The sequence below is a fragment of the Streptomyces polygonati genome (genome assembly GCF_042650325.1).
GTDB lineage: Bacteria > Actinomycetota > Actinomycetes > Streptomycetales > Streptomycetaceae > Actinacidiphila > Actinacidiphila polygonati.
The window spans coordinates 194,551-251,473 of record NZ_JBHSBB010000009.1 but is presented as its reverse complement, the minus strand read 5'-3'; the positions used below and the strand labels follow the sequence as shown (position 1 = coordinate 251,473).

50 protein-coding genes and 1 riboswitch (2 of these 51 running past the window's edge) are annotated in these 56,923 nt (G+C 73.6%); of the genes, 38 read left to right on the top strand and 12 right to left on the bottom strand.

Features of this window, described 5'->3' with window-relative positions:
• The 6 genes from ACFO3J_RS11250 to ACFO3J_RS11225 all read left to right on the top strand — a co-directional run.
• A protein-coding gene (locus ACFO3J_RS11250; RefSeq protein ID WP_014157387.1) for an integration host factor crosses the window boundary here: on the top strand, nt 1-76 show its final stretch. Its footprint begins 248 nt before the window's first position; the window shows 76 of its 324 coding nt (coding positions 249-324); its start codon lies off the left edge, out of view; the stop codon is at nt 74-76.
• Between the two features lie 50 nt (nt 77-126).
• Nucleotides 127-750, top strand: a complete 624-nt coding sequence (gene gmk, locus ACFO3J_RS11245; RefSeq protein WP_386428700.1) for a guanylate kinase — start codon at nt 127-129, stop codon at nt 748-750.
• A 56-nt stretch (nt 751-806) separates the two neighbouring features.
• Complete coding sequence (gene rpoZ / locus ACFO3J_RS11240; RefSeq protein ID WP_093742832.1) at nt 807-1,082, top strand: DNA-directed RNA polymerase subunit omega; 276 nt, start codon at nt 807-809, stop codon at nt 1,080-1,082.
• Nucleotides 1,083-1,219: 137 nt separating this feature from the next.
• Entirely contained in the window at nt 1,220-2,431 is a 1,212-nt protein-coding gene (gene coaBC, locus ACFO3J_RS11235; protein ID WP_386428698.1) for a bifunctional phosphopantothenoylcysteine decarboxylase/phosphopantothenate--cysteine ligase CoaBC, read from the top strand.
• Between the two features lie 205 nt (nt 2,432-2,636).
• Complete coding sequence (gene metK / locus ACFO3J_RS11230) at nt 2,637-3,857, top strand: methionine adenosyltransferase (protein WP_386428695.1); 1,221 nt, start codon at nt 2,637-2,639, stop codon at nt 3,855-3,857.
• A gap of 166 nt (nt 3,858-4,023) precedes the next feature.
• Nucleotides 4,024-6,174, top strand: a complete 2,151-nt coding sequence (locus tag ACFO3J_RS11225) for a primosomal protein N' (protein WP_386428693.1) — start codon at nt 4,024-4,026, stop codon at nt 6,172-6,174.
• Between the two features lie 83 nt (nt 6,175-6,257).
• On the opposite strand, the gene ACFO3J_RS11220 is transcribed toward ACFO3J_RS11225, so the two are convergent.
• Nucleotides 6,258-6,788 carry a hypothetical protein gene (locus ACFO3J_RS11220; RefSeq protein WP_386428691.1) on the bottom strand — a complete coding sequence of 177 codons (531 nt, stop codon included), beginning with the start codon at nt 6,786-6,788 and terminating at the stop codon, nt 6,258-6,260.
• A 251-nt stretch (nt 6,789-7,039) separates the two neighbouring features.
• Between ACFO3J_RS11220 and def the strand changes: the two genes are divergently transcribed.
• The 6 genes from def to ACFO3J_RS11190 all read left to right on the top strand — a co-directional run bounded on the left by def (nt 7,040) and on the right by ACFO3J_RS11190 (nt 12,773).
• Nucleotides 7,040-7,585: a peptide deformylase gene (gene def, locus ACFO3J_RS11215; protein WP_386428689.1), complete on the top strand. Its 546-nt coding sequence runs from the start codon at nt 7,040-7,042 to the stop codon at nt 7,583-7,585.
• A gap of 67 nt (nt 7,586-7,652) precedes the next feature.
• On the top strand, nt 7,653-8,594 hold the full coding sequence (gene fmt / locus ACFO3J_RS11210; protein ID WP_386428686.1) for a methionyl-tRNA formyltransferase: 942 nt from the start codon (nt 7,653-7,655) through the stop codon (nt 8,592-8,594).
• A gap of 389 nt (nt 8,595-8,983) precedes the next feature.
• Complete coding sequence (locus tag ACFO3J_RS11205; RefSeq protein WP_386428683.1) at nt 8,984-10,429, top strand: RsmB/NOP family class I SAM-dependent RNA methyltransferase; 1,446 nt, start codon at nt 8,984-8,986, stop codon at nt 10,427-10,429.
• 67 nt (nt 10,430-10,496) lie between these two features.
• Complete coding sequence (rpe, locus tag ACFO3J_RS11200; RefSeq protein WP_386428680.1) at nt 10,497-11,162, top strand: ribulose-phosphate 3-epimerase; 666 nt, start codon at nt 10,497-10,499, stop codon at nt 11,160-11,162.
• Between the two features lie 211 nt (nt 11,163-11,373).
• Complete coding sequence (locus ACFO3J_RS11195) at nt 11,374-12,360, top strand: sugar-binding transcriptional regulator (RefSeq protein ID WP_386429192.1); 987 nt, start codon at nt 11,374-11,376, stop codon at nt 12,358-12,360.
• A gap of 74 nt (nt 12,361-12,434) precedes the next feature.
• Nucleotides 12,435-12,773, top strand: a complete 339-nt coding sequence (locus ACFO3J_RS11190; protein ID WP_386428678.1) for a barstar family protein — start codon at nt 12,435-12,437, stop codon at nt 12,771-12,773.
• 20 nt (nt 12,774-12,793) lie between these two features.
• Here the strand turns inward: ACFO3J_RS11190 and ACFO3J_RS11185 are convergent, their stop codons facing one another.
• The 3 genes from ACFO3J_RS11185 to ACFO3J_RS11175 form a co-directional block, all read right to left on the bottom strand.
• A complete protein-coding gene (locus ACFO3J_RS11185) occupies nt 12,794-13,792 on the bottom strand; it encodes a cytochrome d ubiquinol oxidase subunit II (protein WP_386428675.1) in 999 nt (332 codons plus the stop codon).
• Complete coding sequence (locus ACFO3J_RS11180; protein WP_386428672.1) at nt 13,789-15,270, bottom strand: cytochrome ubiquinol oxidase subunit I; 1,482 nt, start codon at nt 15,268-15,270, stop codon at nt 13,789-13,791. Before ACFO3J_RS11180 ends, ACFO3J_RS11185 begins: the two co-directional genes overlap by 4 nt.
• A 98-nt stretch (nt 15,271-15,368) precedes the next feature.
• On the bottom strand, nt 15,369-16,481 hold the full coding sequence (locus ACFO3J_RS11175) for a Gfo/Idh/MocA family protein (protein ID WP_386428671.1): 1,113 nt from the start codon (nt 16,479-16,481) through the stop codon (nt 15,369-15,371).
• A 250-nt stretch (nt 16,482-16,731) separates the two neighbouring features.
• On the opposite strand from ACFO3J_RS11175, the gene ACFO3J_RS11170 reads away from it, so the two are divergent.
• Nucleotides 16,732-17,685 carry an SDR family NAD(P)-dependent oxidoreductase gene (locus ACFO3J_RS11170; protein ID WP_386428668.1) on the top strand — a complete coding sequence of 318 codons (954 nt, stop codon included), beginning with the start codon at nt 16,732-16,734 and terminating at the stop codon, nt 17,683-17,685.
• Nucleotides 17,686-17,717: 32 nt separating this feature from the next.
• Here the strand turns inward: ACFO3J_RS11170 and zwf are convergent, their stop codons facing one another.
• Nucleotides 17,718-19,157, bottom strand: a complete 1,440-nt coding sequence (zwf, locus tag ACFO3J_RS11165) for a glucose-6-phosphate dehydrogenase (protein WP_386428665.1) — start codon at nt 19,155-19,157, stop codon at nt 17,718-17,720.
• A gap of 232 nt (nt 19,158-19,389) precedes the next feature.
• On the opposite strand from zwf, the gene ACFO3J_RS11160 reads away from it, so the two are divergent.
• From ACFO3J_RS11160 to ACFO3J_RS11140, 5 genes are all read left to right on the top strand, one after another.
• Complete coding sequence (locus tag ACFO3J_RS11160) at nt 19,390-20,829, top strand: GuaB1 family IMP dehydrogenase-related protein (RefSeq protein ID WP_386428663.1); 1,440 nt, start codon at nt 19,390-19,392, stop codon at nt 20,827-20,829.
• Nucleotides 20,830-20,831: 2 nt separating this feature from the next.
• The gene (locus ACFO3J_RS11155; RefSeq protein WP_386428660.1) at nt 20,832-21,287 is read left to right on the top strand and encodes an Lrp/AsnC family transcriptional regulator; all 456 of its coding nucleotides are present in this window, start codon (nt 20,832-20,834) and stop codon (nt 21,285-21,287) included.
• A gap of 130 nt (nt 21,288-21,417) precedes the next feature.
• Nucleotides 21,418-22,428 carry a PRC and DUF2382 domain-containing protein gene (locus ACFO3J_RS11150; RefSeq protein ID WP_386428657.1) on the top strand — a complete coding sequence of 337 codons (1,011 nt, stop codon included), beginning with the start codon at nt 21,418-21,420 and terminating at the stop codon, nt 22,426-22,428.
• A 252-nt stretch (nt 22,429-22,680) separates the two neighbouring features.
• Nucleotides 22,681-23,568, top strand: coding sequence for a carbon-nitrogen hydrolase family protein (locus tag ACFO3J_RS11145; RefSeq protein ID WP_386428654.1), 888 nt, complete (start codon nt 22,681-22,683; stop codon nt 23,566-23,568).
• Entirely contained in the window at nt 23,565-25,268 is a 1,704-nt protein-coding gene (locus ACFO3J_RS11140) for a flavin monoamine oxidase family protein (RefSeq protein ID WP_386428653.1), read from the top strand. The genes ACFO3J_RS11145 and ACFO3J_RS11140 overlap by 4 nt, the downstream gene beginning before the upstream one ends.
• A 16-nt stretch (nt 25,269-25,284) precedes the next feature.
• On the opposite strand, the gene ACFO3J_RS11135 is transcribed toward ACFO3J_RS11140, so the two are convergent.
• Complete coding sequence (locus ACFO3J_RS11135; RefSeq protein ID WP_386428650.1) at nt 25,285-25,974, bottom strand: DUF5995 family protein; 690 nt, start codon at nt 25,972-25,974, stop codon at nt 25,285-25,287.
• A gap of 156 nt (nt 25,975-26,130) precedes the next feature.
• Nucleotides 26,131-26,994: an NAD-dependent epimerase/dehydratase family protein gene (locus ACFO3J_RS11130; protein WP_386428647.1), complete on the bottom strand. Its 864-nt coding sequence runs from the start codon at nt 26,992-26,994 to the stop codon at nt 26,131-26,133.
• 210 nt (nt 26,995-27,204) lie between these two features.
• Between ACFO3J_RS11130 and ACFO3J_RS11125 the strand changes: the two genes are divergently transcribed.
• Nucleotides 27,205-28,047, top strand: coding sequence for a helix-turn-helix transcriptional regulator (locus tag ACFO3J_RS11125; RefSeq protein WP_386428644.1), 843 nt, complete (start codon nt 27,205-27,207; stop codon nt 28,045-28,047).
• Between the two features lie 268 nt (nt 28,048-28,315).
• Here the strand turns inward: ACFO3J_RS11125 and ACFO3J_RS11120 are convergent, their stop codons facing one another.
• Nucleotides 28,316-29,536, bottom strand: coding sequence for an MFS transporter (locus ACFO3J_RS11120; RefSeq protein ID WP_386428641.1), 1,221 nt, complete (start codon nt 29,534-29,536; stop codon nt 28,316-28,318).
• A 66-nt stretch (nt 29,537-29,602) separates the two neighbouring features.
• Between ACFO3J_RS11120 and ACFO3J_RS11115 the strand changes: the two genes are divergently transcribed.
• The 11 genes from ACFO3J_RS11115 to ACFO3J_RS11065 all read left to right on the top strand — a co-directional run bounded on the left by ACFO3J_RS11115 (nt 29,603) and on the right by ACFO3J_RS11065 (nt 40,030).
• On the top strand, nt 29,603-30,811 hold the full coding sequence (locus tag ACFO3J_RS11115) for an ROK family transcriptional regulator (RefSeq protein WP_386428640.1): 1,209 nt from the start codon (nt 29,603-29,605) through the stop codon (nt 30,809-30,811).
• A 117-nt stretch (nt 30,812-30,928) separates the two neighbouring features.
• A riboswitch (FMN riboswitch) is annotated at nt 30,929-31,059 on the top strand.
• A 143-nt stretch (nt 31,060-31,202) separates the two neighbouring features.
• On the top strand, nt 31,203-32,378 hold the full coding sequence (gene ribD / locus ACFO3J_RS11110; protein ID WP_386428638.1) for a bifunctional diaminohydroxyphosphoribosylaminopyrimidine deaminase/5-amino-6-(5-phosphoribosylamino)uracil reductase RibD: 1,176 nt from the start codon (nt 31,203-31,205) through the stop codon (nt 32,376-32,378).
• Between the two features lies 1 nt (nt 32,379).
• Nucleotides 32,380-33,006, top strand: a complete 627-nt coding sequence (locus ACFO3J_RS11105) for a riboflavin synthase (RefSeq protein WP_386428636.1) — start codon at nt 32,380-32,382, stop codon at nt 33,004-33,006.
• A complete protein-coding gene (locus tag ACFO3J_RS11100) occupies nt 33,003-33,686 on the top strand; it encodes a nicotinamide mononucleotide transporter family protein (protein WP_386428633.1) in 684 nt (227 codons plus the stop codon). Before ACFO3J_RS11105 ends, ACFO3J_RS11100 begins: the two co-directional genes overlap by 4 nt.
• Before the next feature lie 68 nt (nt 33,687-33,754).
• On the top strand, nt 33,755-35,056 hold the full coding sequence (locus tag ACFO3J_RS11095; RefSeq protein WP_386429190.1) for a bifunctional 3,4-dihydroxy-2-butanone-4-phosphate synthase/GTP cyclohydrolase II: 1,302 nt from the start codon (nt 33,755-33,757) through the stop codon (nt 35,054-35,056).
• A complete protein-coding gene (gene ribH / locus ACFO3J_RS11090; protein WP_386428632.1) occupies nt 35,053-35,538 on the top strand; it encodes a 6,7-dimethyl-8-ribityllumazine synthase in 486 nt (161 codons plus the stop codon). The genes ACFO3J_RS11095 and ribH overlap by 4 nt, the downstream gene beginning before the upstream one ends.
• Before the next feature lie 33 nt (nt 35,539-35,571).
• Nucleotides 35,572-35,844: a phosphoribosyl-ATP diphosphatase gene (locus ACFO3J_RS11085; RefSeq protein WP_386428629.1), complete on the top strand. Its 273-nt coding sequence runs from the start codon at nt 35,572-35,574 to the stop codon at nt 35,842-35,844.
• 116 nt (nt 35,845-35,960) lie between these two features.
• A complete protein-coding gene (gene hisG / locus ACFO3J_RS11080; RefSeq protein ID WP_386428627.1) occupies nt 35,961-36,812 on the top strand; it encodes an ATP phosphoribosyltransferase in 852 nt (283 codons plus the stop codon).
• Nucleotides 36,809-37,306, top strand: coding sequence for a PH domain-containing protein (locus ACFO3J_RS11075; RefSeq protein WP_386428625.1), 498 nt, complete (start codon nt 36,809-36,811; stop codon nt 37,304-37,306). The genes hisG and ACFO3J_RS11075 overlap by 4 nt, the downstream gene beginning before the upstream one ends.
• Nucleotides 37,307-37,589: 283 nt before the next feature.
• Nucleotides 37,590-38,921 (top strand): hemolysin family protein, encoded by a 1,332-nt coding sequence (locus tag ACFO3J_RS11070; RefSeq protein WP_386428622.1) that lies wholly within the window; start codon nt 37,590-37,592, stop codon nt 38,919-38,921.
• Nucleotides 38,918-40,030: a hemolysin family protein gene (locus tag ACFO3J_RS11065; protein WP_386428620.1), complete on the top strand. Its 1,113-nt coding sequence runs from the start codon at nt 38,918-38,920 to the stop codon at nt 40,028-40,030. The genes ACFO3J_RS11070 and ACFO3J_RS11065 overlap by 4 nt, the downstream gene beginning before the upstream one ends.
• Nucleotides 40,031-40,447: 417 nt before the next feature.
• On the opposite strand, the gene ACFO3J_RS11060 is transcribed toward ACFO3J_RS11065, so the two are convergent.
• Together ACFO3J_RS11060 and ACFO3J_RS11055 are read right to left on the bottom strand one after the other, a co-directional pair.
• Nucleotides 40,448-42,343 (bottom strand): AAA family ATPase, encoded by a 1,896-nt coding sequence (locus tag ACFO3J_RS11060; protein ID WP_386428618.1) that lies wholly within the window; start codon nt 42,341-42,343, stop codon nt 40,448-40,450.
• 426 nt (nt 42,344-42,769) lie between these two features.
• The gene (locus tag ACFO3J_RS11055) at nt 42,770-43,387 is read right to left on the bottom strand and encodes a uridine kinase family protein (RefSeq protein ID WP_386428615.1); all 618 of its coding nucleotides are present in this window, start codon (nt 43,385-43,387) and stop codon (nt 42,770-42,772) included.
• Nucleotides 43,388-43,547: 160 nt separating this feature from the next.
• On the opposite strand from ACFO3J_RS11055, the gene ACFO3J_RS11050 reads away from it, so the two are divergent.
• From ACFO3J_RS11050 to ACFO3J_RS11025, 6 genes are all read left to right on the top strand, one after another.
• Nucleotides 43,548-44,681: a M24 family metallopeptidase gene (locus tag ACFO3J_RS11050; protein WP_386428612.1), complete on the top strand. Its 1,134-nt coding sequence runs from the start codon at nt 43,548-43,550 to the stop codon at nt 44,679-44,681.
• Between the two features lie 160 nt (nt 44,682-44,841).
• The gene (locus tag ACFO3J_RS11045) at nt 44,842-46,239 is read left to right on the top strand and encodes a peptidase C39 family protein (protein ID WP_386428611.1); all 1,398 of its coding nucleotides are present in this window, start codon (nt 44,842-44,844) and stop codon (nt 46,237-46,239) included.
• 183 nt (nt 46,240-46,422) lie between these two features.
• Complete coding sequence (locus tag ACFO3J_RS11040; RefSeq protein WP_386428609.1) at nt 46,423-47,664, top strand: chitinase; 1,242 nt, start codon at nt 46,423-46,425, stop codon at nt 47,662-47,664.
• 305 nt (nt 47,665-47,969) lie between these two features.
• Complete coding sequence (locus ACFO3J_RS11035; RefSeq protein ID WP_386428607.1) at nt 47,970-48,785, top strand: SAM-dependent methyltransferase; 816 nt, start codon at nt 47,970-47,972, stop codon at nt 48,783-48,785.
• Entirely contained in the window at nt 48,782-50,950 is a 2,169-nt protein-coding gene (locus tag ACFO3J_RS11030; RefSeq protein ID WP_386428605.1) for a putative bifunctional diguanylate cyclase/phosphodiesterase, read from the top strand. The genes ACFO3J_RS11035 and ACFO3J_RS11030 overlap by 4 nt, the downstream gene beginning before the upstream one ends.
• 122 nt (nt 50,951-51,072) lie before the next feature.
• Complete coding sequence (locus ACFO3J_RS11025; protein ID WP_386429189.1) at nt 51,073-52,323, top strand: SLC13 family permease; 1,251 nt, start codon at nt 51,073-51,075, stop codon at nt 52,321-52,323.
• 27 nt (nt 52,324-52,350) lie between these two features.
• On the opposite strand, the gene ACFO3J_RS11020 is transcribed toward ACFO3J_RS11025, so the two are convergent.
• On the bottom strand, nt 52,351-53,988 hold the full coding sequence (locus ACFO3J_RS11020) for a serine/threonine-protein kinase (protein ID WP_386428604.1): 1,638 nt from the start codon (nt 53,986-53,988) through the stop codon (nt 52,351-52,353).
• Nucleotides 53,989-54,310: 322 nt separating this feature from the next.
• On the opposite strand from ACFO3J_RS11020, the gene ACFO3J_RS11015 reads away from it, so the two are divergent.
• Nucleotides 54,311-55,501, top strand: coding sequence for an acyl-CoA dehydrogenase family protein (locus tag ACFO3J_RS11015; protein ID WP_386428601.1), 1,191 nt, complete (start codon nt 54,311-54,313; stop codon nt 55,499-55,501).
• A gap of 180 nt (nt 55,502-55,681) precedes the next feature.
• Here the strand turns inward: ACFO3J_RS11015 and ACFO3J_RS11010 are convergent, their stop codons facing one another.
• On the bottom strand, nt 55,682-56,128 hold the full coding sequence (locus ACFO3J_RS11010) for a hypothetical protein (protein ID WP_386428599.1): 447 nt from the start codon (nt 56,126-56,128) through the stop codon (nt 55,682-55,684).
• 294 nt (nt 56,129-56,422) lie between these two features.
• On the opposite strand from ACFO3J_RS11010, the gene ACFO3J_RS11005 reads away from it, so the two are divergent.
• A protein-coding gene (locus tag ACFO3J_RS11005; protein ID WP_386428596.1) for a D-arabinono-1,4-lactone oxidase crosses the window boundary here: on the top strand, nt 56,423-56,923 show its 5' portion. It continues 741 nt past the right edge of the window; the window shows 501 of its 1,242 coding nt (coding positions 1-501); its start codon is at nt 56,423-56,425; the stop codon falls past the right edge of the window.

Sequence of the window (56,923 nt, the reverse complement as noted above, 5' to 3'; positions counted from 1 at the left end):
GAGCCGCCGGGTCCGTGGTCTCGGCTCGAACCAGATCGCCTCCCTGGAGCGGGAGTTCGGCGGCAGCGCGGCCTGACCGATCCCTCTGTGGTCCCGGTGCACCGGGGAACCAGGGATAATCGCTCCATGAGTCCTGCAGTCTCCCGGGGGGCGGCCCGCCCCCTCGCTTCGCAGGGGGCCAGTCCGGCCCCCCCGGTCAGACACCCGCGGCTGACCGTGCTCTCCGGCCCCTCCGGGGTCGGCAAGAGCACGGTCGTCGCCCACCTGCGCACCGTGCACCCCGAAGTCTGGCTCTCGGTCTCCGCCACCACGCGCAGGCCGCGGCCCGGCGAGGAACACGGTGTCCAGTACTTCTTCGTCGACGACGACGAGTTCGACAAACTCGTCGCCAACGGCGAACTGCTCGAGTGGGCCGAGTTCGCCGGCCATCGCTACGGCACTCCGCGCCGGGCCGTGCTCGACAAACTCGCGGCGGGCGAGCCGGTGCTGCTGGAGATCGATCTCCAGGGGGCCCGGCTCGTCCAGCAGTCGATGCCGGAGGCCCGGCTGGTCTTCCTCGCGCCGCCCAGCTGGGACGAACTCGTCCGCCGGCTCACCGGCCGCGGCACCGAATCGGCCGAGGTGATCGAAGAGCGGCTGACCGTCGCCCGGGTCGAACTCGCCGCCGAATCGGAGTTCGACGAGACCCTTGTCAACACCTCCGTCGAGGATGTAGCACGCGAGCTGCTATCTTTGATGGAGATTGCATGATCACCGCAATCGTCCGGTCAGTAGCAAGGCCATCAACAAGTAGGGGTAGGTAGAGCGTGTCCTCTTCCATCACCACGCCCGAGGGCATCATCAACCCGCCGATCGATGAGCTGCTCGAGGCCACCGACTCGAAGTACAGCCTGGTGATCTACGCGGCCAAGCGCGCGCGGCAGATCAACGCGTACTACTCCCAGCTCGGCGAAGGCCTGCTGGAGTATGTCGGACCGCTGGTGGACACCCACGTCCACGAGAAGCCGCTTTCCATCGCGCTGCGCGAGATCAACGCGGGCCTGCTGACCTCCGAGGCCGTCGAGGCACCGCCGATCAACTGAGGCGTTCGCCACACCCTGGGCCCGGCGGAAGCGACCGCCGGGCCCGTGGTGTGTCATGGGGTGGGCGCGGACCCTCGGCGGCCCCCGCTCCGGCCGCCCCGGGCGGCCTCCGGGCGGTACGTACGGTGGGAGAGACGATGAGCGAGCAGGGCACGCCGCGGATCGTGCTGGGCGTCAGCGGCGGCATCGCCGCCTACAAGGCGTGCGAGCTGCTGCGGCGGTTCACCGAGTCCGGGCACGACGTACGGGTGGTGCCCACCGACTCCGCGCTGCACTTCGTCGGCGAGGCCACCTGGGCGGCGCTGTCCGGCCACCCGGTCACCACCCGGGTCTGGGACGACGTCCACCAGGTGCCGCACGTCGGCATCGGGCAGCACGCCGACCTGGTGGTGGTCGCGCCCGCCACCGCCGACACGCTGGCCAGGGCCGCCCACGGCCTCGCCGACGACCTGCTGACCAACACCCTGCTCACCGCCCGCTGCCCGGTGGTCTTCGCCCCCGCCATGCACACCGAGATGTGGGAGCACCCCGCCACCCAGGAGAACGTCGCCACGCTGCGCCGCCGCGGCTGCGTCGTCATCGAGCCCGCCTCGGGCCGGCTGACCGGCGCCGACACCGGCAAGGGCCGGCTGCCCGACCCGGCCGAGATCTTCGAGGTCTGCCGCCGGGTGCTGACCCGCGGTCCGGCCGAGCCCGACCTGGCCGGCCGCCATGTGGTGATCAGCGCCGGCGGCACCCGCGAGCCGCTGGACCCGGTCCGCTTCCTCGGCAACCGCTCGTCGGGCAAGCAGGGCTACGCGCTGGCCCGTACCGCCGTCGCCCGCGGCGCCCGCGTCACCCTGGTGGCCGCCAACACCGGCCTGCCCGACCCGGCCGGCGCCCGGGTGCTGGCCGTCGGCACCGCCGAGCAGCTGCGCGAGGCCGTACTCAAGGCCGCCGCCGACGCGGACGCGGTGGTGATGGCCGCGGCGGTGGCCGACTTCCGGCCCGCCGTCTACGCCGCCGGCAAGATCAAGAAGAAGGACGGCGAGGAGCCCGCGCCGATCGCCCTGGTCCGCAATCCCGACATCCTCGCCGAGCTGTCCGCCGAACGGCCCAGGCCCGGCCAACTGGTGGTCGGCTTCGCCGCCGAGACCGACGACGTCCTCGCCAACGGCCGCGCGAAACTCGCCCGCAAGGGCTGCGACCTGCTGGTGGTCAACGAGGTCGGGAACGGCAAGGCCTTCGGCACCGACGAGAACGAGGGCGTCGTACTGGGCGCCGACGGCAGCTCGACCCCGATCCCGCACGGCCCCAAGGAAGCCCTCGCCGACCAGGTGTGGGACCTGGTCGTCGCCCGATTGGCCTGACCCGGCGCGCCGGGTCCGGCTGATGCTTTTCCCGTACTTACCGCGCGGGTCCTGGACATGGTGGCGCAGGTCATGGCATATCCAATGGGCGAGATGCCGGATGCGCCCGGCGACTCGGAGGATAAACTAACCGCGGAGGCCGGGCGCAGCCCCGCGCCCTCCACCCATATGTGAGCCAGCAGCCGCTGCAACCCCAGGGAGCGATGTGTCCCGCCGTCTGTTCACCTCGGAGTCCGTCACCGAAGGACATCCTGACAAGATCGCTGACCAGATCAGCGACACCATCCTCGACGCGCTCCTCACCGCCGACCCCACATCCCGGGTCGCCGTCGAGACGTTGATCACCACCGGCCAGGTGCACATCGCGGGCGAGGTGACGACGACCGCCTACGCGGACATCGCCAGCCTGGTGCGCAACAAGATCCTGGAGATCGGCTACGACTCGTCCAAGAAGGGCTTCGACGGCGCCTCCTGCGGCGTCTCGGTGTCCATCGGCGCCCAGTCGCCCGACATCGCCCAGGGCGTCGACACCGCCTACGAGAAGCGGGTCGGCGCCGATGACGCGGACGACGCCGACGACCTGAACAAGCAGGGCGCCGGCGACCAGGGCCTGATGTTCGGCTACGCGTGCGACGAGACGCCCGAGCTGATGCCGCTCCCGATCCACCTGGCGCACCGGCTGTCCAAGCGCCTCACCGAGGTCCGCAAGAACGGCACCATCCCGTACCTGCGTCCCGACGGCAAGACGCAGGTCACCATCGAGTACGACGGCGACAAGGCGGTCCGCCTCGACACCGTGGTGGTCTCCTCGCAGCACGCCTCGGACATCGACCTGGACTCGCTGCTCGCCCCCGACATCCGCGAGTTCGTGGTGGAGGTCGAGCTGAAGGCACTGCTCGACGACGGCATCAAGCTCGACACCGAGGGCTACAAGCTGCTGGTCAACCCCACCGGCCGGTTCGAGATCGGCGGCCCGATGGGCGACGCCGGACTGACCGGACGCAAGATCATCATCGACACCTACGGCGGCATGGCCCGCCACGGCGGCGGCGCCTTCTCCGGCAAGGACCCGTCCAAGGTCGACCGCTCGGCCGCCTACGCGATGCGCTGGGTCGCCAAGAACGTGGTCGCGGCCGGCCTCGCCGCCCGCTGCGAGGTCCAGGTCGCCTACGCCATCGGCAAGGCGGAGCCGGTCGGACTGTTCGTGGAGACCTTCGGCACCGAGAACGTGGAGGTGGAGAAGATCGAGCTGGCCATCGGCCAGGTCTTCGACCTGCGTCCGGCCGCCATCATCCGCGACCTCGACCTGCTGCGGCCGATCTACGCCCAGACCGCCGCGTACGGCCACTTCGGCCGCGACCTGCCGGACTTCACCTGGGAGCGCACCGACCGGGTGGACGCGCTGCGCGCCGCCACCGGCCTGTAGTCCCCGCCGGCCGCCGCGGCGCCCGCGGCTCGCCGTACGACCGGGCCCGGCCCCTGCTGACAGGGACCGGGCCCGGGGTGTGTCCGCGTCCGGTCCGCGCGGATCGTGCGGCCGGCCGGCGGCCGGCGCGGCGGAAGCTGTCCGAGGTGTCTGGTAGGAAATCAGGGTGAGCGGCGAGAACGGGCAGGACCAGCGGCGAGCCGGGCAGGAGGCCCCCGGCGGCGAACAGCTCGCGCTGATCCGCGCGACCGTCCGCAAGACCCGGGCCAAGCCCCGAACCTGGCACGGCGCCGCCCTGGCCGAGGGGCTGCCGGTCGCCCGGGTGCTGGTCGACAAGGGGCTGCTGCACCTCGACCAGTTCTTCGACTACGCCGTCCCCGCCGCGATGGACGCGGAGGCCCGGCCGGGCGTACGGGTCCGGGTCCGTTTCGGCGCGCGGGTGGTCGGCGGCCGCCGTGAGGGCGGCACCCTGCATGACGGCTTCATCGTCGAACGCCGCACCGACAGCGACTACGCGGGCCCGCTCGCCCCGCTCGCCCAGGTGCTGTCCGCCGAGCCGGTGCTCGCCCCGCCGCTGCTGGCGCTGTGCCGCCGGGTCGCCGACCGGTACGCCGGAGCGCTCGCCGATGTCGTCCAGCTCGCCGTACCGCCCCGGATGGCCCGCGCCGAGCGCAAGCCGTCCCCCGAACCGCTGCCGTACCCGCCGGCGCCGGAGCCCGGCAGCTGGACGCGCTACGGCACCGGCCCCGCCTACCTCCAGGCACTCGGCCGCGGCGACACCCCCCGAGCGGTCTGGCTGGCGCTGCCCGGGCCGCACTGGCCGCGCGAACTCGCGCTGGCCATGGCGGCCACCCTGGCCGCCGGGCGCGGCGCGCTGGCCGTGCTGCCCGACGGGCGGTCCGCCGCCCGGGTGGACGCCGCCCTCACCGAGGCGATCGGCGCAGGCCACCATGTGATGCTGACCGCCGACGCCGGCCCGGAGCAGCGCTACCAGCGCTGGCTCTCGGTCAGCCGCGGCGCGGTCCGGGCGGTGATCGGCACCCGCGCGGCGATGTTCGCGCCCGTCGCCGACCTCGGCCTGGTGGCGCTGTGGGACGACGGCGACTCCAGCCACGCCGAACCGCACGCCCCGCAGCCGCACGCCCGGGACGTGCTGCTGCTGCGGGCCCGCGAGGAGCGCACCGCCTTCCTGCTCGGCGGGATCACCAGCACTGTGGAGGGCGCCCAACTGGTGGACAGCGGCTGGGCGCTGCCGCTGGCCGCGAGCCGCGACGAGGTGCGCGCTGCCGCCCCCCTGATCCGTACCGTCGGCGACGGCGACCAGGCCCGCGACGAGGCCGCCAGGGCCGCCCGGCTGCCGTCGCTGGCCTGGCAGGTCACCAAGGAGGCGCTCACCCGCGGCCCGGTCCTCGTCCAGGTGCCCCGCCGCGGCTACGTACCCAGGCTCGCCTGCGACCGCTGCCGGGAACCCGCCCGCTGCTCGGCCTGCGCCGGGCCGCTGGAGCTGCGCGAGCAGACCGGGACCCCGCACTGCGGCTGGTGCGGGCGGCCCGCCGCCGACTGGCACTGCCAGGAGTGCGGCGGCTTCCGGCTGCGGGCCCAGGTGGTCGGCGCCCGGCGCACCGCCGAGGAGCTGGGGCGGGCCTTTCCCCGGGTGCCGGTACGCACCTCGGGGCGCGACGCCGTGCTCGCCACCGTCGGGGCCGCGCCGGCGCTGGTCATCGCCACCCCGGGCGCCGAGCCGGTGGCGGACGAGGGCTACGCGGCGGCGCTGCTGCTGGACGGCTGGGCGCTGCTGAACCGCCCTGACCTGCGGGCCGGTGAGGAGGCGCTGCGGCGCTGGGCGCTGGCCGCGGCGCTGGTGCGTCCCGCTGCCGAGAACGGCACGGTGGTGGTGCTCGCCGAGGCCACACTGCGGCCGGTGCAGGCGCTGGTGCGCTGGGACCCGGCCGGGCACGCGGTGCGGGAGCTGGCCGAGCGGGCCGAGCTGAGGTTTCCGCCGGTGGCGCGGATGGCCTCGGTCACCGGGACACCGGCGGCGGTCGCGGACTTCATGGAGCTCGTACGGCTCCCGGCCGGCACGGATCTGCTCGGGCCGGTGCCGCTGCCGGTGGCCGGGCCTTCCGGAGCCGGGCGGGGGCGCGCGGGTGCCCCGACCCCGCCGCCGGGCGAGATGTGGGAGCGGCTCCTGCTGCGGGTGCCCCCGGGGGCGGGCGCGGCCCTGGCGGCGGCCCTCAAGGAGGCGCAGGTGCAGCGGGTGACCCGGGGCGCTGTCGAACCCACCTTCATCCGGATCGACCCGCCGGACATCGGCTGACAGGACGCCGGACCCGGGCGGGGCGGTGCGGGCGGACCCCGGCCCGCCGAGCGGTCGGCCGGCGGACGAGGGCCCGACAGGGGTCAGCCGTTACGGGGACCGGGCAGGGACGGGCTGGGAGCGGAGGAGGCGGCCGGGCCGGGCAGGGCGGGAACGGCGTCCTCGCGAGGGGCGCCGAGCGGGAGGGGGAGGGCGGGCGGCATGGAGCGGGCGGCGGGGACGGTCGCCGCGCCGCGGACCGCCTGGTCCTCGGGGTCGGCGGAGCCGGGACGACGGCCGCCGTAGCGGCGGTGCACGGCCTGCTTCGTCACACCCAGCGCGGAGCCCACCGCGTCCCAGGAGAAGCCGAGCGAGCGGTCGAACTCCACCGCGGCGGTGACCAGGGTCTCCACGCTGTCGCGCAGTTCCTGGGCGAGCCGCACGGTGGGGGCCGGCGCCCGGCCGTAGACGACGAATCCGGCGGTGGGGCCGCTGCGGCGCGGCCGGTAGACATTGCCCAGCTGGGCGGTCAGAGTCCGCAGCGCGTCCACCTGGCGGCGGACCCTTTCGATGTCCCGCACCAGCAGGTGCAGGCTTGCCCGTGCCTGGGCGTCAGGAGTTGCGTGGTCGGGCATCAACAGGCCTCTCCAACCGACGGTTACAAGGAACGGGCCGCGCGGCTGAGCGCGCGTGGACCCGTTTTCGGTCAAACTCTCTTGACCAACGCGCCACCGCCCCATGGAGTCACGCAAAACGGGACGTTGCCCACCCGCAGGGGGGCGCGCGACGGGCGCGCGCCGTCCGCCCCGGTGCGGCCCTAGAATTGGTGCCTGCCCCGCCAGTGCCCGCGATCCCCGCGGCGCCCGTATCCCCAGGAGAGGCCCGCGTGCCCGTCAAGCCCATCCGCCTGTTCGGCGACCCGGTGCTGCGCATGACGGCGCAGCCGGTCACCACCTTCGACCTCGAACTGCGTCATCTGGTCAGGGACCTGACCGAGACGATGCAGGCGGCTCCCGGCGCCGGCCTGGCCGCGCCCCAACTCGGCGTCTCCCTGCGGGTGTTCACCTACCACGTGGAGGGGGAGCTCGGACATCTGATCAATCCGGACCTCAGCCTCAGCGTGGAGGAGCAGGACGGCCCCGAGGGCTGCCTGTCGCTGCCGGGCCTGCAGTACGACTGCAAGCGGGCGTTCGGTGTCGTCGCCAGGGGCTTCAACATGTACGGCGACCCGGTCACCGTCGAGGGCACCGAGCGGCTGGCCCGCTGCATCCAGCACGAGACCGACCATCTGGACGGCATCATCTTCATCGACCGGCTCGACGCGGAGCAGCGCAAGGAGGCGCTGCGGGCGATCCGGGAGGCGGACTGGGCCGGGGAGCAGACGCCGCAGGTCAGGATCTCCCCGCACGACACCTTCGGGCGCGCCCTGTGAGGCGGCGTCGCCCGCCGGCCGCTACCGTCGCAGCCCGTACCGCCCACCGAGAGGCACACCCCGCACGATGAGGCTCGTCTTCGCCGGCACCCCCGAGGCCGCCGTACCCGCACTGGACGCCCTGCTCGCCTCCGACCGGCACGAGGTCGTGGCCGTGGTGACCCGGCCCGACGCGACCGCCGGGCGGGGCCGCAAGCTGTTCGCCAGCCCGGTCGCCGAGCGCGCGGCCGAGGCTGGCATCGAGGTGCTCAAGCCGGGCCGGCCGCGCGAGGAGGACTTCCTGGCCCGGCTGCGGGAGATCGCGCCGGACGCCTGCCCGGTGGTGGCCTACGGGGCGCTGCTGCCCAAGGTGGCGCTGGACGTGCCGCTGCACGGCTGGGTCAACCTGCACTTCTCGCTGCTGCCGGCCTGGCGCGGTGCCGCACCCGTGCAGCACGCGGTGATGGCCGGCGACGAGGTGACCGGGGCGTCCACCTTCCTGATCGAGCAGGGGCTGGACTCCGGGCCGGTCTACGGCGTGATCACCGAGGAGATCCGTGCCACCGACACCAGTGGTGATCTGCTGGGCCGGCTCGCGCACAGCGGCGCGCGGCTGCTCACGGCGACGATGGACGGCATCGAGTCCGGCGATCTGGTGGCCCGGCCGCAGCCGGCCGACGGCGTCACCCTGGCGCCCAAGCTCACGGTGGAGGACGCGGCCGTCGACTGGGCCGCCCCCGCGCTGCGGGTGGACCGGCTGATCCGGGGCTGCACGCCCGCGCCCGGGGCGTGGACCCTGGTGGCCGGCGAACGCCTCAAAGTGGGCCCGGTCGCCCTTGCCCCCGCCGCCCGGCCCGACCTTCCTCTTCTCGCCCCCGGTGAGCTCTCCGTCGCGAAGGACGCGGTTCACGTCGGCACGGGCAGCCACCCGGTCCGCCTCGGTGAGGTCCAGCCCCAGGGCAAGAAGCGCATGCCGGCCCCCGACTGGGCCCGCGGGGCCCGCATCCCGTCCGGCACCCTCCTGGGCTGACGCCCCGGGGCCACCGGCTCCGCACGCCGTGCCCCCCGCGGTCGTCTCCGGACCACCGGCCGACGGTGGCTGCTCGCGCAGTTCCCCGCGCCCCTTGTGGGGTGTCGCTGTCCGTGGGTGGGTGCGGCAGCGTCGTGGTTGCCCGCGCAGTTCCCCGCGCCCCTGACGGGGCACGTTTCCGCTCGGCGGTTCCACCCAGGGGCGCGGGGAACTGCGCGACAAGCCGTCGCGGCGCGGCAGTGAGCCGGTGAGCCCGGCCCGCTGCGGGGGCTGTTTCGGCCGCGGGCCGGAGGGGCGGAGGGACCCCGGGGCGCGTGGGGGTCGCTGGCAGGCGGTTACGCTGGGCGGGGATCATTGGACCGTACGAGAAAAAGCGGAGCACCTTTCACGTGACGCAAGCACCCGGGCGCCGCCCGCAGGGCAAACCGTACCGCCGGCCCCAGCGGGACCCCGTACGGATTCTGGCGTTCGAGGCGCTGCGGGCGGTGGGGGAGCGGGACGCCTACGCGAATCTCGTGCTGCCCGGGCTGCTGAAGAAGGCCGAGGCGGAGGCGGTCAAGAAGGGCGGGACCTTCGACCGCAGGGACGCCGCGCTGGCGACGGAGCTGGTGTACGGGACGCTGCGGCGGCAGGGCACCTACGACGCGGTGATCACGGCCTGCGTGGACCGGCCGCTGCGCGAGGTGGACCCGCCGGTGCTCGACGTGCTGGCGCTGGGGGCGCACCAGCTGCTGGGCACCCGGATCCCCGCGCACGCCGCGGTCTCCGCGAGCGTGGAGCTGGCCCGGGTGGTGCTCGGCGACGGCCGCGCGCGGTTCGTCAACGCGGTGCTGCGCAAGATCGCCGCCAACGACCTGGACGGCTGGCTCGCCCAGGTGGCGCCGCCGTACGACACCGACCCCGAGCAGCATCTCGCCATCGTGCACTCGCACCCGCGCTGGATCGTCGCCGCGATGTGGGACGCGCTGGGCGGCGACCGGGCCGGGATCGAGGACCTGCTGGCCGCCGACAACGAGCGGCCCGAGGTCACCCTCGTCGCCCGCCCCGGACGCAGCACCCCCGAGGAGATCGCCGCCTCGCTGCCGCCCGACTCGACCGAGCCCGGCCGCTGGTCGCCGTACGCGCTGCGGCTCGCGGAGGGCGGCGACCCGGCCGCTGTCGAGGCGGTGCGCGACGGCCTGGCCGGGGTGCAGGACGAGGGCAGCCAGCTGGTGGCCGCCGCGCTGGCCGCCGCCCCGCTGGACGGCCCCGACGCCCGCTGGCTGGACGTCTGCGCCGGCCCCGGCGGCAAGGCGGCGCTGCTGGCCGCGCTCGCCGCGCAGCGCGGCGCCCTGCTGGTCGCCGCCGAGAAGCAGCCGCACCGGGCCCGGCTGGTGAGCCGCGCGCTGGCCGGGAACCCGGGTCCGTACCAGGTCGTGGTCGCCGACGGCACCCGGCCGGTGTGGACCCCCGGCTCCTTCGACCGTGTGCTGGTCGACGTGCCCTGCACCGGCCTGGGCGCGCTGCGCCGCCGCCCGGAGGCACGCTGGCGGCGCCGCGCCGGGGACGTGGCCGGCTTCGGCCCGCTCCAGCGCGGCCTGCTCACCGAGGCGCTGCGCGCGGTCCGGGTCGGCGGTGTGGTCGGCTACGCCACCTGCTCGCCGCACGCGGCCGAGACCCGCGCGGTCGTCGACGACGTGATGGCCGGCGGCCATGCCCCCGCCGCCGAACTCCTCGACGCCCGCCCGCTGCTGCCGGGCGTCCCGGCGCTGGGCGACGGCCCGGACCTCCAGCTGTGGCCGCATGTGCACGGCACCGACGCGATGTACCTGGCGCTGCTGCGCCGGACCGGCTGATGGGGCGTCATGGGCGGCGGCCCGGGCCGTGGTGCGGCGCCGGCGCGGAATCTGGTTTGCTGGCCGCATGACCGTGCAGATCAGTCCCAGCATCCTGTCCGCCGACTTCGCCCGGCTCGCCGAGGAGGCCGCCGCGGTCGAGGGAGCCGACTGGCTCCACGTCGATGTGATGGACAACCACTTCGTGCCCAACCTCACGCTCGGCGTTCCGGTCGTCGAGGCGCTGGGCCGGGCGACCGCGATCCCGCTGGACTGCCATCTGATGATCGAGCAGCCGGACCGCTGGGCGCCCGCCTTCGTGGAGGCGGGCGCGGGTTCGGTCACCTTCCACGCCGAGGCCGCCGCGGCCCCGGTCAAGCTGGCCCGGGAGATCCGCGCGAAGGGTGCCAGGGCGTCGATGGCGCTCAAGCCGGGGACGGCGGTCGAGCCGTACGAGGACCTGCTGCCCGAACTCGACATGCTGCTGATCATGACGGTCGAGCCCGGCTTCGGCGGCCAGGCGTTCCTGGACATCATGCTGCCCAAGATCCGCCGCACCCGGGCGCTGATCGACCGCTACGGACTCCAGATGTGGCTCCAGGTGGACGGCGGTGTCTCGGCCGAGACCATCGAGCGCTGCGCGGCGGCCGGCGCCGACGTCTTCGTCGCCGGATCGGCCGTCTACGGCGCCGACGACCCGGCCGCGGCCATCCGCTCGCTGCGCGACCGGGCCACCGCCGCCCGCGCCCACTGAGCGGGAGGGAGGGGACCGGCCCCCGGCGGCGAACGTCCCGCGACCGCGCCGCGACAGCGCCGGGAACGGGGCGCGAACGGCGCGGAATACGGCCCCGGTACGGCGCAAGCTACGCGCCCGTAACCCCGGGAATCTGGGAGCATGAGCAGGGAGCGGATCAGATGGGCTACCGGGGAGAGGCGACGTGAGCACAGGCCGCGCACAGCTGCGTATGGGCCCGGGCGAGATGGTCCAGGCGGCGGCGATGGCACGTCGCTTCTACCTGGAGGGCAAGTCGAAGATCCAGATCGCCGAGGAGTTCGGGGTCAGCCGCTTCAAGGTGGCCCGGGTGCTGGAGACCGCCCTCGAACGCGATCTGGTACGGATCGAGATCCGGGTCCCCGCCGAACTCGACGCCGAACGCTCCGACGCCCTGCGCGCGCACTACGGGCTGCGCCACGCCGTCGTGGTGGAGACCCCCGCCGACCAGGCCGACGCCCCCGACCCGGAGAACCTGGGCGCGGTCGCCGCCGACCTGCTGGGCGAACTGGTCAGCGACGGCGATGTGCTGGGCCTGGCCTGGGGCCGTTCCATCATCACCATGGCCAACGCGCTGGAGCGCCTCGCGCCCTGCACAGTGGTGCAGCTCACCGGGGTCTACGACGTGGGCACCGCCGAGCGCGGCTCGGTGGAGGCGGTCCGCACCGCCGCCGCCGTCTCCGGCGGCGAGGCGCACCCGCTCTACGCGCCGATGGTGCTGGCCGACTCCGCCACCGCCGCCGCGCTGCGCAACCAGAGCCAGATCGCCGCCGCCATGGGCTACTTCGACAAGGTGACGGTCGCGGTGGTGTCCATCGGGTCCTGGGAGGCCGGGGTCTCCACCGTGCACGACTCGCTCACCGAGGCCGAGCGCGAGCACTACGCGGGCCTGGGGGTGGCCGCCGAGATGTCCTCGCACCTGTTCGACGCGCAGGGCCGCCGGGTGGGCCGCGACCTGGGCGAGCGCTGCGTCACCATCGAGGCCGACCGGCTGCGCCGGATCCCCGAGGTGCTGGCCATCGCCGGCGGCATGCGCAAGGCCGCCGCCATCGACGCGGTGCTGCGCTCGGGCCTGGTCACGAGCCTGGTCACCGACACCGCCGCCGCCGACCACCTGCTGCGCGCGCCCGCCCCGGCGCCGCGTCCGGCCCTGGACCGCGCCGACCCCGACGGGCCGTGAGGCCGGGCGCCGCCGCCGGGTGATCCCGGGCGCGCTGCCGCCGCCGCGCCGATCAGGTGTGGCAGCATCGGCGCATGCTCGTGCTCGACCTGGCCGGAGTCCGCGACCGGCGGGCCTTCATGGACCGCTGCGTCGCCGACCTGCATCTTCCCGACTGGTTCGGCCGCACCTGGGACGCCCTCGCCGACTGCCTCACCGACCTGTCGTGGTGGCCCGCCGAGCCGGGGGGCCGGCAGCTGCGGGTGCGTGACTGGCAGGGATACGCGGCGCAGATGCCGCGCGAGTGGCGGATCGTGAAGGACGTCCTGCGCGACGCGGAGCTCTTCTGGCGGCACACCGACACCGAGCTGGTCGTCGTCCTGGAGGACGGGCAGCTCACCCCGGACCCGGAGATCCCCGGCGCCCTTCCCTGACCGGGGGCCCGCCCGGCCGTTCAGGCCTGGGTGGGCAGCCTGCCCCGGTTCTGCAGGATGTACAGCGCCGCCAGCGAGGGGGCGATGAGCAGCCCGGCGACACCGGCCACCGCGATGAGCACCCACAGCGTGGGGCCGGGCGAGGCGGCGGCCGAGATCCGCAGATGGGTGCCCAGCAGGAAGGGGTACTGCGCCACACCCCAGCCGGTGACGACCGCGGCCACCGCGACCGCGGCCAGCGAGCGCTCGGCGAACGGTCTCCTGACCGCCATCAGGTACAGACCGGCGATCCCGCACAGCGCGGAGACGATGACCAGCCCCAGCCCCCGGTGGCTCAGCTGGTGGAACAGCCGCGGCGAGTCCGAGTGGATGACGAAGACACCGGCCAGGCACACCACCCCGGTCACCGCGCCCGCCAGCAGCGTACGGGCGCGGAATCCGGCTTCCAGCACGCCGCTGCCCTGGTGCCGGGCGTCCACCGTGAGGAAGACCGCGGACAGATACGCGCAGACCACCACCGCGAGGACGCCGCCGAGCGCCGAGGTCGGGTTGATCCAGCTGCCCACCGCGTCGCCGTGCCCGCCTGACGGCACCCGGCCCGAGGCGACCGCCCCGGCCACGCTGCCGAAGCAGTAGGGGGTCAGCACCGAGGAGACGGCGAAGGCCACTCCGTACAGCCGCTGTTCGGCGGTCCGCAGGGCCGCCTTGCGGAAGGCGAAGCCCGACCCGCGCAGGACGATGCCCAGCACCGCGAGGCCGAGCGGGATGTAGAGGGTGGTGGTGATCGCCGCGAAGGCGCGGGGGAAGCCGCTCCAGAGCATCACCAGGCAGTAGATCAGCCAGGTGTGGTTGGCCTCCCAGACCGGGCCCACGGACACGTCGATCAGATGGCGGACGCTCCGGCCGCGCCGGGCGCCGCCAGCGGTCAGATCCCAGAAACCGGCGCCGAAGTCCGCCCCGGCGAACAGCGCGTAGGCCACCACGCCGACGAACATCAGGGCCGCGACCGCGTTGCTCATCCCCGGTCACCGCCCGAGCGGCCGTTGCCGTTCCCGCCGCCGTCCCGCCCGCCGTTGCCGTTCCCGGCGTCCACCAGCGGCCGTTCCGGACCGTAGGGCACCTGGGCGACGTCGTCGCCCTCGCTCTGCCACTGGCGGGTCAGCGTGCGCAGCACGAGCATCGCCGCGACCGCCACCGCGATGTAGATGGCGAGCACGACGGCGAACAGCGGCCACACATTGCCCACGGTCGTCACGGCGTCCCGGGTCAGCAGCAGCCGCACCACCGTCCACGGCTGGCGGCCCACCTCGGTCACCACCCAGCCGCTCTCCAGGCTCACCACCGAGACCAGTCCGCTGACGGCGGCGCAGCGCAGGAACCAGCGGTTGGCCGGCACCTCGCGCCGCCGCCACCACAGCCAGGCGAACCACAGCACGAAGGCCAGCATGGCGGAGGCGGTGCCGACCATCACGTCGAAGGCGAGATGCACCACGCTCACCGTCGAGTCGTCCGGGCGCACCGCCGGCGGGATCTCGTTGAGCCCCTGGATGCGGGTGGACGGGGAGAATCCCGCCAGCAGGGAGGCGACATCCGGCAGCGAGACGCCGTAGCGCGGCCGGCCGTCGTGCAGGACGCCGAGGATGGTCTCAGGGACATGGGTGCTCGTGGTCGGCACCAGTTCGATCGCGGCGAACTTCCTCGGCTCGTTGTTGAACACCTGGCGGGCGACCACGTCGCCCACGTAGAACTGCACCGGCACGGCGACGGCGGCCACCAGGAAGCCGATCAGGAATCCCAGCCGGTGGTAGTGGTTGCGGCGCCCCTTGAGCAGCCCGACGGCGTAGACCCCGCACACCGTGAACCCGGCCACGATGTAGGCGGCGATGAACATGTGGATCGTCTCGAACCAGAAGGCGCCGTTGAAGAAGACCTGGTCCGGATGGACGTCGACCACCCGGCCGCCCCGCAGCACGATGCCGCCCGGCTCGTTCATCCAGCTGTTGGCGGCCACCACCGAGGCGGTCCCGCCCAGCCCGGAGACGACGACCGGGATCCCGGTCCAGAAGTGCGCCCAGGGGGAGAGCCGCTTCCAGCCGTAGATGTAGATCGAGACGAAGATGGCCTCAAGGAAGAAGAACAGCCCCTCGATGGCGAAGGGGAAGCCGAAGGCGGCGCCGTACTTCCCCATCAGACCGGGCCAGAGCAGGCCGAGTTCGAAGCTCAGCACGGTACCGGTCACCGCTCCCACCGCGAACAGCACCGCGGCCGCCTTCGACCAGCGCAGGGCGAGCAGCAGGGCCTGGCCGTCGGCGTGCCGCAGACCGCGGTAGTTGGCGATCATCATCAGCGTGGTCAGCGCCACCCCGAAGGGCACGATGATGATGTGGAAGCCCAGCGTGAAGGCCATCTGCTCGCGGGCGGGCAGCAACTGGGACGGATCGCCGGCCGATGCGACGACCTGGACCAGGGCCTCCTGAGCGGCGCGCGTGGACAGCATTCCCGCATCCTTCACGGGTCCGCCCGGCCGTGCTCACCGCCACTACGCCCCCGCCGCGGCTACCACCCGTTCGGGTGGCGGAGGGCGGTGCGTACGGGTCACGGCGTGCCGGGCAGCTCCTGCCGGGCGCCGGTACGCGAGGCCCGCTCGACGGTGTCGATCTCCCGGTGGCGGGTCAGGGCGTGGGCGAAACCGGGGGTGTCGCGGGTCCCGTCGCGGAGGTCGGCGGCGAAGCGCGCGTACAGCGCGGCGACACCGCTCGCCTGCCGGGTCAGCCCGCCCGGCAGGTCCGTCGTGTGCTGCTCGGGCACCGCGAGCTTCGACACCGCGCTGTCCTCGCCCCGGCCGCCCTCCAGCGTCAGATCGGCGACCTGCATATTGCCCCAGGCGGGCGAGGAGATCACCAGGTCGCCGTCGGCGCCGTTGATCTCCCAGTGGAAGTTGTTGCCGCGCGAGGTCCCGCCGCGGTAGAAGACCGAGGCCGCGGCGCCGCCGGCCAGTGTGCCGGCGACGGCGATCTGGTCCGCCACGGTGAACGGGACGACTCCGCCGTCCTCGACCACGGTGGCCTCGGTGCGGGCGCTGACCAGGTTGGCGGACAGGCTCGCGAAATCGCCCAGCACGGAGTGCAGCGCGTCCAGCGCGTGCGTGGCGGCGGAGGCGAGCGGCGTGGCGCCGTTGGCCGCGTCGAACCAGTACGCGTTGCCGCGCAGGTGCACCTTGTCGCCCCAGACCATCCCGGAGCCCACCATGGTCGTCCCGAGGACGTCCCCGATGTAGCCCTGCCCGATCAGGTCGCGGGCGTAGCGCACCTCGGGCGCGTACCGGCCCTGGAGGCCGATCACGGTCCGCAGCCCGGCCCGCTCGGCGCGCCCGGCCAGTTCGGTCGCCTCGGCGAGGTTCCTCGCCAGCGGCCACTCGCTGTAGACCATCTTCCCGGCGTCGAGGGCGGCGGTGATCACGTCGAAGTGCGCCGGGACCTTCACGGCGACCACCACCAGGTCCACCCCGGGGTGGGCGATGAGATCCTCGTAGCGGTGGAAGGCGGCAGCGACGCCGTACTGCTCGGCCGCCGCGGCGGCGGACTCGGCCCGCGAGGTGCTGATGGCCCGCAGTTCGTAGTCCGGCAGCGCGCTGACCACGGGCACGTGGCTGATGGACGCCCAGCCGCCCGTGCCGGCTCCGACGATGCCCACGCCGATCCTGTCCATGCTGATCGCCTTTCCTGCGGCTCTCGCGGGGCTCGTGCGGGGCTCGCGCGGCTCCTGGGGCGAAAAATACGCCGCGCCGGGGCCGGAGCGAGGGTTTGGGCCCGGCGGCGGCGCGTCCCGCAGCCTGTCCCCGCCCCTACCGGTGCCGGCCGGGTACTGGCTGCCGCGCGGCGCCGGCCGCACCGTGGGTGATGGGCGGCTGCGGGCGCCGCGCCCTGAGGTGGTCACGGACCGCAGGAAAGGTCAGCCCATGACGACGGACAGGACGGACAGCATGCGCACGCCCTTCGGCTTCGCCTCCACCACCGACGACGTGATCGCCGGGGTGGATCTGACGGGGCGCCGGGCCGTGGTGACCGGCGCCTCCTCCGGTATCGGCATCGAGACCGCGCGGGCGCTGGCCCGGGCCGGCGCCGAGGTGACCCTCGCCGTGCGGCGCCCGGCGGCCGGCGCGGAGGTGGCCGCCGGCATCCGCCGTGACACCGGCAACGACCGCGTGTCCGTACAGCCGCTGGACCTGGCCGACCAGGACTCGGTCCGCGCCTTCACGGCCGGCTGGGACGGGCCGCTGCACATCCTGGTCAACAACGCCGGCATCATGGCCCTGCCGGAGCTGGAGCGCACCCGCGAAGGCTGGGAGATGCAGTTCGCCACCAACTTCGTGGGCCACTTCGCGCTGACGGTGGGTCTGCACCGCGCGCTGGCCGCGGCGGGCGGGGCGCGGATCGTATCGGTCGGCTCCAGCGGAAGCCTGTTCTCGCCGGTGGTCTTCGAGGACCCGCACTTCGACTTCCGCCCCTACGACCCGCTGCTGGCCTACGCCCAGTCCAAGACCGCCGGCACGCTGCTCGCGGTCGAGGCGACCCGCCGCTGGGCGGGTGAGGGCATCTACGCCAACGCGCTGAACCCCGGCGCCATCGCCACCAACCTCCAGCAGCACACCGGCGGTCTGAAGAGCCCCAAGGAGCGCCACAAGACGCCCCGGCAGGGGGCCGCCACCAGTGTGCTGCTGGCCGCCTCCCCGCTGCTCGACAAGGTCGGCGGACGCTACTTCGACGACTGCAACGAGGCGCCCACGGTCTTCAGCCGCCCCGCCGACCACTCCGGCGTCGCCTGGTACGCGCTCGATCCGGCGGTCGCGGAGCGGCTGTGGGACACCACCCTCGACCTCATCGGCGGGGGAGCGGCGGCCGGGGGCCGCTGACGGGCGAGCCGGCCGGGCGCGCCCGGCCCCGGTCAGCTGTCGGGGAGCCGCCAGCCCCGCTCGCCGGCCAGGCGCAGCGCGGCTTCCGGTCCCCAGGAGCCGGCCGCGTACGGGAGCGGTTCGGGGCGGTCGCGCAGCACCGGGTCGCAGACCTGCCACAGCCGGACGATCTCCTCGGCCCCGGTGTAGAGCGTGTGGTCCCCGTGCATCGCGTCGAGCAGCAGCTTCTCGTACGCCTCCAGGGGCTCCACCCCCGGAAACGCCGTCTCGAACCGCAGCTCCAGGCGCGCGTCGGCCAGCGCCAGCTCGGGTCCGGGCTGCTTGGCGCGCAGGACGACGGTCATCCGCGGCTCGTCGGTGAGTTCCAGCACGAGTTCGTTGGGGCCGGCCTGCTCGCGTGAGGCGGTGTCGAAGAGGGTCTCCGGCGGGTTGCGGAAGCCGATGGTCACCAGCCGGCGGGACTGCCCCATGGACTTGCCGGTGCGCAGCAGGAAGGGGACGCCCTGCCAGCGCCAGTTGTCGATCCAGGCGCGGGCGGCGACGAACGTCTCGACGTTCGACTTGGGATCGACCCCGTCCTCCTCGCGGTAGCCCTCGTACTGCCCGAAGACGACCTCCTTCGGGTCGAAGGGGCGCAGCGACTGGTAGAGCTTGTACTTCTCCGCCCGCAGTTCCTTCGGGGCGATCCGCACCGGCGGCTCCAGGGCGACGAAGCCGAGGATCTGGCACAGGTGGGTGGTGACCATGTCGCGGAAGGTCCCGGTGCCCTCCATGAAGGCGGCGCGGCCCTCGATGCCGATGTCCTCCGGCACGTCGATCTGCACATAGGCGATGTGGTCGCGGTTCCAGGCCGGCTCGAACAGGCCGTTGGCGAAGCGCAGCGCCAGGATGTTCTGCACCGCCTCCTTGCCGAGGAAGTGGTCGATCCGGAAGACGCGGTCCTCCGGCACCACCTGGTGCACCGCCTCGTTCAGCGAGCGCGCGCTGGCCTCGTCGCTGCCGAAGGGCTTCTCCATGATCAGCGCGGCGTCCTCGGCGATGCCGGTGGCGCCGAGCATCTGGATCATGGCCTTCATGCTGCTGGGCGGTACCGACATGTAGACCAGCGTCCGCACCGAGTCCCCGGCGTCCTGCCGGGCCTGGCGTACGGTCGCGGCCAGCGCCTCGCCGTCGTCGGCGGACGAGGTCTGGAAGGTGATGTGCCGGGCGAAGGCCGCCCACGCCTCGTCGTCGAAGGCGTCCGCGGCGTGCTCGCGCACCTTCGCCGCCAGCCGCTGGTGGAAATGCTCGTCGCTGCCGGGGGAGTGCCGTCCGGAGCCGATGACGGTGAACCGCTCGGGCAGCATCCCGGCCCGGAAGAGCTTGTACAGCCCGGGGAAGAGCTTGCGGCCGGCCAGATCGCCGGTCGCGCCGAAAAGAACGAGGACCTGCGGGTTCGACGGGGCTGCGAGGGTCCGGGCGGCAGAGGTCATGGCGTCTTCTCGCTCTCGGGGTCGGCATCGCCTGCGAACAAGTCTGCGCCCGCCCCGCCCCGCCGTCCTGTTGGGCCCGGCCGCTCCGGGACCGGGGGCCGGGGACGCCGCCGGGGCGGATCGGGGATGATGGGAACAGGAGCCGCAGCCCCGTCCGATGCCGGCCAGGCGCCGGTCCGGTGCTGACTCCCGCCCGCCGCCCCGGTGAAATTTCGCAGGTGAGAGAGTCGGTATGCGTTTCCTCAATGATGTTCGGCCCGGATACGACCTGACGTACGACGACGTCTTCATGGTGCCGCGGCACAGTACGGTCGGCTCCCGCCACGCCGTCGACCTGCGCTCGCCCGACGGCACCGGCACCACCATCCCGCTGGTGGTCTCCAATATGACCGCCATCGCGGGGCGCCGGATGGCCGAGACGGTCGCCCGGCGCGGCGGCCTGGTGGTCATCCCGCAGGACATCCCGATCGAGGTGATCGCCGAGGTGGTCGGCTGGGTCAAGCAGCGCCACCTGGTGCTGGACACCCCGATCACGCTGGCGCCCGGCCAGACCGTCGCCGACGCGCTGGCGCTGCTGCCCAAGCGGGCGCACGGCGCGGGCGTGGTGGTCGACGGGGGCCGCCCGGTCGGCGTGGTGACCGAGTCCGACCTGACCGGGGTGGACCGCTTCACCCAGCTGTCCGAGGTCATGTCCAGGGACCTGCTGCTGCTCGACGCCGACCTCGACCCGCGCGAGGCCTTCAACCGGCTGGAGGACGCCCACCGCAAGCTCGCCCCGGCGGTGGACGCCGACGGACGGCTGGCCGGCATCCTCACCAGGACCGGCGCGCTGCGCGCCACCCTCTACGAACCCGCCGTGGACGGCGGCGGGCGGCTGCGGATCGCCGCCGCCGTCGGTATCAACGGCGATGTGGCCGGCAAGGCCGAGCAGTTGCTGGCGGCCGGGGTGGACACCCTGGTGGTGGACACCGCGCACGGCCACCAGGAGTCCATGCTGACCGCGGTCCGCGCGGTGCGCCGCCTCGACCCCCGGGTGCCGGTGGTGGCCGGGAACGTGGTGGCCGCCCACGGCGTACGGGACCTGATCGAGGCCGGCGCGGACATCGTGAAGGTCGGGGTCGGGCCCGGCGCGATGTGCACCACCCGGATGATGACCGGCGTCGGCCGCCCGCAGTTCTCCGCGGTGCTGGAGTGCGCGGCCGAGGCCCGCAGGCACGGCAAGCACGTCTGGGCCGACGGTGGCGTACGGCACCCGCGCGATGTCGCGATGGCGCTCGCGGCCGGCGCGTCCAATGTGATGATCGGTTCCTGGTTCGCCGGTACGTACGAGTCGCCCGGCGACCTCCAGCAGGCCGCCGACGGCCGGTTCTACAAGGAGTCCTTCGGGATGGCCTCGGCCCGCGCGGTGCGCAACCGGACCAGCGAGGACTCGGCGTACGACCGGGCCCGCAAGGCGCTGTTCGAGGAGGGCATCTCCACCTCGCGGATGTTCCTGGACCCGGTCAGGCCCGGCGTGGAGGACCTGATCGACGCGATCATCGCCGGGGTGCGCAGCGCCTGCACCTACGCGGGGGCCGCCGACCTGGCGGAGTTCGCCGAGCGGGCGGTGGTCGGCGTGCAGAGCGCGGCCGGCTACGCCGAGGGCGAGCCGCTGTACGTGAGCTGGCAGTAGCCGTGCCGCTCAACGAACTCGACGAGCGCATCGTGCACGCGCTGGCCACCGACGCCCGCCGCTCCTACGCCGACATCGGCGCCGAGGTGGGTCTGTCCGCGCCGGCCGTCAAGCGCCGGGTGGACCGGCTGCTCGCGGTCGGCGCGATCACCGGCTTCACCGTACGGGTCGATCCGGCCGCGCTCGGCTGGCAGACCGAGGCGCTGGTGGAGCTGTACTGCCGGCACAACACCTCTCCTTCCGACATCCGCCGCGGCCTGGCCCGCTACCCGGAGGTGGCCTCGGCCTCGACCGTCACCGGCGAGGCGGACGCCGTGGTGCAGGTCTTCGCCGCCGATGTACGGCACTTCGAGCAGGTGCTGGAGCGGATCGCCGGGGAGCCGTTCGTGACCCGGACCAAGTCGGTGCTGGTGCTGTCGCCGCTGCTGCGGCGCTACGGGGCCGGCGGCCCGGACTGAGCCGGCCGCCGGGGTGTTCGCCTCTTCGGCCGGTGCCCGATATTTCCTTCGTGGGAACGTTTCAGCCGTTTGGCTGGGGTTAGCCGCATTTACGGGGCCAGACGGGCCCCGGGCAGCCCCAGGAGGCGACATGATCACGCGTGACCAGATACCCCAGGTCGTGGGCCATCCGGTTCATGACTCCCAGGGGAAGAAGATCGGCGACGCCCAGCACATGTACCTGGACGACCGCACCGGCGAGCCGGAGTGGGTCACCGTCAAGACGGGCTTCTTCGGCAACAACGAGACGTTCATCCCGACGCGTTCCGCCCGGCTGAGCGAGGAGCACCTCGAGGTCCCGTACGACAAGGACCAGGTCAAGGGCGCGCCCAACGTCGACGTGGACTCGGGCGGCCATCTCTCGGTCGAGGAGGAGCGGCACCTCTACCGCTACTACGGCCTGGAGACCAGCGGCACCTCGGCGGACACCGGCCAGGAGAAGGGCGCCGACGAGGACACCGGCGCCGCGGCGGGCGCGGCCGGTGCCGCGGGCGCCGCCGGGGGCGGTATGAACCAGCCGGAGCGCGGCGCCCCGGACGCCGACGCCGAGAAGGCGTCCGCCGGGACCGCCATGGGCACCGGCGGGGCGGCCGGCATGTCCGGGAGCGAGGCCGGAGCCGGCACCGGCCATAGGGCCGGTCCGCACGGCTTCGCCGAGCAGCGGTCGGGTATCGAGGACGACGCCATGACCCGCTCCGAGGAGGAGCTGCACATCGGGGTCGAGCGCCGCGCGGCCGGCAAGGCCAGGCTGCACAAGTACGTCGAGGTCGAAGAGGTCGAGCAGACCGTACCGATCCGGCACGAGGAGGTCCGGCTCGAACGTGAGCCGATCACCGAGGAGAACCGCGGCGCCTCCTACTCCGGCGCGGACATCAGCGAGGCCGAGCACGAGGTGGTCCTGCACGAGGACCAGCCCGTCATCGACACCGAGGTGGTTCCCAAGGAGCGCGTCCGGATGCGCGTCGAGGAGCACACCGAGCAGAAGAAGGTGCAGGGCCGCGTCCGCAAGGAGCGGATCGAGACGGACCTGAACCCCGAGGCCGACGACTCCTCGGGTTCGGCGGGCGACCAGGGCGGCCGCGACGACCCCCGCTTCCGCTGAGCCGATCCGCCGGCCCTCCGGCGGCGCCTCCGGCCCCGGCCGCCCCGCACCAGCGGGCGCGGCCGGGGCCGCGTCATGCCGCGATCCGGGCGGCCGGTCCGGCGCCCCGCGCAACGAATCGCCGCCCGGGCGCCCCAGGACGCAACGAATCGGCCGCCGGGCCGCAATGATCGCGTCTTGCCGCCGCCCCGCGGAGCCCCGTAGCGTCAGTGGGACCGTACACACCTTGGCTGACCAGGCGAAAGAGGCCCCATGGCGCCGTTGCGCACCGCCCTGCTGCAAGGCCCCGGCGGCAGTCCCGGCGGCGTCGCGGAGAGCCTGGCCGTGCTGGAGGAAGCCGCCGGGCGGGCGGCCGGTCTGGGGGCGCGGCTGCTCGTCACCAGTGAGATGTTCCTGACCGGTTATGTGCTCGGCGCCGGGGACCCGCGGCTGGCCGAGGCGGCCGGCGGGCCGGCCGAGCGGCGGGTGGGGGAGATCGCCGCCCGGCACCGGATCGGCATCGTCTACGGAGGCCCCGAGCGGGACGGCGGGGCGGTGTTCAACACCGCCCGGTTCATCGGACCGGACGGCGAGGCGCTGGCCGCCTACCGCAAGGCCCATCTGTTCGGCGATTTCGAGCGCGAGGCCTTCACCCCGGGCGCCGAGCCCGTGGTGCAGGCCGAGCTGGACGGCATCCGGATCGGCCTGCTGATCTGCTACGACGTGGAGTTCCCCGAGGCGGTCAGGGCGCACGCGCTGGCCGGTACCGAACTGCTGGTGGTGCCCACCGCGCTCATGCGCCCCTATGAATTCGTGCCGCACACCCTGGTGCCGGCCAGGGCGTACGAGAACGGGCTGTACATCGCCTACGTCAACCGCTGCGGCCCGGAGGGCGACTTCCACTTCACCGGGCTGAGCTGCCTGGCCGGCCCGGACGGGGTGGTACGCGCCCGGGCCGGCGGGGACGGCGAACTGCTGGTCGCCGACGCCGATCCGGCGGCGCTGCGGGCCGCCCGCGCCGAGACCCCGTATCTGACCGATCGCCGCCCGGAGCTGTACGGCTCGCTGGCCCGCTCCGGTGCCGGCCCCGGCAGCACGCACGGTGCCGATCCCGCCCCCGACCGCGCCGCCCGTGAAGCCGCCAGGAGAAGCGCCCCATGACGTCCGTGCCCACCGCCGTCCACGACGAGCAGCACGTCGAGGCGCAGACGCAGCCGCCCGTCACCATGTTCGGCCCCGACTTCCCCTACGCCTACGACGACTACCTGGCGCACCCGGCCGGCCTGGGGGCCGTACCGGCGACCGAACACGGCACCGAGGTCGCGGTGATCGGCGGCGGGCTGTCCGGGATCGTCACCGCCTACGAGCTGATGAGGATGGGGCTGCGGCCCGTCGTCTACGAGGCCGACCGGATCGGCGGCCGGCTGCGGACCGTGGGCTTCGACGGCTGCGACCCGGGGCTGACCGCCGAGATGGGCGCGATGCGCTTCCCGCCGTCCTCCACCGCCTTCCAGCACTACGTGGACCTGGTGGGCCTGACGACCAGGCCGTTCCCCAACCCGCTGGCGCCCGGCACCCCCTCGACCGTGGTGGACCTCAAGGGCCGGACGCACTACGCGACCACCGTGGAGGACCTGCCCGAGGTCTTCCACCAGGTGATGCGCGCCTGGAACGCCTGTCTGGAGGAGGGCGCCGACTTCTCCGCGATGCAGCGCGCCCTGCGGACCCGGGACGTACCCCGGATCCGCGCGCTGTGGTCCGCGCTGGTCGAGAAGCTCGACAACCAGACCTTCTACGGCTTCCTGTGCGACTCCCCGGCCTTCGCGTCCTTCCGGCACCGCGAGATCTTCGGCCAGGTCGGTTTCGGCACCGGCGGCTGGGACACCGACTTCCCCAACTCCATCCTGGAGATCCTGCGGGTGGTCTACACCGGCGCCGACGACGACCACCGCGGCATCGTCGGCGGCAGCCAGCAGCTGCCGCAGCGGCTGTGGGAACGAGCCCCGGACAAACCGCTGCACTGGCCCCGCGGCACCTCGCTGCGCTCGCTGCACGACGGCCGGCCCCGCCCGGCGGTCACCGCGCTGCACCGCACGGCGGGCAACCGGATCACCGTCACCGACGCCACCGGCGACATCCGCGGCTACCGCGCCGCGGTCTTCACCGCGCAGAGCTGGATGCTGCTGTCCAAGATCGCCTGCGACGAGTCGCTGTTCCCGATCGACCACTGGACGGCCGTCGAGCGCACCCACTACATGGAGTCCAGCAAGCTGTTCGTCCCCGTCGACCGGCCGTTCTGGCGGGACGTGGACCCGCGGACCGGCCGGGACCTGATGTCGATGACGCTCACCGACCGGATGACGCGCGGCACCTACCTGCTCGACGACGGCCCGGACCGGCCGGCCGCGATCTGCCTGTCCTACACCTGGGGCGACGACAGCCTGAAGTGGCTGCCGCTGAGCGCGCACGAGCGGATGGAGGTGATGCTCACCTCGCTGGGCGAGATCTACCCGGGGGTGGACATCAGAAAGCACGTCATCGGCAACCCGGTCACCGTCTCGTGGGAGAACGAGCCCTACTTCATGGGCGCCTTCAAGGCCAACCTCCCCGGTCACTACCGCTACCAGCGGCGGCTGTTCACCCACTTCATGCAGGACGCGCTGCCGGCCGACCAGCGGGGCATCTTCCTGGCCGGCGACGACATCTCCTGGACCGCCGGGTGGGCCGAGGGCGCGGTGCAGACCGCGCTCAACGCGGTGTGGGGCGTCATGCACCACCTCGGCGGCGCGAGCGACCCGGTCAACCCCGGCCCGGGCGACGTCTACCACGAGATAGCGCCGGTGCTGCTGCCCGAGGACTGACCGCCCGCGGTGAGGGTCAGTCGTCCAGCGGGGTGAGCAGGAACCTCCCGACCAGGGCGACGCCCGCGTCCAGCCGCAGCACGCACTCCTCGTAGGCGTCCTGCGAGCCGCGCAGCGCCCACAGCAGCCGGGACGCCGCCCAGGCGGCGTCCCGGGCCCGCTCCAGACTCCAGGCGCCGATCAGATGCGTCAGCGGCTCGGCATGCTCCAGTACGTCCGGGCCCGGCATCAGCTCCTCCCTGACCCGGATCTCGATCCCGGTCAGCACCTCGCCCACCCGGTCGAAGTCGCCCTCCAGCGTGGGCGGTGCGCAACCGGCGGCCCGGCAGGTGTCCACCACGGCCAGCGCGAGGTCGTGCCCCACATGGGCGTTGATCCCGGCCAGCGCGAACTGGACCGGCGCGATGCCGCGATGGGAGCGCAGCCGCAGCAGCGCGCGCCAGCAGGCGGGCGGGCGCCGGCCCGCCGCGTCGTCCTCGACCGCGGCCAGATAGCGGCCCGCGAAGCGCGCCGCCAGCTCACCGGCGGCATATCCGTCGCTGAACGCCCCGGCGGCCAGCCGCCGCCGCACCTCCTCCGTCACCGACAGATAGACGCGGTTGAAGACGGCCACCCCGTCACCCCGGGGGAGTGCCGCGTTCAGCGCCCGCATCCGGGAGAGCACCTGCCCGACATCCGCGGGGCCCGGGCGCCGTGCCGTGGTCATGTGCCAAGCGTCCCAGCGGCGGCCCGGCCGCCCGGCGCCCGCGCCGTGGTATCGCCGGAAAGGATGAAGCGGGCCGGAAAGGATGAAGCCTGCTGGAAGGGACGAAGCGCGCGGGAGTGAGCGGCCCCGGCCCGCCGTCACCGCCCCGGGAACGGGCTACAGGGCGCCGGCGTCCCGCGCCGCCCAGACCGAGGGGAAGTGCGGGCGGAAGCCGAGCTCGTCGCGGATACGGACGGTCGAGACCACGCCCTCCCAGGCATCCGGCAGCGGGCGGTCCGCCATGCCCTCCGGGACCTCCGCGCCGTTCAGCCAGTGCAGTTCGACCGCGCTGACCGGGGCGTCGTCGGCGATGTTGTAGGCGCGGCCGGCGATCCCGGGCGCGTACAGCAGCCGGAGCAGGCCCTGCGACACATCCGCGTGGTGCACCGTCGTCAGCCGCTGGTGGGCCGGCCAGTGCGCCGCCCAGCGCAGACTCGCCGCCAGATGCGGGTCGCCCTCGCCGTAGACGAAGGCCAGCCGGCCGATCCGCACGTCGAGGCCGCTCTCCCGGTGCAGCGCCAGCAGTCCCTCCTCGGCGGCGCGCTTGGACTGGGCGTAGGCACCCCACATCAGCGAGCCGGGGATCGGCTCGTCGTCCTCCACGGCGGGCCGGCCGCGCCCCGCGCCATACACCACACAGCTGCTGACCTGGACGAACCGGGTGACGCCCGCGTCCCGCGCGGCCCGGCCGAGGGCGAGCGCCGCGTCCCGGTTGACCTCCCAGGCCTCCTCGTCGGGGACGCCGCGGAAGGAGGCCGCCACGTTCACCACAGTGTCCGCCCCCTCGACCGCCGCGCGCACGTCGGCCGGCTCCCGCAGCTCACCGACGACCGTCTCGGCGCCCAGCCGGGTCAGCGGCTCGGCCCGGGCGGCGTCGCGCACCAGTATCCGCACGCTGTCGCCGCCCGCCCCTCGTCCCAGCAGCCGCGGGACGAACCTGCGGCCCACCTGCCCGGTCGCCCCGGTGACCAGAATCCTCATACCGTGCTCCTCATGCCCTGCTCCTCATGACGTGTTCCTCGTCGCCGATGCCGCCGCGCCGGGATCGCCGTGCCTGGCCCGCGGGTCGCGACCGACCAGAGCAGCCTGCGGGACCGGCCCGCCGGCCGGGAGAGACCGCCTTATCCGGGGAGTGGCGCTCCCTGGATAGCCCCTGGCCGCGGCGGGCCCCGCCGACGCATCCTGGGAGGTGTGAACCGATCGGAGCTCGCCGACTTCCTGCGCCGTTGCCGCGTCCGCCTGAGCCCCGGCGACGTGGGCCTGGCCGAAGGCGCCCGGCGCCGCACCCCCGGGCTGCGCCGCGAGGAGGTCGCCCAGCTGGCGGGCATGTCGGTGGACTACTACACGCGCCTGGAACAGGGCCGCGGTTCCCGCCCGTCGCGCCAGATGCTCACCGCGATCGCCCGGGCGCTGCGGCTGAGCGCCGACGAGCGGGACCACCTGTTCCACCTGTCGGGCGAGGAGCCGCCCCGGGAGACCGGCGCCGGCGGGCATGTGCGCCCGGGGCTGCTGCTGGTGCTGGACCGGCTGTACGACACCCCGGCGCAGGTGATCACCGACTTCGGTGACGTCATCGCGCAGAACACCATGGCCGCCGCCGTCTTCGGCGACATCTCGGCGCGTCCGCCCCGGGCGCGCAACATCATCCGGCGGCTGTTCACCGATCCCGGGGCGCCGGAGCTGTTCCCGGCCGAGGACCGCGGGACGCTGGCCCGCAACCATGTGGCGGGGCTGCGGGCGGTGGTCGCCGCCCGGCCCGACGATCCGCGGCCCGCCGCGCTGGTCGCCGAACTGCGCGCGGTCAGCCCGCTGTTCGCGCGGCTGTGGGAGGACCACGAGGTGGCGGTGCGGCGCTTCGACGTCAAACGCGTCCTGCACCCGGTGGTCGGCGAGCTGGTCCTCGACTGCGAGGTGCTGCTGAGCGCCGGACACGATCAGCGGCTGATCGTGCACAGCGCCCGTCCCGGCACCGAGTCGTACGATCGGCTGCGGCTGCTCCAGGTGGTGGGTCTGCAGGACCTGACCACCGGCTGATATCGGCCCGGCCTTGCGCCCTTTTTCGCCAACTCCCCTGCTTGGTAAGGGTGATGACGGCGCGCGCCTGTGCCATGGCGTATTCGCGCGGCATGTAATTATGCGCGGTCGGCCCCAACAGAGCGTGGCGGGCCGCTACCGTAATGAGCACGGTCCGGCGGGCTCGATTCCCCCGTGCGTGCCCGCCGGGCCCCTTCTTCCCCTCGGTGCCCAGGCACGCCGGACGAGCGTCCCGAGCGGGACGCTCCGACCGACCGCCGGACGGTGGCTAGTCCACCGGCGCCGGGGACGGTACGGAGGGCGCGGGGGAGCCGGTGACCGCCCCGGCGGGGGTCCGCACCACGCCGGCGCCCAGCACCAGGCCCATCGCCAGCACCGTGACCAGGACGAAGGACGCGGTCAGCGAACTCGCCCCGGCGATCCCCCCGATCGCCGCCGGGGCGATCAGGCCCGAGGTGTAGGTCACGGTGGCCACCCCGGCGATCGCCTGGCTCGGCACCGGACCGCGCCGCCCGGCCGCCGCGAAGCACAGCGGCACCACCGTGGACACCCCGACGCCGATCAGCGCGAAGCCGCCGATCGCGGTCACCGGGGAGTGCGAGGCCACCACCAGCGCGCTGCCGACCGTCGCGACCACTCCGCCGACCCGCAGCGTGGTCACCGCGCCCAGTCGGCGCACCGCGAAGTCGCCCAGCAGCCGGGTGGTCACCATCGCTGCGGAGAAGCCGGTGTAGGCCAGCGCGGCGATCGCCGCCGAGGCGTGGGTGACGTCCTTGAGATACACCGCGCACCAGTCCGAGCTGCCGCCCTCGGCGAAGGTGCCGCAGAAGCCGATGGCGCCGATCACCAGGGCCGCGCGCGGCGGCAGCGCGAACCGCGGCGGGGCCTTGTCGTCGGCGCCCGGCCGGACGTCCGGCGCCGAGGCGCACACCAGCAGGGCGATCACCAGCAGCAGCGCGGACATCGCGCCCAGATGGACCCGGGCGTCGATGTCCAGGTGGGTCGCCGGCACGCCGATGCCGGCGCCGACCAGGGTGCCCAGGCTCCACATGCCGTGCAGGCCCGACATGATCGACTTGCCCTTGCGCTCCTCGACCGCGACCCCCAGCGCGTTCATCACCACGTCCGTCATACCGGCGCTGGCACCGAAGAGGAGCAGCGCCAGGCAGAGCCAGGGCAGCCCGGGGGCCAGCGCCGGCAGTGGCAGGACCACGCACCACAGGCCCAGCAGCAGCCGCAGCGCGGCCCGCGAGCCGAACCGGTGCATCAGCCGGCCGGCCAGTGGCATCAGCAGCGAGGAGCCGATCGCCGGGCAGACCAGGGCCAGTCCCAACTGGCCCGCGCTCAGGTGCAGATGGTCCTTGATCCAGGGGATACGGGTGGCGAAGGTGCCGTTCGCCGCGCCATGCACGGCGAAGGCGATGGCGATGGTCAGATGGGCCCGGCGGGCCGAAGCGGGGGCGCGCCCGGTGGCGTCAGCGCTCTGCATGGTCGGTAAACTATCAGGAAGGCTCCCTGAAGGATAAGGAGTTTTCCGGTCTGGAAGGATCGCCGCATGACCGTGACCCGCGCGCTCCCCGGGCGCAACGCGTCGCCCCGCACCGCCCGCGTCATCAACGACCGGCTCGCCCTGCGGCTGCTCCAGCAGGAAGGGCCGCTCACCGCGGGCCAGTTGAAAGAACTGACCGGCATGTCCCGGCCCAGCGTCGCCGATCTCGTGGAACGCCTCCAGGAATCCGGATTGATCGAGGTGGTCGGCGAGACGGGGGAGGCCCGGCGCGGCCCCAACGCGCGGGTCTACGGGATCGTCGCCCACCGGGCGTACGTCGCCGGGCTCGACGTCCGGATCGAGAGCATCGCGGTCGAGATCGCCGACCTGCTCGGGCGCACCGTCGCCCACGCGGCCCTGCCGGTGGAGGCCGGCGCCCGGCCCGAGCGCATCGTCGCGGACGGGATCGCCCTGCTGGAGGACACCGCCCGCGCCGCGGGCGCCGCCGCCGGGCTGCACACCGTCGTCTTCGGCGCGCCCGGGCTGGTGGATCCGGTGACCGGGCGGCTCAGCTCCTCGGGGGCGCTGCCGGCCTGGCACGGCGACCTGGTGGACGAGGTGCGCGAACGCCTCGGAGTGCCGGTGCTGCTGGAGAACGAGGTCAATCTGGCGACCGTCGCCGAGCAGCGCAGCCGGCCGGCCGGGGACGCCGACACCTTCGTCCTGCTCTGGATCGGCGGCGGCGTCGGGGCCGGCGTCGTCCTGGACGGGCGGCTGCGGCGCGGTATCTCCGGCGGCGCCGGCGAGGTCGGATTCCTGCCGATCTCCGGATCGGGCGAGCTGCCGACGGCCACCGACTGCGACAACGGCTACCACGGACTGGTCGGCAGCCGGGCGGTGTGCGCGCTGGCCCGGTCGCACGGGCTGCCCGCCGGACCGGCGTCCGACGCGGCGGCGGCCGGGGCAGCGGTGCGGGCGGCGGTGGCGGCCGGGTCCGCCGGACAGGCGTTCCTGGCCGAGCTGGCCGCCCGGATCGCGGTCGGGACGGCGGCGATCTGCGCGGTGCTCGACCCCGGGCGGGTGGTGCTGGCCGGCGAGGTCGGCCAGGCGGGCGGGCCGGGGCTCGCGGCGCTGGTCGAGGAGCGGCTCGCCCGGCTCTCGCCGCTGCGGACCCTGGTCGAGGTCACCGGCGTCGAGGGCGGCCCGATCCTGCGCGGCGCGGTCATCACGGCGGTGGACGCGGCGCAGGACGTGCTGTTCGCCCCGGGGGCCTGAGCCCCCGCCCGCGCCCGGACGCGCCGTCAAACTCCGCCGCCGTGTGAGGGACCGCACAGGAATCGGCTGGGCCCGGGGGTGGCGGGCGTGGCACCATGGGTCGCGTATCAGTGACGTTTGCGCACTCCGGGGTCGGTGAAATTCCGAACCGGCGGTTACAGTCCGCGACCCGACCGCTGCCAGCGGCCGGTTGACCAGGTGAAACTCCTGGACCGACGGTTAAAGTCCGGATGGGAGGCAGTGCGCGGCGGGCGTTGTTCACGGTACGCCGCCGCACGGCGGGCCACGCGGGAAGCGTGGGTCCGCGAGTGTTCCGGTGTGCGGGGAGCGGCGTTCCGCTCGAAGTCCCACAACGCCCCGGAGTCCGTGCCCGAAGAGGCAGGAGGACCCGGTGGCCACCGCCATGGAGACCGACGCGATGCGTCGCGCCGTCGCGCTGTCCGCTCGCGCGCTCGGCGACACCGCCCCCAATCCCGTGGTGGGCTGCGTGATCCTGGACGCGTCCGGCGCCGTGGCGGGCGAGGGCTGGCACCGGCGGGCGGGCGGTCCGCACGCCGAGGTGCACGCGCTGCTCGCCGCCGGGGAGCGGGCCAGGGACGGCACCGCCCTGGTCACCCTGGAACCCTGCAACCACACCGGCCGGACCGGCCCCTGCGCCCGGGCGCTGATCGAGGCCGGCGTCGCGCGGGTCGTCTACGCGGTCGCCGACCCCAGCCCGGCCGCGGCCGGCGGCGGGCGGACGCTGCGGGAGGCCGGGGTGGACGTGGACAGCGGGCTGCTCGCCGAGGAGGCCGAGGCGGTCAACATCGCCTGGCTCACCTCGGTCCGGCTCGGCCGCCCCTATGTGCGCTGGAAGTACGCCGCCACCCTCGACGGCCGGATCGCCGCCGCCGACGGCTCCAGCCGCTGGATCAGCTCCCCGCAGTCCCGCCAGGACGTGCACCGGCTGCGCGCCGAGGCCGACGCGGTGGTGGTCGGCTCCGGCACCCTGCTCGCCGACGACCCCCAGCTGGCGGTGCGCGGTGTCGACGGCGCCACCCAGCCGCTGCGGGTCGTGGTGGACACCCGGGCCCGTATCGCCCTGGCCGCCCGCGTACTGGACGACGCCGCCCCCACCCTGGTCGTCGTCGGCGAGGACGCCGACACCGCCCACCTGCCCGGCGTCGACATCGCCCGGCTGCCCTACGCCGAGCCGCCCGGCCCGCATGCCGCGCCGACCGGCCCCGGCGGCATCGACATCACCGCCCTGCTCGCCGAACTGCACGGCCGCGGGGTGCGCTCGGTGCTGCTGGAGGGCGGGCCGACGCTCGCCGGGGCGTTCGTCGCGGCCGGCGCGGTCGACACCGTGACCGGCTACCTCGCGCCCGCCCTGCTCGGCGCCGGCCCGGCCGCGCTGGCCGACGCAGGAATCAGCACCATCGCGCAGGCGTTGCGGCTCGACGTGATCGATGTCGTACGCCTCGGGCCCGACCTGCGTGTTTCCGCCGTCCCCGCGGTCCCCGCCGTTCCCACCGGTCCGGCCGCCTCCGCGGTCCCCGCCGCCCCCGCCGTCCCCCAGGAGAGCTGAAGTGTTCACCGGAATCGTCGAAGAACTGGGTGAGATCACCGCCGTCGAGGACCTCGGCGACGCCTCCCGCTTCACCGTCCGCGGCCCCGTGGTGACCGAGGGCGCCAAGCACGGCGACTCCATCGCCGTCAACGGCGTCTGCCTGACCGTGGTCGAGTTCGGGGACGGCGCCTTCACCGCCGATGTGATGGCCGAGACGCTGAAGCGCTCCAGCCTCGGCGCGCTGTCCCCCGGCTCCCGGGTCAACCTGGAGCGTCCGATGGCGCTCGGCGGGCGGCTCGGCGGCCACATCGTGCAGGGCCATGTGGACGGCACCGGCACCGTACTGGACCGCGCCCCGGCCGAGCACTGGGAGATCGTCACCATCGCGCTGCCCGCCGAACTCGCCCGCTACGTGGTGGAGAAGGGCTCCATCACGGTGGACGGCATCAGTCTCACCGTGGTGGACGCGGCCCCGGACCGCTTCACCGTCAGCCTGATCCCGACCACCCTCGCGCTGACCACCCTCGGCATCAAGCAGCCGGGCGACCCGGTCAACCTCGAAGTGGACGTCATCGCCAAGTATGTGGAGAAGATGATGCCCGGCGCCGCTCCCGCGGGGACACCGGAGCCGGGGGGCGTCGTATGAACGTGGTGCACGGGCTGAACAGCGAGGCGTTCACCGCCTTCCACCAGCACGTCATGTGGTCCGACATGATCGGCAACCTGCTCGGCCTGGCCGCCCTGGCGCTGGGCTGGCGCCGCGCCCTGCTGACCTGGCCGGTCCAGCTGCTGTCCGGCGCGGTGCTGGTGGCCGCCTTCTGGGGCGCGCACCTCGGCGGCGGTGTCGGCAAGCAGTTCGTGGTGATCACCGTCGCGGGCTGGGGTTGGTACCGCTGGCGGCACGGCGCGGCCGGCGACGGGCGGCTCGCCGTCCGCTTCGCGACCTGGCCGGAGCGGGCGGTGCTGGTCGCCGCCACCGGGCTGGGCACCGTCGCGGTCGCCTCGCTCTTCCTGGCCTTCCCCTCGCTGTCCTGGAACCCCTGGCCGGACGCCTACATCTTCACCGGCACGCTCGCCGCGATGGTCGCCCAGGCGCGCGGCTGGGTCGAGTTCTGGTTCGCCTGGCTGGCCGTCGACCTGGTCGGGGTGCCGCTGAACTTCCACAGCGGCCTGCCGTTCTCCGGCCTGGTCTACATCGTCTACTTCGTCCTGGTGATCGCCGGAATGTACTCCTGGTGGCAGCAGACCCGGCGGCGAACCCCCGCGGTCCCGGACCGGACCGAGTCCCCGAGCACCTCCATCGTCTCGGAAGGAGCGACGGCATGAACACCGTGACCGCGCCGCAGCACCAGCAGGATTCACCGCAGGAACCGCGGCCGGATCTCCGGCCGGACATGCGGGACGACTGGTACGACGACGGCGCCCTGGTCCTCGACACGGTCGAACGCGCCCTCGCCGAGATCGCCGCGGGCCGGCCGATCGTGGTCGTCGACGACGAGGACCGGGAGAACGAGGGCGATCTGATCGTCGCCGCCGAGAAGATCACCCCGCAGATCGTCGCCTTCATGATGAGCGAGTGCCGCGGGCTGATCTGCGTGCCCATGGAGGGCACCGAGCTGGACCGGCTGGACCTGCCGCAGATGGTCGCCGCCAACACCGAGTCGATGGGCACCGCCTTCACCGTCTCGGTGGACGCGACCGGCGCGCACGGCGTGACCACCGGGATCTCCGCCGCCGACCGGGCCGCCACCATCCGGCTGCTGGCCGAGCCGTCCGCCGCCGCGGCCGACTTCGTACGCCCCGGCCATGTCTTCCCGCTGCGCGCCCGGCCCGGCGGGGTGCTGACCAGGGCCGGCCACACCGAGGCCGGTGTGGACCTGGCCCGGCTGGCCGGGCTGCGGCCGGCCGCGGCCATCGTGGAGATCGCCCGCGAGGACGGCACCATGGCCCGGCTGCCGGAACTCGTCCCCTTCGCCCGCAAGCACGGCCTGGCGATCATCTCCATCGAGGACCTCATCGCCTACCGCCGTTCGCTGAAGCCGGCCGTCCGCCGTGAGGCCAGCACCCGGCTGCCCACCACCTACGGCGACTTCCGCGCCTACGGCTACCGCAGCGCCACCGACGGCGTGGAGCACATCGCGCTGGTGGCGGGCGATCTCGGCGACGGCCACGACGTGCTGGTCCGGGTGCACTCCGAGTGCCTGACCGGCGACGTCTTCGGCTCCCAGCGCTGCGACTGCGGCCCGCAACTGCAGGCCGCGCTGCGCAAGGTCGCCGAGGCCGGACGCGGTGTGGTGCTGTATCTGCGCGGCCACGAAGGGCGCGGCATCGGCCTGATGTCGAAGCTGCGCGCGTACGAACTCCAGGAGCGCGGCCGCGACACCCTGGACGCCAATCTGGAACTCGGCCTGCCCGCCGACGCCCGCGACTACGGGGTCGCCGCCAGTGTGCTGGCCGACCTCGGGGTGCGTTCGCTGCGGCTGATGACCAACAACCCCGCCAAGACCGGCGCCCTGGTCAGCCATGGCCTGGACGTCAGGGGGCGCGAGCCGATGCCGGTCGCGCCCGGGGAGCACAATCTGCGGTATCTGCGCACCAAGCGCGACCGGATGGGCCACGATCTGCCGTGGCTCGACCCGGCGGCCCCGCCGACCGCGGGAACGCCACCGACAGCTGAGCACCGAGGAGAGAAGTGAGCGGTAAGGGCGCCCCCGAGCTGACCGTGAAGAACTGCGAGGACCTGCGGGTCGCGGTGATCGCGGCGCAGTGGCACACCCAGGTGATGGACGGCCTCGTCGACGGGGCGGTCCGCGCCCTGCACGAGCTCGGCATCGACGAGCCGACCCTGCTGCGGGTGCCGGGCAGCTTCGAACTCCCCGTCGTGGCCAAGGTGCTGGCCGGACGCGGCTACGACGCGATCGTGGCGCTGGGGGTGATCATCCGCGGCGGCACCCCGCACTTCGAGTACGTCTCGCAGGGCGTCACCGCCGGCCTCACCCAGGTCAGTGTGGACACCGGAGTCCCGGTCGGCTTCGGGGTGCTGACCTGCGACACCGAGGAGCAGGCACTGGACCGGGCCGGACTGCCCGGCTCGAACGAGGACAAGGGGCACGAAGCGGTCACCGCGGCCGTCGCCACCGCCGCCATCCTGCGCTCGGTCGCCGAACCCTGGCGCTGACCGGCCGGCCGTTCCCCGTACCCTAGGACCACCATGGCCAACAAGACATTCGAGGAGCTCTTCACCGAGCTCCAGCACAAGGCCGCCACCGGCGACCCCAGCACGTCCCGCACCGCGGAACTCGTCGGCAAGGGCGTGCACGCGATCGGCAAGAAGGTGGTCGAGGAGGCCGCCGAGGTGTGGATGGCGGCCGAGTACGAAGGCCCGGCCGCCACCGCCGAGGAGATCTCCCAACTGCTGTACCACGTTCAGGTGATGATGGTCGCCCGGGGAATCTCGCTGGACGACGTGTACGCCCATCTGTAGAGAAGATCGGGTACACCCGGCCGCCGTCCCGAGTCGTCCGCGCCCCCTGAGCCCAAGCGCCCCTGAGTCCCAGAGCACCCGAGCATCCCAGCCCCCGAGACAAGGAATCCGTCCTCATGCTGCGCATCGCCGTCCCCAACAAGGGCTCACTGTCGGTACCGGCGGCGGAAATGCTGCATGAGGCCGGATACCGCCAGCGCAAGGAGTCCAAGGAACTCGTCATGGTCGACGCCGACAACGGCGTCGAGTTCTTCTACCTGCGGCCGCGCGACATCGCCATCTACGTCAGCAACGGCCGCCTGGACATCGGCATCACCGGCCGCGACCTGCTGCTGGACTCCGGGGCCAACGCCGAGGAGATCCTCGAACTCGGCTTCGCCCGCTCCACCTTCCGCTTCGCCGCCAAGCCCGGCACCGCCACCGGCGTGCAGGACCTGGGCGGGATGACGGTGGCCACCTCCTACGAGGGCGTGGTCGAGAAGTACCTCGCCGACCACGGGGTGGACGCCGCGGTGGTCCACCTCGACGGCGCGGTGGAGACCGCGATCCAGCTCGGCGTCGCCCAGGTCATCGCCGACGTGGTCGAGACCGGCACCTCGATGCGCAACGCCGGTCTGGAGACCTTCGGCGAGCCGATCATGCGCTCCGAGGCCGTGGTCGTCCGCCGGGTCGGCGCCGACGGCGAGGTGGACGTCAAGGTGCGGCAGTTCCTGCGCCGGCTCCAGGGCGTGCTGGTCGCCCGGCGCTACGTGATGATGGACTACGACATCCGGGTGGAGCAGGTCGAGCGGGCCGTCGCCCTGACCCCCGGCCTGGAGTCGCCCACCGTCTCGCCGCTGCATCACGAGGGCTGGGTCGCGGTCCGCGCCATGGTCCCCACCGCCGAGGCCCAGCGCATCATGGACGAGCTGTACGACCTCGGCGCCCGGGCCATCCTCACCACCGGCATCCACGCCGCCCGGCTGTGACCCCGGCCGACGGCCGCCCCGCCGTACGCGACGACCTGCCGGTCACCTTCCGGCCGGTCGTCACCCGGGTGGTGCTGCTCACCATGGGCGCCGCGCTCTTCGCGGTGCTCACCGCCGTCGCGGTGGCCATGCCGCACGACGGCCAGGCACCCTGGAGCACCGGCGAGCGGGTCGTGGTGAGCCTCACCGGGGCGTTCTTCAGCTCGGTGCTGGTGCTGCTCAGCCGGCCCAAGGCGGTCGCCGACCCGGCCGGGCTCACCGTCGTCAACCTCATCGTCAAGCGGCGGCTGGCCTGGCCGGAGGTGCTCGGCGTCCATCTGCGCAACGGCGACGCCTGGGTGCACCTCGACCTCGCCGACGGCACCAGCCTGGCCGTGATGGCGATCCAGCCCGGCATCGCCAAGCAGCGGGCACTGCGGGACGCGCTGCGCCTGCGCACCCTGGTGCAGGAACTGGGCGAGGCCCGGGGCGACACGGCGGACGAATCGCACTGACCCCCCGCCCGTACGACAGGGCCGGCGCGGCACACCGGACCCACCCGGGGCGACCCCGCGGCCGACGCCTGTATACCGTCCTTCGCGTCACCGGCCGCAGTGACTACCCTGGAGCGACGGCGCCCACCGCGCCCGCCCCGCACCCCCTCCCGCCGTACCGCCCGCGGGGCCCCGACAGCCCGAGGAGTGACTTCCCCAGCCCGATGGACGAACCGTCCGGTAGTACCCGCGCCGCCCCTCCCGCCCCGACCCCTTCCACTCCGGCGGGCGGAGCGGCGGCATCATGAGCTCCTCCCTGCTGCTGCTCGCAGCGGCCCTCGTCCTCATCCTCGCCAACGGATTCTTCGTCGCCGCCGAGTTCGGGCTGGTGACCGTGGAACGCCCGGCCGCCGAACGCGCCGCGGCCGAAGGCGACCGCCGTGCCCGCAGCGTGGTGGCGGCACTGGGCAAACTCTCCTTCCAGCTGTCCGGCACCCAGCTCGGCATCACCATCACCTCGCTGGTCGTCGGCATGCTGGCCGAACCCGCGCTGGCCGACCTGCTGACCGGGCCGCTCGCCGCGCTCGGGATACCGGACGGCGCCGCCGCCGGCTTCGCGGTCGTGCTCGGCATGATCGTGGCCTCCGCCGTCCAGATGGTGATCGGCGAGCTGGTCCCCAAGAACTGGGCGGTCGCCCGGCCGCTCGCCGTCGCCCGGATGGTCGCCGGACCGCAGCGCGCCTTCTCCACCGCCTTCCGGCCGCTGATCGAACTGCTCAACCGCACCGCCAACCACCTGGTGCGGATGCTCGGCGTCGAGCCCGCCAACGAGCTGGCCTCGGCCCGCACCCCCAGCGAGTTGGTGTCGCTGGCCCGGCACTCGGCGCTGGCCGGGGCGCTGGAGCAGGACACCGCCGACCTGTTCGTCCGTACCCTCTCGCTCGGCCACCTCACCGCCGAGAACGTGATGACGCCGCGGGTACGGGTCAGCGCGCTGGAGGACACCGCCACCGCCGCGGACGTCCTCAACCTCACCCGGGCCACCGGCCTGTCCCGCTTCCCCGTCTACCGCGAGCGGCTGGACGACATCACCGGCATGGTCCACCTCAAGGACGCGCTCGCCGTCCCGGCCGAACTCCGCGACCGCACCCCGGCCGGCCGGATAGCCGTCCCCCCGCTGCTGGTCCCCGAGACACTGCCCGGCCAGCTGCTGCTGGAGATGCTGCGCAGCCAGCAGCCGATCGCGGTCGTGGTGGACGAGTACGGCGGCACCGCCGGTGTGGTGACGCTGGAGGACATCGTCGAGGAGCTGGTCGGCGAGGTCCGCGACGAGCACGACGCCGTCGACCTGCCGGCCCTGGCCCAGGCCCCGCCGGAGAACGGCCACCCCGCGTGGACCGCCGACGGCGGCTGCCGGATCGACACGCTGGTCCGGATCGGCCTGCACGCGCCCGAGGGACCCTACGAGACGGTGGCCGGACTCGTCGCCGACCTGCTGGCCCGTATCCCGGAGGTCGGTGACACCGCCGAGCTGCCCGGCTGGCGGCTGCGGGTCGAGGAGGTCGGCCACCATCGCGCGGAACGGGTGGGAATCGTGCGTACCGGCCTCGGCGCGGGGGAGGAGAAGGCCCGATGAGCGCACTCCAACTCCTGCTGGCCGTCCTGCTCGTGCTCGGCAACGGCTTCTTCGTCGGCGCGGAGTTCGCCCTGGTCTCGGTCCGCCGCAGCCAGATCGAACCGCTCGCCGCCGATCAGCGCCGGGCCCGTACGGTCCTGTACGGCCTGGAGCACCTGCCGCAGATGATGGCCGCCGCGCAGTTCGGCATCACCGTCTGCTCGCTGACCCTCGGCGCGGTCGCCGAACCGACCCTGGCGCGGGTGCTGGAGCCGGTGTTCACCGCGGCGCGGATGCCGGAGGGGCTGGTCCACCCGGTGGGCTATGTGCTGGCGCTGGCCCTGGTGGTCTCGCTGCACCTGGTGATCGGCGAGATGGTGCCGAAGAATCTGGCGATGGCCGCGCCGGAGAAGACCGCGCTGTGGCTCAGCCCGGGCCTGGTGGGCTTCGCCCGGGTGTTCCGCCCGGTCATCGCGGTGCTGGGGGCTTGCGCCCGGCTGATCCTGCGGGCCTTCCGGGTCGAACCGAAGGACGAGGTGGACGCGGTGTTCACCAGCGCCGAGCTGACCGTCCTGGTCGAGGACGCCCGGCAGGCCGGGCTGCTCGACTCCGACGAGCAGGAGCGGCTGGAGGACGCGCTGGAGCTGGGCACCCGCCCGGTCACCGAGGTGCTGCTCCTTCCCGGCGAGCTGATCACGCTGGCGCCCACCGCGACCGCCCGCGAGGTGGAGGAGCTGACGGTACGCACCGGGTACTCGCGCTTCCCGGTGGCGTCACCGGTCGGTGACGATTCCGGCTACCTCGGCTATCTGCACGTCAAGGACGTCCTCGACGTGGAGGACGCGGACCGGCCCGTGCCGCGGCGGCTGTGGCGCCCGATCACCAGGCTGCGGGCCGACCTCCCGCTGGACGACGCGCTCACCGCGATGCGGCGGGCGGCCTCCCACCTGGCCGCTGTCGCGGACTCCTCGGGCCGCGTCCTGGGCCTGGTCGCCCTGGAGGACGTCCTCGAAATGCTGGTGGGCGAGGTCCGCGACCCCGCGCATCGCTCTGCCCCGGTCCCAGCGCCGGCACCGGCACCGCCCGAGGGCGGCACCGGCACCGTCCGGGTCGGGTCCCTCCGCCAGTAGCCGGACCTCCGGCCGGTGGTGGGTCGCCCGCGCAGTTCCCCGCGCCCCTTCGGGGCACGATTCTCCGCCCGGGGCGACTCGGGACCGTCCGGGGCGGGTTGCTCCGGCAGTAGCCGGACCCCCGGGCGGGTGGTGGGTTGCTCGCGCAGTTCCCCGCGCCCCTGGCGGGGCCGGATTCTTCGCCGGGGGTGACGTGGGGGCGTCCGGGTGGGGTGCTTCCGGCGGTAGCCGGGCCTCGGGCCGGTGGTGGGTCGCTCGCGCAGTTCCCCGCGCCCCTACGGGGCGCTCCCGCCCTCGGGTCGGAGGAATCGTGCCCCGTCAGGGGCGCGGGGCTGTGTTTTTTGTGCGGCTGCCGCCGCGTGGGCGCGACAAGCCACGACGGGGCAGATGGGGCCGTGCCGCACGCGAGGGGCGCGGCTAGTCCGCCGGGTCCGGGGGCGGGACCCCGGGGCTTCGCCCCGAGAGGACCTCGCCGTAGGCCTGCATGAGGTCCGGCAGCCGCAGCGTGGAAAGCTCGTCGCGGCTCGGGTTCGACGGATACTCCGACAAGCGGAGGTCCCGGTAGGCGCAGCTCTTCTCGTACAGCGTGCGCAGCAACCGCCCGTTGCCCAGCTCATCGATCCAGCCCTGGTCCACCACATGCGCGCTGATGGCGCGCAGCTCCTCCAGCGCCTCCTCGTCCCAGCGGTCGCCGTTGTCGTTGGCGAGCACCTCGCCGATGCGGGTGAGTTCCAGCGGGCGGTAGCTGGGGAAGTCCACCCGGGTGGTGAAGCGGGAGCTGAGGCCGGGGTTGGTGGCGAGCAGGCGGTCCATGCCCTCCGGGTAGCCCGCCAGGATCACCACCAGCCGGTCCCGGTTGTCCTCCGCGCGCTTCAGCAGCACCTGGAGCGCCTCGTCGCCGTACGCGTCGCCCTTGCTGTAACCGGAGTTGGACAAGGCGTACGCCTCGTCGACGAACAGCACCCCGCCGAGCGCCGAGTCGATCAGCTCATTCGCCTTCACCGCCGTCTGGCCGAGGAACTCGCCCACCAGGTCGGATCGTTGGGCCTCCACCAGATGGTCGCCGCCGAGCAGCCCGAGCGCGTAGAAGACCCGGCCGAGTATGCGGGCCACCGTGGTCTTGCCGGTGCCGGAGGGCCCGGAGAAGATGAAGTGCCGTTTCGGCGGCTGCACCGGCAGGCCCTGGCCGGAACGCAGCCGGGACATGCGCAGCTGGGCGGACAGCGCCTTGACCTGCCGTTTGACCGGCTCCAGGCCGACCATGCGGTCCAGCTCGGCCAGCGCCTGGGTGAGCAGTACGGGATCGGAGCCGCCCAGCGGCAGCTGCGCGGGGAGGGAGCCGGCCAGCGGGGCCGCCGCCCGGTCGCGTATGCCGTCGTCCAGCGGTCCGGGGCCCAGCAGGGCCTCGTCCAGGTCGGGGCCGGGGCCGGCGCCGACCGCCGGGTCCGCCAGCAGGGACGGCTCCAGGTCGGCGCCCTCGGGTATCGCCTGGCCGGTGCCCGCGCCGGCCAGCGACACCGCGGCCAGACCCACGCCCTCGTCCAGGCCGTCGTCCGACTCGTGGATCGCGGCCAGCCGGGCGGCGGTGTCCATGAAGGCCGGGTCGACCCGGTGCACCGCCCGGTAGAGCGGCACCGCGGCGGCGGTACGGCCGGTGCCCTCATAGGCCCGGGCCAGCCAGTAGCGCAGCTCCTTGCGCTGGGGCTGCTCGCTGCGGCAGCGCATCAGGGCGGCGGCCAGCAGCGGCTCGGCCTGCCCGCACATCTCCAGCCGGACCCGGGCCATGCCGCCGAACAGCCCGGCCTCGATGCCGAGCACCGGATCGCCGAGCAGCGGCTCGGTGTGCCGGACCAAGTGCTCCCAGTCCTTGACCAGATAGGCCCGGCAGCCGTGCAGGAAGCGCACCTGCGGGTCGGTGTCGATCGGCGGACAGTCGGCCAACGCCCGGTCCAGCTCGGCGACATGGCGGCCGTCCAGCCAGTGCGAGGCGTGCGCCAGCAGCAGATCGCGGCTGGTCTCCAGCACCGGCTGCACCCACCAGCCCAGCCAGTACCAGGAGTTGAGGGTGCGACGGTGGGCGGCGCGCTGTTCGCCGAAGCGGTCCCGGTGCCGGTACATCTGGAGCAGCGCGGTCGAGGTGTCGGCGCGCAGCGCGTGCAGGCCCAGCCAGGCGTCCGCCATGCCGGGGTCCATCCGCACCGCGGACCTGAACTCCTCCTCGGCCTGGACGTAGGCCCCCATGGTGTACGCGTCGACTCCGCGCAGCCAGGCCAGATCGGCCGGGGAGCCCGGACGGTCGGTGCCGAAGTCCATCAAGTCCCCACCAATCCGTCCCCCGCGCCGACTCCGCCTCATCCCAAACCCAGGCCCGCGGGCTGGAGTTGAGGCAGGCAGCAGCATCCCCATTGCTGCCGCGCCGCCCTCTTTCGGCATCGTACCCGCGATACTCGCGCCGCCGTAGGGTGCCGTGGGAAGCCGGACCGCGGCGGGCGTCGCGACATGAGGGTGCCGAGGCGGTGACGGTGCGTGAGTCCGCCGGGCCGACAAGAGCGGCATTCCGGTCACCGGGACAGGGCGAAGCCCCCGGTCACGGGGGAACAACCGGGGGCTTCGCGTCTGCTGAGCAGCTGTTTCCGGCCGCTTGTTGAAAACGTAATTGCTGGATACCCGGGTGGTCAAGCAATGTCGCGGCAGCTTGCGCGGACCCGTGGCCCCCCGCAGCAGGCCGCCGTCAGCCGGTCACCCGTCGTGACCCCGCAGGGCCGCCGGTGTCCGCCGCGCCCCTCCTGTCACCGCCCGGTAGCCGTCCACCGTCTGGTGGATCAGCAGATCCGCGAACGGCCGGGACGGGTCGGCGGCGAAGTGGGCGTCCTCCTGGCGGTTCCAGCCGGTCCAGAAGTGGGCCAGTTCCGGCCCGTCCCGCAGCAGGCCGCGCTGCCGGGAGGTCCCGGCGTCGACCTCCAGCCACAGCAGCAGCGCCAGATACGGGCGCAGTGCCAGCCGGCCGGTGCCCACGCCCTCCAGCAGCACCACCGGCGCGGCCGGCACCTCCCGCTCGCCGTCGAAGCGGCGCGCCACCCAGTCGTAGACCTGATGGCGGGCGGTCCGGCCCCGCGCGAGCGGGGACAGCACCTGCTCGGTCAGCCGCCCGGTCCAGGCGAACGGCTCCTCGTGGGTGGCCAGATCGTCCGTATGGACCACCGGGGCGCCCGCCAGTTCCGCCGCCAGCCGCTTCGCGAACGTCGTCTTCCCCGATCCGGCGTGCCCGTCCACCGCGATCAGCCGCACCGGCCCGCAGGACGGCTCCAGCAGGGGCAGCAGAGCGGCCAGCCGGTCCGGAGTGAGGTCGTCTCCCATGAACGCCGAGCGTACGGCTCCGCCCGTGTCCGCGCCCCCGCGAGCCTCCCGGGACCTTCCGGCCCGGTGCCGGCCGGGCGGCGTCGCGTCATGGCACGGACCTGCGCCGATGCGCCGCGGCTGGGTGCGGGTGATCGGCTTTGCGTCTACCGTGGTCCGGGTGAGCGACTCCCTGCCCGGTGCGGCCGACCTGTACGTCTTCGATCGTCTCGAAATCGCCCGCCGCGCCACCGCGGACGCCGGGCTCGACGCGCTGCTCATCTCACCCGGCGCCGATCTGCGCTATCTGACCGGCTACCAGGCCCATCCGATGGAGCGGCTGACCTGCCTGGTGGTCCCGGCCGCAGACGAGCCCTTCCTGGTGGTGCCCGCGCTGGAGAAGGCGGCGGCCCAGGCGTCCCCGGTCAGCGGGCTCGGTATCGAGATCACCGGTTACGCCGAGACCGACAACGCCTACGAGCTGATCGCCCGCCGGCTGCCGGTGAACACCCGGCTGTTCGCCGTGGACAACCACATGTGGGCCGAGAAGCTGCTGTCGCTGGAAGCGGCGCTGCCCGGCGCGCAGGCCACGCTGGCCGGCGACCTGCTGTCCTCGCTGCGGATGCGCAAGAGCGCCGCGGAGGTGGCGGCGCTGCGCAGGGCCGGCGCCGCGATCGACGAGGTGCACGGCAGGATCGGCGAGTGGCTCAGGCCCGGCCGCACCGAGCGCGAGGTGGCCAGGGACATCGCCGCCGCCATCATCGACGCCGGGCACGCCACGGTGGACTTCGTGATCGTCGGCTCGGGGCCGAACGGCGCCAGCCCGCACCACGAGGTCTCCGACCGGGTGATCGAGAGCGGCGACCCGGTGGTGGTCGACATCGGCGGCACCCTCCCGGAGGGCTACTGCTCCGACTCCACCCGCACCTACGCGGTCGGCGAGCCGCCCGCCGCCTTCCGCGAGCTCTACGAGGTGCTGCTGCGCGCCCAGACCGCGCAGACCGAGGCGATCCGCCCCGGGATCACCGCCGAGGAACTCGACGCGGTCGGCCGCGACCTGATCACGGAAGCGGGCTACGGCGAGCACTTCATCCACCGCACCGGCCACGGCATCGGCCTGGAGACGCACGAGGAGCCGTACATCGTGGCGGGCAGCGGACGTCCGCTGGAGCCCGGGATGGCCTTCTCGGTGGAGCCGGGGATCTATCTGCCCGGCAGCTTCGGCGCGCGGATCGAGGACATCGCGGTGTGCACCCCGGACGGCGGCGAGCGGCTCAATCTGACCGGACGTGACCTGGTGGTTCTGCCCGGCTGACCGCCAGTGGTCCAGACCGATATTGGTACGCGGCGCGCGGCGGCAAACGCTGGTGGAAACGGCGGCTGAGCCGCGATAGTGGTCGTCACCCGCCGTTCCGCCCCACCAGGCACAGGCGGCGCTTCCCACTCATGCCGAGGGAAACGAGGGGACTCACGCCATGACCGACAACGCGCCCCGGCGTGCCGTACTGACCGCCGCGCTCGCGGTGGCCGCCTCCGCCGCGACCGTGTCCGCCGCGAGCGCCGCCCCGGCGCCGGCCGGTGCCTCCGGGGCCGCGCCGCACCGCGGCGGCGCCGGACCGGCGCCGGACGACGCGCCCGTCGACTACCACGGCTGGACGTCGTACCCCGACTGGCTGTTCGGCGCGCACCGGGGCACCCTCCCGGTGCCCGGCCGGCGGCCCGGCGTGCGGATCGCCCGGGCGACCGGCACCTTCGACTACACCGACCCGCACACCGGCGCCACCGCCACCTGGGAGTCGGCGTCCTGGACCTCCCCGGTCCGCCGGGTGCCGCACCCGGCCACCGAGCTGATCTCCTCCTGGAACGCCGACACCCCGGCCGGCACCTGGATCCAGGTGGAACTGCTCGGCACCTACACCGACGGCGCCGCCACTCCGGCCTACGTCATGGGCCGCTGGACCGCCGGCGACGGCCCGGACGACATCCGGCGCACCTCGGTCGACGGCCAGAGCGACGGCACGAGCAGCATCTGGACCGACACCTTCTCCATCGACGACGCGAGCGCGGGCCGGCTGCTGGCCTCGTACCGGCTGCGGCTGACCCTGTTCCGCAAGCCCGGCAGCCGGCTGACGCCGACCGTGTGGCGGCTGGGCGCGATGGCCTCGACCATCCCCGACCGCTACACCGTGCCCGCCTCGGTGCCGGGCGCCGGCGCCGGCCACGAACTGCCGGTGCCGCGCTACTCGCAGGACATCCACAAGGGCCAGTACCCGCAGTACGACAACGGCGGCGAGGCCTGGTGCAGCCCCACCTCCTCGACCATGGCCGTCGAGTACTGGGGCCGCGGGCCCACCGCCGCCCAGACCGCCTGGGTGGACCCCTCCTACGCCGATCCGCAGGTGGACCACGGCGCCCGCTACACCTACGACTACCAGTACGAGGGCTGCGGCAACTGGCCCTTCAACGCGGCCTACGCCGCCACCTACCGCGACCTGCAGGGCGTCATCACCCGGCTGCGCTCGCTGAACGACGTCGAGCGGCTGATCAGGGCCGGCATCCCCGTGATAACGTCCCAGTCCTTCCTCGCCGGGGAACTCGACGGAGCGGGCTACGGCACCTCCGGCCATCTGATGTGCGTCGTCGGCTTCACGCCCGAGGGCGATGTGGTGGCCAACGACCCGGCGAGCGCGAGCGACGACGTGGTGCGCCATGTCTACAAGCGGGCCCAGTTCGAGACCATCTGGCTCCGTACCAAGCGGATCAACGCCTCGGGCGGGATCAGCGGCGGCACCGGCGGCGTCTGCTACCTCTACTTCCCGGCCGAGCCGTCGCCCGGCCAGCGGCGGGCCCTCGCCTCGGTGGGCGTCGTCTGACCCTTCTCCCGGTCCGCCGGAGCGTCGGACGGGCCGCCCCTCCCGCGGCGGAGGGGCGGCCCGTTTTTCGGTACAAGTGGTAGAGACCAATTTGTGGATTGCTCTAAAGGTCTGGACCAACTCATTGACGGGTGACCGGCAGCGCAGGATTCTGCTGCCATACCCCCCACAGAGAGGTCCGACGTGAGACGACTCAAAGCTCTCGTTTCGGGTGCCGCAGCCGCTGTGCTCGCCATCGCGGGACTCGGCGCCGCCACGGCGCTGGGCGCCGGGCAGGCCAGCGGCGCCACCGCGGCGACGAACGCGCTGAGCAGCAACTGGTACGCCGCCGCGCCCTACTTGATGCCGCTGGACAACAACCCGCCGGACGCGGGCCAGATCATGGACGCCACCGGGCTGAAGGCCTTCCAGCTCGCCTTCATACTCGCGCCCAACGGCGGTGGCTGCAGCCCCACCTGGGGCGGCACCAGCGCCGTGTCCTCCGACACCGCGGTGGGCGGCGTGATCTCGGCGATCCGAGCCAAGGGCGGCGACGTGTCCGTCTCCATCGGCGGCTACGGCGGCACCAAGCTCGGCCAGGCCTGCTCCGACTCGGCGTCCACGGCCGCCGCCTACCAGCAGGTCGTCAACAAATACCAGCTCAAGGCGATCGACTTCGACCTGGAGGAGCCGGAGTACGAGAACACCGCGGCGGTCGCGCACGAGATCGGCGCGGCCAAGATCCTGCAGCAGAACAACCCGGGCATCTACATCTCGGTGACCACCGCGGGCACCGCGGCCGGCACCGGCTGGTTCGGCCAGCAGATGCTCAACGAGGCCAAGGCGCAGGGCTTCACGCCCAACAACTTCTCCATCATGCCCTTCGACGGCGGCTTCAACGGCGCGGCCTCCCAGACGAGCGCGCTCACCGCGTTCAACGGCCTGCTCAAGACCACCTTCGGCTGGGACACCGCGACCGCCTACGCCCACGAGGGCTTCTCCGGCATGAACGGCCGCAGCGACTCCGGCGAGTACTTCTACCAGGCCGACTTCCAGACCGTGCTGGACTACGCGACCAGCCACGGCATGGGCCGCTTCACCTTCTGGTCGCTCAACCGCGACCGCCAGTGCAACCCGCCCGACAACGGCACCACTTCCGGTGTGTGCAGCAGCGTGACCCAGGGCGCCTGGGACTTCGCCAAGTACTCGGTGCGGTTCGCCGGCGCGACCCCGCCCACCGGGCCGACGACCCCGCCCACCTCACCGACCCAGCCCCCCGGCGGCGGCTGCGCCGCCCTCACCCAGTGGACCTCGACCGCGGTCTACGTCGGGGGCAACGAGGTCGCCCACAACGGCCACAAGTGGAAGGCCCAGTGGTGGACCACCAACGAGGAGCCCGGCACCACGGGCCAGTGGGGTGTGTGGGTGGACGAGGGCGCCTGCTGACACCTGGTCAGGACGGCCGGTGGAGGCTGTCCTGAAATCGACGGCGGGCCCGCGGCGACAGCTGCCGCGGGCCCGCCGTCGCATCTGCGCGTCCCCGCATTGCGCGTTTTCGCATATACCCATGCCGGTTGTTGTTGGCTGAAAACGGACGCCGGATCTCCGGTTTCGTGTTTCGCTCCGAACAGGTGATCAGTAGCCTCGTGCGCAGCATCATGCATCATGCATCCGACGCCCGGTGCTCCCCGTACCCGGCGAACCTCCGTAGCTGACGCGCCCGTTGAGCCCTCTACCTGGAGAGACCGACCGTGACCGACCGACCGTCCTGGGCCCCGCAGGGTATCGATCTCACCGTGCCCAGCGTCTCGCGGATCTACGACTACTTCCTCGGCGGCTCGCACAACTTCGAAGTCGACCGCGCCGCTGCCAGGATCGCGCTCCAGGCCCTTCCCGGCATCCCTAAAATCGGCCAGGCGAACCGGGCCGTGATGCGCCGCGCGGTGCGCTTCGCCACCGAGCGCGGCATCACCCAGTTCCTGGACATCGGCTCGGGCATCCCCACCTTCGGCAATGTGCACGAGGTGGCGCACGCCGCCAACCCCGACGCCCGCGTGGTCTACGTCGACAACGACCCGGTGGCCGTCGCCCACAGCCGTGCCGTGCTGGAGGGCAACGAGGGCGCCACCATCGCCTCGGCGGACCTGCGCGACCCGCGGTCCGTCCTGGACAACGAAGAGACCCGGCGGATGCTGGACTTCGACCGGCCGATCGCGCTGATGCTGGTCGCCGTCGTGCACTTCCTGTCCGACGAGCACCGCCCGGCCGAGGTCATCGCCACCCTGCGGGACGCGCTGGCGCCCGGCAGCGTCATGGTCATCACCCACGCCACCCTGGAGAACGTCCCCGTCCCCGCCAGCCAGCGCGGCGTGCAGGAGGCGTACAACCGCACCGCCACTCCGCTGATCATGCGCAGCGCGGCCGAGCTGGAACCTTTCTTCAACGGCTTCGAGATCGTCGAACCCGGCATCGTCCCGCTGCCCTACTGGCGGCCCGACGCGCCGGTGGGCGACGACGACGAACCCGCCGTACTCAACGGCCTGGCCGGTGTGGGGCTGAAGGCGTGACCGCGCGGCGGGCCCTGGGCGAGCGGGACACCGGACACCAGGTGACCCCGGACGACAGCCTCCGCAGGTTCGCCGCGATCTGGAGCCGGGCGATCTACCCGGTCACCGCGACCTCGATGACCCGCGCCGAGTTCGAGGACCACCTGGTGCCGGCCGCCCGGCTGCTGCGCGACACCCTGCGGGCCCCGCGCTTCGACCCGAGGCCCGCCGCCCAGGTCGGCAGCGCCCTGGTGGCCGCGCACTGCACCGACCCCGAGGCGCTGCCCAGCATCCTCGGCGTCATCGACGCCTATCTGGTGCTCTACTGCCCGCCCGAGCCAGGCCTGCCCGCCGACGAGAGCCGGGCCCGCTGCGCCCGCCTCCAGCACGCGGTGGCCGTCGGCTTCTCCCAGGCGCTGCGCGAACGCACCCTGCACGAGCAGGAATCGCTGTCCCGCGCCGCGCTGGCCGCCCAGGCCGACGCCGAGAGCGCGCTGGCCGCCAGTGAGGCCCGCTTCCGCGCGGTCTTCGAGGGCGCCGCCGTCGGCATCGGCATCGCCGACCTCGACGGCCGGGTGCTGGAGGTCAACGACGCGCTGGCCCGGATGTTCGGTGGCCACTCCCACGCCATGCGGCGCAACGTCAGCGAATGGGTGCACCCGGACAACGACCCGGGCATCCGCGGCGTCAACGCCGAACTCGTACGCGGCGAACGCGAGAGCTACCGGATCGAGAAGGCCTACCCCCGCGCCGACGGCAGTGTGCTGTGGGCCAACGTCCAGGGGGCCCTGCTCCGCGACGTCTCCGGCCGGCCGCAGTACCAGCTCGCCCTGTTCGAGGACATCACCGAACGCCGGGGCCTGCTGGACCGGCTGCGCCACGAGGCCACCCATGACGCGCTCACCGGCCTGCCCAACCGGGTGCTGTTCTTCGAGCGGCTCGACCAGGCGCTCACCGAGGACGGCGACACCAGCCGGATCGGCGTCTGCTACCTCGACCTGGACGGCTTCAAGGCCGTCAACGACAGCCTCGGCCACGAGGTCGGCGACCGGCTGCTGGTCGCCGTCGCCGAACGGCTCAGCGCCTGCGTCACCTCGCCCGACCAGCTGGTCGCGCGGATCGGCGGCGACGAGTTCGTCGCCCTGTACGCCGACCCGCCGAACCTGCGCGCGGTCACCGATCTGGCCGGCCGCATCCTGGACGCGCTGGCCGCCCCGGTCCTGCTCGACGGCCGGGAACTGCCGGTGCACGGCAGTATCGGCATCGTGCACGGCCCGGTGGGCGGCCGGGAAGCGGCCGATGTGCTGCGCAGCGCGGACATCACGATGTACAGGGCCAAGGAACTGGGCGGCAACCGCTACGAGGTCGCCGACCCCGACGCGGACGCCCGCGCCATCACCCGGCACGGCCTGACCAACCGGCTGCCCGGCGCTCTGGAACGCGGCGAGTTCTTCATCGAGTACCAGCCGCTGATCGGGCTGGAGGACGGCTCCGTGCACGGCGCCGAGGCCCTGGTCCGCTGGTGCCACCCGGTCCACGGGGTGCTCGGCCCCGACCAGTTCATCCCGCTGGCCGAGCACACCGGCCAGATCGTGCCGCTGGGCCGCTGGGTGCTGGAGCAGGCCGCCCGGCAGGCCCGCGACTGGCAGCGCGCGATGGACGGCGGACGCGCCCCCCGGGTCAACGTCAACCTCTCGCCGATCCAGCTGCACCACCCCGGCCTGGTGGTCGAGGTCGCCCGGGTGCTGGACGAGACCGGACTGGCACCCGAGTCGCTCTGCCTCGAAGTCACCGAGAGCGCCCTGATCGGCGCCGACGAGGAGCAGCTCAAGCCGCTGCGCCGGATCGCCGACCTCGGGGTGTCGATAGCGCTGGACGACTTCGGCACCGGCTACTCCAACCTCTCCTCGCTGCGCTGGCTCCCGGTCAGCGTGCTCAAGCTCGACCGCGCCTTCACCCGCGGTATGCGCCGGCAGCCCGCCGACCCGGTCGACCTGAAGATCGTCGAGGGCATCGTCTCGCTCGCCCACGGGCTGGGGCTGACCGTCACCGTTGAGGGCGTGGAGACCCGCAACCAGGCCGAACACCTGCGGGCGCTGGGCTGCGACACCGGCCAGGGCTGGTACTACGCGCGTCCGGGCCCGCCCGAGCTGCTGCACTGCCTCACGCTGGCCGACGCGAGCTGACCCCGGGGCCCCGTCCGGCGGACCCGCAGGTGCGGTCGCGGACCGGTGGCGTGATGGAATCGCGGGGTACGCGTACGGGTGACCAGGCTCGCCCGCCGAGCCGCACCCCCGTGGAGTCCCCGCTGAACAGCGCCGCAGCCGAGGCCTTGTCCGTCATCTGCCTGCTCGCCGTGCTCGCCTTCGCGGTGGCGCGCCCCCGGGGCCTGCCGGAGGCGGTGGTCGCGCTGCCGGCGGCCGGGCTGCTCATCGCGGTCGGCGCCGTCGGCCCCTCGGACGCCTGGGCGCAGATCAGGGAACTGGCCCCGGTCGTCGGCTTCCTGGCCGCCGTGCTCGTACTGGCCGAACTCTGCGCCGACGACGGACTGTTCACCGCGGCCGGCGAAGCGGTGGCCCGCGCCTGCCGGGGCGAGCCGCAGCGGCTGCTGGCCGGGGTGTTCGCGGTTGCCGCGCTCGTCACCGCGGTGCTCAGCCTGGACGCCACCGTGGTGCTGCTCACCCCGGTGATCATCGCCACCGCCGCCCGGGCCGGCGCCAGGCCCCGGCCGCATGTCTACGCCTGCGCGCACCTGTCGAACTCCGCCTCGCTGCTGCTGCCGGTCTCCAACTTGACCAACCTGCTCGCGTTCACCGCCGCCGGGGTGTCCTTCCCCCGGTTCGCGGCGCTGATGGCCGTGCCCTGGCTGCTGACCGTCGGGATCGAGTATCTGGTCTTCCGCCGGTACTTCGCCGCCGACCTGGCCGTCACCGGACACCCCCCGGAGGCCGGCGATCCCCCCGCCGTACCGGTGTTCACCCTGGTCACCCTGGCGCTGACGCTGGCCGGTTTCGCGGTCACCTCGCTCGCCGGGGTCAATCCGGCCTGGGCGGCGCTGGCCGGCGCGCTGGTGCTGGCCGGCCGGGCGCTGCGCCGCCGCCGGACCACGGTGCGCGGCCTGGTGGTGGCGGCCGGACCGCTGTTCTGCCTGTTCGTGCTGGCGCTGGGCATCGTGGTCAAGGCGGTGGTGGACAACGGGCTCGCCGACGCCGCCGGCCGGGTGCTGCCGGGCGGCGACGGCCTGCTCGCGCTGCTGGGGGTCGCCGGGTTCGCCGCCGTGCTGGCCAACCTGATCAACAACCTGCCGGCGGTCCTCGCGCTGCTGCCGCTGGTCGGCGGGAGCGGCCCCGGACCCGTGCTCGCCGTGCTGATCGGCGTCAATCTGGGACCCAACCTGACCTACGTCGGCTCGCTGGCCACCCTGCTGTGGCGCCGGGTGCTGCGCGAGCACGGCACCGACGCCTCGCTGCGGACCTTCACCCGGCTGGGCCTGCTGACCGTACCGCCGACGCTGCTGGCCGCCACGGTGGCGCTGTGGGCGGGGCTGCGGGTCGTCTGACGCCCGCCCGCGGGTGCCTTCGCGGCCTCAGCGCCGGGTGAAGGTCGTCGGAGCGCCGAGCCCCTGCGAGCCCTCGTCGAAGGTGAGTGCCCCGTCCGTCATCGTCACCCGGTAGCGGTTGTCCTTCGAGCACGTCAGGGTGCTGGCCGGGTCCGTGGTGTGCGGCGACCTGGCCGCGAACACGATGGTGGCGCCGTCCACCTCGTACAGCTCCAGGGATTCGGTGCAGCCGTCGTTCTTCCCGGTGTCCTGGTCGTGGATGTCGCTGACCTGCTGCCCGACCAGCTGGCCCCGGCTGCCCGCGTGCAGGGTGACGGTGACCTTGTAGCTGTCGGTGTGCAGGCCGAAGGAGTAGTTGCCGTCCGGGTTGCCGGGCCCGGTGCCGACCCAGGTGCCCACCCACGAGGCCGGCAGCGCGTCGGGGTCGGGGCTCGGGCCGTCGGCCGGGGTGGTGGACGCGCCGCCGCTGCCGCCGGTCGAAGCGGCGTCGTCCGCGCCGGACCCCAGCAGGTTGTCCACCAGCAGGCCGGTCAGCGCGAGGACGGCCGCCGCGGCCACGGCGGCCGCGATCAACAGGCCCCGGCGGCTCTTCGGGGCCGGGGGCGGCGGCACCGGCCGGGGCACGACCGGCGGCGCCGGGGCGGGCCCACCCCGACGGGTGTCGGCCGCTTCGGTGCGCCGATCGGACGGCGCCGGCCCGGGCGGGGAGGGGACGGTCAGCGGAGCCGTCGCGACGGGCGCGCCGGTCGCGGGCGGCCGGCCGAGCGCGGCCCGCATCTCCGCGTCCCGCGCCGCGAGTTCCGCCGCGAGGCCGGGCGGCTGCCGCAGCGTCCAGCCACCGCTGGCGCGGTCCCCTTCCGGCAGCAGCCCGGCGGCCGTCCCGGCGGCCGGGCGCTCCTCGGGCCGCTTCGCCAGGCAGGCGCGCACCAGCGGCAGCAGCGCCCCGGGCACCCCGTCCAGATCCGGCTCCTCGTGGACCACCCGGTAGAGCAGCGCGGGCGTGGAGGGCTCCTCCCCGGGCCGGTTGAACGGGCCCCGGCCGGTGGCCGCGTACACCAGCAGCGCACCCAGCGCGAAGACGTCCCCCGGCTCGGCGGAGACCCCCGCGGTGGCCTGCTCGGGCGCCATGTAGCCGGGGGAGCCGATCACCCCGCCGGTGCGGGTGTGCCGGGAGTCGTCGGCGGCGCGGGCGATGCCGAAGTCGATCAGCAGCGGGCGGGTGCCGGGCAGCAGTACGTTCGACGGTTTGACGTCCCGGTGGGCGAGCCCGGCCCGGTGCACCGCGTGCAGCCCCTCGCACAGCTCGGCGGCCAGCGCGGTCAGCGCGTCCTGCGGCAGCGGGCCGTGCCGGGTCACCCAGTCGGACAGCGACGGGGCGGCCACGTACTCGGTGGCGAGCCACTGCGGACTGCTGCCCTGCGGCGAGAAGTCCACCACCGCCACGGTCCACGGCGAGCGCACCCGGTCCGCGTGCCGGATCTCCCGGGCGAAGCGCTCCGCGAACCCCGGATCCAGTCCGAACTCCGACCGCACCGTCTTCAGCGCCAGTGCCCGGCCGGCCGGTGTGCGGGCCAGATACACCTGCCCCATGCCTCCCGCGCCGAGCCGCGCGAACAGCGGATAACCGCCGATCGAACGCGGATCGGCGCCCCCCAGACTCTCCATGGCCGAAGCGTACGACGACCCCGCGGGCCGTCCCGGCCGCTTCCCGAAAACCGGTGGCCGATCATCGCCCGTGCCCGCGGCCGGCCCGATTCCCGGGTCCGCGCCGGGTCCCTTCCGGGGTCCGCCCGGGGCGGCCGAAGTCGGCCGGGGACGGTCGTGACGAAGCGGCTCCGATCGGGCATACTCCAACCGGCCATACCCGTTGATCACCGTGTGCCGCGACCCGGCAGGGGAACATCGGGAATGGGGTATCGCCCACCGGACGGTTCCGCCTCACCCCCAGCGGTGCCGCCGTCACCCCCGACAGGGAGGATGTGCCGCAATGACGGAACACGGTCATGGCCCGCGAGGCCCCCAGCCCGTTTCCCGCCGGCTGCCCACCGAGGAGGCCGCCGAGCTGCTGGCGCTGACCAGGGAGATCGCCCAGCGGGAGATCGCACCCGCCGCGGCGGCCGAGGAGGAAGCCGGCCGTTTCCCGCGCGAGGTCTTCCGGCTGATCGGCGAGGCGGGCCTGCTCGGTCTGCCCTACCCGGAGGAGCACGGCGGCGGCGGGCAGCCGTACGAGGTCTATCTCCAGGTGCTCGAAGAACTGGCCGCGGCCCGGCTCACCGTCGGCCTCGGCGTCAGCGTGCACACCCTGGCCTGCCACGCGCTCGCCGCCTTCGGCAGCAAGGAGCAGCGCGCCGAGCTGCTGCCCGCGATGCTCGGCGGCGGCCTGCTCGGTGCCTACTGCCTGTCCGAGCCCACCTCCGGCTCCGACGCGGCGAATCTGCGCACCAGGGCGGTACGCGACGGCGACACCTGGACCATCGACGGCACCAAGGCGTGGATCACCCACGGCGGGGTCGCCGACTTCTACACCGTGCTGGCGCGCAGCGGTGGTGAGGGAGCGCACGGGATCTCGGCGTATCTCGTCCCCGGCGACGCCGAGGGCCTGTCGGCCGGGACGCCCGAGCGGAAGATGGGCATGAAGGGCTCCCCGACCGCCCAGGTGCACTTCGACGGGGTGCGGGTGGCCGACGCCCGGCGGATCGGCGACGAAGGGCACGGCTTCGCCATCGCGCTGGCCGCCCTGGACTCCGGACGGCTCGGCATCGCGGCCTGCGCGATCGGCGTGGCGCAGGCCGCGCTGGACGCCGCGCTCGGCTACACGCTGGAGCGGCGGCAGTTCGGCCGGCCGATCGCCGACTTCCAGGGACTGCGCTTCATGCTCGCGGACATGGCCACCCGGATCGAGGCGGGCCGGGCGCTGTATCTGAACGCGGCGCGGCTGCGTGACGCCGGCCTGGACTTCACCCCGCAGGCCGCGATGGCCAAGCTCTTCTGCGCCGACACCGCGATGCAGGTGACCACCGACGCGGTCCAACTCCTGGGCGGCTACGGCTACACCGCCGACTTCCCGGTGGAACGCTACATGCGCGAGGCGAAGGTGCTGCAGATCGTGGAGGGCACCAACCAGATCCAGCGGATGGTCATCGCCCGGCATCTGGCGGGCCCGGAGTCGCGGGACTGACGCGCCGTCAGCGGGGCTCCGCGGGGGCACCCCCAGCGCCGACTGGGGGACTCCCGATGGTCCGCCGCCCGCGAGCGCTCCGATGTGACGATCCGTCATCGAGCTTTTTCCCGCGGGGTGTTGGGGGCCTTGAGATCCGGTCCGATCCGCGCGGTGGCGGATCGGGGGAGGGTTGAGGGCTCAGGCCGCCAGTCCGGGCGCCGTCATCCGGACCGGCCGCGAGCCGGGGCCGCCGACGTGCGAGAACGGCTGGGTGCGCCAGTCGAGTTCGGCCGGCAGCGTCAGCACCACCGCCAACTCCTGCTCCTGAAGGGCCTGGACGCCCACCAACGGCAGGGCGTCGGCCACCGCGCGGCCGGAGCCGGGGCACACCGTCAGACCGAACGGGTTCCAGGGAGTGGGGCACAGGGCGTGCTCCGGGAGATCCTCCTCGTCGGTGAAGACCGAGATCGGCCGGCCGCAGTCCGGGCAGGCCAGCCGTACGACATCGCCGAACTCCTCCTCGGCCGCCTCGTCGGCGTCGTCGGCCTCCTCGGTCGGCAGGGCGAGCCCGAAGTCCCGCTCTTCGCCGTCCTCGAACGCGGACAGACTCCGCTCGCCAGCATTGCGGCGCACGTGGTTACGCATGACGCGTCTCCCCCTTGGGTGGATGCCCTCGACAGGCCGGCCCGGCTTCACGCTCGCGGCCATAGCGAGCACTTCCCGCCGCGCTACGCGTGTAATCACGCCACCGGAAGCACCCCGGTCGCTCACGGTGTGGCCTTCGTCACACCAACGGGATCGGCTGCCGCATGCGCCCCCGCCGTGCGACCACGCACCCCCGAACGCATCCCCCGACGCGGCGGCCTGTCTTGCCGCCGCGCCGGATAGGGTGCATCCGGCGAGGCCAGGAGGGTCCGCCGACGAACGGAGGCGGCCGGCATGCCGACGAACTGGGCGGGCAATCTCACTTTCGCGGCGGCCCGGGTGCACCGGCCGGCCGACCTCGACGCGCTGCGCTCCCTGGTGGCCGGCAGCCGACACGTCAAGGCGCTCGGCAGCGGCCACTCCTTCAGCGACATCGCCGACACCGAAGGCGATCTGGTGGAACTCGCCGCGCTGCCCGCCGAGATCGACCTCGACAGCGCGGCCGGCACGGTGCGGGTCGCCGCCGCGGTGCGCTACGCCGAACTCGCCGCGGCCCTGCACGCGCACGGCCGCGCGCTGCCCAACATGGCCTCGCTGCCGCACATCTCGGTGGCCGGCTCGGTGGCCACCGGCACCCACGGCTCCGGCGACGCCAACGGCGGCCTGGCCACCTCCGTGCGCGCCCTCGACCTGATCACCGCCGACGGCGAGAGCCGCACCCTCAGCCGCGAGAGCGACGGCGACGCCTTCGACGGCGCGGTGGTCTCGCTCGGCGCCCTCGGCGTCGTCACCCAC

Bases quoted from the DNA above. Each gene is read 5' to 3' on its own strand.
- ACFO3J_RS11145 (WP_386428654.1), top strand. From the start codon at position 22,681: ATGGCGCCGTTGCGCACCGCCCTGCTGCAAGGCCCCGGCGGCAGTCCC.
- ACFO3J_RS11195 (WP_386429192.1), top strand. From the start codon at position 11,374: ATGGGCCCGGGCGAGATGGTCCAGGCGGCGGCGATGGCACGTCGCTTC.
- hisG (WP_386428627.1), top strand. From the start codon at position 35,961: ATGCTGCGCATCGCCGTCCCCAACAAGGGCTCACTGTCGGTACCGGCG.
- rpe (WP_386428680.1), top strand. From the start codon at position 10,497: ATGACCGTGCAGATCAGTCCCAGCATCCTGTCCGCCGACTTCGCCCGG.
- ACFO3J_RS11175 (WP_386428671.1), bottom strand. From the start codon at position 16,481: ATGGACAGGATCGGCGTGGGCATCGTCGGAGCCGGCACGGGCGGCTGG.
- ACFO3J_RS11095 (WP_386429190.1), top strand. From the start codon at position 33,755: ATGCGGGACGACTGGTACGACGACGGCGCCCTGGTCCTCGACACGGTC.
- coaBC (WP_386428698.1), top strand. From the start codon at position 1,220: ATGAGCGAGCAGGGCACGCCGCGGATCGTGCTGGGCGTCAGCGGCGGC.
- gmk (WP_386428700.1), top strand. From the start codon at position 127: ATGAGTCCTGCAGTCTCCCGGGGGGCGGCCCGCCCCCTCGCTTCGCAG.
- ACFO3J_RS11130 (WP_386428647.1), bottom strand. From the start codon at position 26,994: ATGAGGATTCTGGTCACCGGGGCGACCGGGCAGGTGGGCCGCAGGTTC.
- ACFO3J_RS11140 (WP_386428653.1), top strand. From the start codon at position 23,565: ATGACGTCCGTGCCCACCGCCGTCCACGACGAGCAGCACGTCGAGGCG.
- ACFO3J_RS11070 (WP_386428622.1), top strand. From the start codon at position 37,590: ATGAGCTCCTCCCTGCTGCTGCTCGCAGCGGCCCTCGTCCTCATCCTC.
- ACFO3J_RS11150 (WP_386428657.1), top strand. From the start codon at position 21,418: ATGATCACGCGTGACCAGATACCCCAGGTCGTGGGCCATCCGGTTCAT.
- ACFO3J_RS11135 (WP_386428650.1), bottom strand. From the start codon at position 25,974: ATGACCACGGCACGGCGCCCGGGCCCCGCGGATGTCGGGCAGGTGCTC.
- ACFO3J_RS11060 (WP_386428618.1), bottom strand. From the start codon at position 42,343: ATGGACTTCGGCACCGACCGTCCGGGCTCCCCGGCCGATCTGGCCTGG.
- ACFO3J_RS11115 (WP_386428640.1), top strand. From the start codon at position 29,603: ATGACCGTGACCCGCGCGCTCCCCGGGCGCAACGCGTCGCCCCGCACC.
- ACFO3J_RS11055 (WP_386428615.1), bottom strand. From the start codon at position 43,387: ATGGGAGACGACCTCACTCCGGACCGGCTGGCCGCTCTGCTGCCCCTG.
- ACFO3J_RS11120 (WP_386428641.1), bottom strand. From the start codon at position 29,536: ATGCAGAGCGCTGACGCCACCGGGCGCGCCCCCGCTTCGGCCCGCCGG.
- zwf (WP_386428665.1), bottom strand. From the start codon at position 19,157: ATGACCTCTGCCGCCCGGACCCTCGCAGCCCCGTCGAACCCGCAGGTC.
- fmt (WP_386428686.1), top strand. From the start codon at position 7,653: ATGAGGCTCGTCTTCGCCGGCACCCCCGAGGCCGCCGTACCCGCACTG.
- ACFO3J_RS11220 (WP_386428691.1), bottom strand. From the start codon at position 6,788: ATGCCCGACCACGCAACTCCTGACGCCCAGGCACGGGCAAGCCTGCAC.
- ACFO3J_RS11190 (WP_386428678.1), top strand. From the start codon at position 12,435: ATGCTCGTGCTCGACCTGGCCGGAGTCCGCGACCGGCGGGCCTTCATG.
- ACFO3J_RS11015 (WP_386428601.1), top strand. From the start codon at position 54,311: ATGACGGAACACGGTCATGGCCCGCGAGGCCCCCAGCCCGTTTCCCGC.
- ACFO3J_RS11160 (WP_386428663.1), top strand. From the start codon at position 19,390: ATGCGTTTCCTCAATGATGTTCGGCCCGGATACGACCTGACGTACGAC.
- ACFO3J_RS11185 (WP_386428675.1), bottom strand. From the start codon at position 13,792: ATGAGCAACGCGGTCGCGGCCCTGATGTTCGTCGGCGTGGTGGCCTAC.
- ACFO3J_RS11010 (WP_386428599.1), bottom strand. From the start codon at position 56,128: ATGCGTAACCACGTGCGCCGCAATGCTGGCGAGCGGAGTCTGTCCGCG.
- ACFO3J_RS11180 (WP_386428672.1), bottom strand. From the start codon at position 15,270: ATGCTGTCCACGCGCGCCGCTCAGGAGGCCCTGGTCCAGGTCGTCGCA.
- ACFO3J_RS11065 (WP_386428620.1), top strand. From the start codon at position 38,918: ATGAGCGCACTCCAACTCCTGCTGGCCGTCCTGCTCGTGCTCGGCAAC.
- ACFO3J_RS11085 (WP_386428629.1), top strand. From the start codon at position 35,572: ATGGCCAACAAGACATTCGAGGAGCTCTTCACCGAGCTCCAGCACAAG.
- ACFO3J_RS11100 (WP_386428633.1), top strand. From the start codon at position 33,003: ATGAACGTGGTGCACGGGCTGAACAGCGAGGCGTTCACCGCCTTCCAC.
- ACFO3J_RS11045 (WP_386428611.1), top strand. From the start codon at position 44,842: ATGACCGACAACGCGCCCCGGCGTGCCGTACTGACCGCCGCGCTCGCG.
- ACFO3J_RS11170 (WP_386428668.1), top strand. From the start codon at position 16,732: ATGACGACGGACAGGACGGACAGCATGCGCACGCCCTTCGGCTTCGCC.
- ACFO3J_RS11020 (WP_386428604.1), bottom strand. From the start codon at position 53,988: ATGGAGAGTCTGGGGGGCGCCGATCCGCGTTCGATCGGCGGTTATCCG.